The 41,894-nt window shown below is 64.1% G+C and carries 40 protein-coding genes and 1 pseudogene; 4 read left to right on the plus strand and 37 right to left on the minus strand.

Annotated elements, in window-relative coordinates:
- The 14 genes and pseudogenes from C2U70_RS13315 to C2U70_RS13380 all read right to left on the minus strand — a co-directional run.
- Window positions 1-810 (minus strand): polyphosphate kinase 2 family protein (locus C2U70_RS13315; RefSeq protein ID WP_140978478.1); only part of this gene is annotated, 810 nt, incomplete at its 3' end.
- Window positions 773-1,790 (minus strand): annotated as a pseudogene (locus C2U70_RS13320) (branched-chain amino acid ABC transporter permease). The gene C2U70_RS13315 and the pseudogene C2U70_RS13320, both read right to left, overlap by 38 nt.
- The gene (locus C2U70_RS13325) at window positions 1,787-2,668 is read right to left on the minus strand and encodes a branched-chain amino acid ABC transporter permease (protein ID WP_140978480.1); all 882 of its coding nucleotides are present in this window, start codon (window positions 2,666-2,668) and stop codon (window positions 1,787-1,789) included. The pseudogene C2U70_RS13320 and the gene C2U70_RS13325 overlap by 4 nt, the downstream one beginning before the upstream one ends.
- A gap of 6 nt (window positions 2,669-2,674) precedes the next feature.
- Window positions 2,675-3,379 carry an ABC transporter ATP-binding protein gene (locus C2U70_RS13330; protein WP_140978481.1) on the minus strand — a complete coding sequence of 235 codons (705 nt, stop codon included), beginning with the start codon at window positions 3,377-3,379 and terminating at the stop codon, window positions 2,675-2,677.
- Window positions 3,380-3,383: 4 nt separating this feature from the next.
- Window positions 3,384-4,151, minus strand: coding sequence for an ABC transporter ATP-binding protein (locus C2U70_RS13335; protein ID WP_186294231.1), 768 nt, complete (start codon window positions 4,149-4,151; stop codon window positions 3,384-3,386).
- 16 nt (window positions 4,152-4,167) lie between these two features.
- On the minus strand, window positions 4,168-5,478 hold the full coding sequence (locus C2U70_RS13340; protein WP_140978482.1) for an ABC transporter substrate-binding protein: 1,311 nt from the start codon (window positions 5,476-5,478) through the stop codon (window positions 4,168-4,170).
- Between the two features lie 115 nt (window positions 5,479-5,593).
- Window positions 5,594-6,298, minus strand: a complete 705-nt coding sequence (locus tag C2U70_RS13345; RefSeq protein WP_140978483.1) for an NUDIX hydrolase — start codon at window positions 6,296-6,298, stop codon at window positions 5,594-5,596.
- Between the two features lie 42 nt (window positions 6,299-6,340).
- The gene (locus C2U70_RS13350) at window positions 6,341-7,366 is read right to left on the minus strand and encodes an ABC transporter substrate-binding protein (RefSeq protein ID WP_186294232.1); all 1,026 of its coding nucleotides are present in this window, start codon (window positions 7,364-7,366) and stop codon (window positions 6,341-6,343) included.
- Window positions 7,367-7,579: 213 nt separating this feature from the next.
- Window positions 7,580-8,353: an anti-sigma factor family protein gene (locus C2U70_RS13355; RefSeq protein ID WP_140978485.1), complete on the minus strand. Its 774-nt coding sequence runs from the start codon at window positions 8,351-8,353 to the stop codon at window positions 7,580-7,582.
- Window positions 8,350-8,868, minus strand: coding sequence for a sigma-70 family RNA polymerase sigma factor (locus C2U70_RS13360; RefSeq protein ID WP_140978486.1), 519 nt, complete (start codon window positions 8,866-8,868; stop codon window positions 8,350-8,352). Before C2U70_RS13360 ends, C2U70_RS13355 begins: the two co-directional genes overlap by 4 nt.
- 40 nt (window positions 8,869-8,908) lie before the next feature.
- Window positions 8,909-10,381, minus strand: coding sequence for a YncE family protein (locus C2U70_RS13365; protein ID WP_140978487.1), 1,473 nt, complete (start codon window positions 10,379-10,381; stop codon window positions 8,909-8,911).
- A 10-nt stretch (window positions 10,382-10,391) separates the two neighbouring features.
- Entirely contained in the window at window positions 10,392-10,856 is a 465-nt protein-coding gene (locus C2U70_RS13370; RefSeq protein WP_246666746.1) for a DUF305 domain-containing protein, read from the minus strand.
- 182 nt (window positions 10,857-11,038) lie between these two features.
- Window positions 11,039-11,824 (minus strand): ABC transporter permease, encoded by a 786-nt coding sequence (locus C2U70_RS13375; RefSeq protein ID WP_140978489.1) that lies wholly within the window; start codon window positions 11,822-11,824, stop codon window positions 11,039-11,041.
- The gene (locus C2U70_RS13380; protein WP_140978490.1) at window positions 11,824-12,642 is read right to left on the minus strand and encodes an ABC transporter ATP-binding protein; all 819 of its coding nucleotides are present in this window, start codon (window positions 12,640-12,642) and stop codon (window positions 11,824-11,826) included. Before C2U70_RS13380 ends, C2U70_RS13375 begins: the two co-directional genes overlap by 1 nt.
- Window positions 12,643-12,934: 292 nt before the next feature.
- Between C2U70_RS13380 and C2U70_RS13385 the strand changes: the two genes are divergently transcribed.
- Both C2U70_RS13385 and C2U70_RS13390 read left to right on the plus strand, forming a co-directional pair.
- Window positions 12,935-13,717, plus strand: a complete 783-nt coding sequence (locus C2U70_RS13385; RefSeq protein WP_140978491.1) for an ATP-binding cassette domain-containing protein — start codon at window positions 12,935-12,937, stop codon at window positions 13,715-13,717.
- Window positions 13,714-15,285, plus strand: a complete 1,572-nt coding sequence (locus C2U70_RS13390; RefSeq protein WP_140978492.1) for a glycine betaine ABC transporter substrate-binding protein — start codon at window positions 13,714-13,716, stop codon at window positions 15,283-15,285. The genes C2U70_RS13385 and C2U70_RS13390 overlap by 4 nt, the downstream gene beginning before the upstream one ends.
- Window positions 15,286-15,489: 204 nt before the next feature.
- On the opposite strand, the gene C2U70_RS13395 is transcribed toward C2U70_RS13390, so the two are convergent.
- The 12 genes from C2U70_RS13395 to miaA form a co-directional block, all read right to left on the minus strand.
- On the minus strand, window positions 15,490-16,422 hold the full coding sequence (locus C2U70_RS13395) for an aspartyl/asparaginyl beta-hydroxylase domain-containing protein (protein ID WP_140978493.1): 933 nt from the start codon (window positions 16,420-16,422) through the stop codon (window positions 15,490-15,492).
- Window positions 16,423-16,502: 80 nt separating this feature from the next.
- Window positions 16,503-18,215 (minus strand): sulfatase-like hydrolase/transferase, encoded by a 1,713-nt coding sequence (locus C2U70_RS13400; RefSeq protein WP_140978494.1) that lies wholly within the window; start codon window positions 18,213-18,215, stop codon window positions 16,503-16,505.
- 208 nt (window positions 18,216-18,423) lie between these two features.
- Window positions 18,424-19,281 (minus strand): ABC transporter substrate-binding protein, encoded by an 858-nt coding sequence (locus tag C2U70_RS13405; protein ID WP_186294233.1) that lies wholly within the window; start codon window positions 19,279-19,281, stop codon window positions 18,424-18,426.
- A 149-nt stretch (window positions 19,282-19,430) separates the two neighbouring features.
- Window positions 19,431-20,282, minus strand: a complete 852-nt coding sequence (locus C2U70_RS13410; protein ID WP_140978496.1) for an SDR family oxidoreductase — start codon at window positions 20,280-20,282, stop codon at window positions 19,431-19,433.
- Between the two features lie 493 nt (window positions 20,283-20,775).
- Window positions 20,776-21,795 (minus strand): ketol-acid reductoisomerase, encoded by a 1,020-nt coding sequence (ilvC, locus tag C2U70_RS13415; RefSeq protein ID WP_140978497.1) that lies wholly within the window; start codon window positions 21,793-21,795, stop codon window positions 20,776-20,778.
- 133 nt (window positions 21,796-21,928) lie between these two features.
- Entirely contained in the window at window positions 21,929-22,531 is a 603-nt protein-coding gene (locus tag C2U70_RS13420) for a LysE family translocator (RefSeq protein WP_186294234.1), read from the minus strand.
- A 7-nt stretch (window positions 22,532-22,538) separates the two neighbouring features.
- Window positions 22,539-23,414, minus strand: coding sequence for an EamA family transporter (locus C2U70_RS13425; protein WP_140978499.1), 876 nt, complete (start codon window positions 23,412-23,414; stop codon window positions 22,539-22,541).
- Window positions 23,415-23,444: 30 nt separating this feature from the next.
- Window positions 23,445-24,140 carry a class I SAM-dependent methyltransferase gene (locus tag C2U70_RS13430; RefSeq protein WP_140978500.1) on the minus strand — a complete coding sequence of 232 codons (696 nt, stop codon included), beginning with the start codon at window positions 24,138-24,140 and terminating at the stop codon, window positions 23,445-23,447.
- 3 nt (window positions 24,141-24,143) lie between these two features.
- On the minus strand, window positions 24,144-24,686 hold the full coding sequence (gene ilvN / locus C2U70_RS13435) for an acetolactate synthase small subunit (protein ID WP_140978501.1): 543 nt from the start codon (window positions 24,684-24,686) through the stop codon (window positions 24,144-24,146).
- A 23-nt stretch (window positions 24,687-24,709) separates the two neighbouring features.
- On the minus strand, window positions 24,710-25,693 hold the full coding sequence (locus tag C2U70_RS13440) for a threonine dehydratase (RefSeq protein WP_140978502.1): 984 nt from the start codon (window positions 25,691-25,693) through the stop codon (window positions 24,710-24,712).
- A gap of 4 nt (window positions 25,694-25,697) precedes the next feature.
- On the minus strand, window positions 25,698-27,473 hold the full coding sequence (locus tag C2U70_RS13445) for an acetolactate synthase 3 large subunit (protein WP_140978503.1): 1,776 nt from the start codon (window positions 27,471-27,473) through the stop codon (window positions 25,698-25,700).
- A gap of 336 nt (window positions 27,474-27,809) precedes the next feature.
- Window positions 27,810-28,724 (minus strand): tRNA (adenosine(37)-N6)-dimethylallyltransferase MiaA, encoded by a 915-nt coding sequence (miaA, locus tag C2U70_RS13450; protein ID WP_140978519.1) that lies wholly within the window; start codon window positions 28,722-28,724, stop codon window positions 27,810-27,812.
- Window positions 28,725-28,855: 131 nt separating this feature from the next.
- Between miaA and C2U70_RS13455 the strand changes: the two genes are divergently transcribed.
- Complete coding sequence (locus C2U70_RS13455; protein WP_140978504.1) at window positions 28,856-30,577, plus strand: hypothetical protein; 1,722 nt, start codon at window positions 28,856-28,858, stop codon at window positions 30,575-30,577.
- Between the two features lie 186 nt (window positions 30,578-30,763).
- Entirely contained in the window at window positions 30,764-31,669 is a 906-nt protein-coding gene (gene serB, locus C2U70_RS13460) for a phosphoserine phosphatase SerB (protein ID WP_140978505.1), read from the plus strand.
- A 138-nt stretch (window positions 31,670-31,807) separates the two neighbouring features.
- On the opposite strand, the gene C2U70_RS13465 is transcribed toward serB, so the two are convergent.
- From C2U70_RS13465 to C2U70_RS13515, 11 genes are all read right to left on the minus strand, one after another.
- Complete coding sequence (locus C2U70_RS13465) at window positions 31,808-33,316, minus strand: Do family serine endopeptidase (protein WP_140978506.1); 1,509 nt, start codon at window positions 33,314-33,316, stop codon at window positions 31,808-31,810.
- Window positions 33,317-33,466: 150 nt separating this feature from the next.
- Window positions 33,467-33,673, minus strand: a complete 207-nt coding sequence (locus C2U70_RS13470) for a DUF2065 domain-containing protein (RefSeq protein ID WP_140978507.1) — start codon at window positions 33,671-33,673, stop codon at window positions 33,467-33,469.
- Window positions 33,674-33,752: 79 nt separating this feature from the next.
- Entirely contained in the window at window positions 33,753-34,649 is an 897-nt protein-coding gene (gene hflC / locus C2U70_RS13475) for a protease modulator HflC (protein ID WP_140978508.1), read from the minus strand.
- Entirely contained in the window at window positions 34,646-35,782 is a 1,137-nt protein-coding gene (gene hflK, locus C2U70_RS13480) for an FtsH protease activity modulator HflK (protein WP_140978509.1), read from the minus strand. Before hflK ends, hflC begins: the two co-directional genes overlap by 4 nt.
- 152 nt (window positions 35,783-35,934) lie before the next feature.
- Window positions 35,935-36,444 carry a dihydrofolate reductase gene (locus tag C2U70_RS13485; protein WP_140978521.1) on the minus strand — a complete coding sequence of 170 codons (510 nt, stop codon included), beginning with the start codon at window positions 36,442-36,444 and terminating at the stop codon, window positions 35,935-35,937.
- A complete protein-coding gene (locus C2U70_RS13490; RefSeq protein WP_140978510.1) occupies window positions 36,444-36,929 on the minus strand; it encodes a GNAT family N-acetyltransferase in 486 nt (161 codons plus the stop codon). Before C2U70_RS13490 ends, C2U70_RS13485 begins: the two co-directional genes overlap by 1 nt.
- 5 nt (window positions 36,930-36,934) lie before the next feature.
- Complete coding sequence (locus C2U70_RS13495; RefSeq protein WP_140978512.1) at window positions 36,935-37,729, minus strand: thymidylate synthase; 795 nt, start codon at window positions 37,727-37,729, stop codon at window positions 36,935-36,937.
- 176 nt (window positions 37,730-37,905) lie between these two features.
- Window positions 37,906-38,886: a tripartite tricarboxylate transporter substrate binding protein BugD gene (locus tag C2U70_RS13500; protein WP_140978514.1), complete on the minus strand. Its 981-nt coding sequence runs from the start codon at window positions 38,884-38,886 to the stop codon at window positions 37,906-37,908.
- Between the two features lie 122 nt (window positions 38,887-39,008).
- Complete coding sequence (locus tag C2U70_RS13505) at window positions 39,009-40,523, minus strand: tripartite tricarboxylate transporter permease (protein WP_186294235.1); 1,515 nt, start codon at window positions 40,521-40,523, stop codon at window positions 39,009-39,011.
- A 7-nt stretch (window positions 40,524-40,530) separates the two neighbouring features.
- A complete protein-coding gene (locus C2U70_RS13510) occupies window positions 40,531-41,295 on the minus strand; it encodes a tripartite tricarboxylate transporter TctB family protein (protein WP_140978518.1) in 765 nt (254 codons plus the stop codon).
- Between the two features lie 92 nt (window positions 41,296-41,387).
- On the minus strand, window positions 41,388-41,894 hold a 507-nt coding region (locus C2U70_RS13515), incomplete at its 5' end, for a chromate transporter (protein ID WP_246666747.1).

Below are 41,894 nucleotides of genomic sequence, written 5' to 3' on the forward strand. Positions count from 1 at the left end.
CGCCGCGACGATCGCCGAGCCGATCACTACGCGCGCAAACCATTTGTAATCCGCAGGCACGACATACCAGGGCGCGTACCGCGTCGACGTATGCCGGACGATGTCCTGGTACACCGCCTGGTAGCGCGGCCACAGCGCGCGTTCGGTGATGTCGCCCATCGAGAACTTCCAGTTCTTGGAAGGCTCCTCGAGGCGCTCGAGGAACCGCTGGCGCTGCTCCTCCTTGGACACGTTGAGGAAGAATTTCAGGATCACGGTGCCGTTGCGCGAGAGATAGCGTTCGACGGCGGAGATATCCTCGAACCGCTCCTGCCAGATATTCTTGGTGACCAGCCGCGGCGGCAGCTTCTCCTTCTGCAGGATTTCCGGATGCACGCGCGTGACCAGGCATTCCTCGTAATGTGAGCGATTGAAGATTCCGATATGGCCGCGCGGCGGCAGCGCGATCATGTTGCGCCACAGGAAATCATGGTCGAGCTCGGTGCTGGTCGGCTGCTTGAAGGCATGGACGTCACAGCCCTGCGGATTGATGCCCTCGAAGATCGCCTTGATCGCGCTGTCCTTGCCCGCGGCGTCCATGCCCTGGAAGATCAGCAGCAATGACCAGCGGTCCTGCGCGTAGAGCTTTTCCTGGAAATCGACGAGGCGCTTCTTGTTGGCGTCGAGGATGACCTGCGCCTTCTCCTTGTCCAGCCGGCCCTTCTCGTCGGTCTTGTGGTCCTTCAGGTGAAACTTGCCCGAGCCGTCATGGCGGAACGGCGTGATGAATTCGTCAAGTTCGGCGGCGAGCGATTTGGGCTTCTTGTTCATGAGCTCGGGGAGACCTTGCGTTGCGGCTTCAAGCGGTCGAGCACGCTACCAAGGATGCCCTTGGGAAGGAATATGATGAAGAGAACCAGCAGCAGCCCGTAGACGAGATTATCCCAGCCGACCGCCTTGGTTCCAAAGCCGATGCGCAGGGTTTCGGCGAGCAGGATGGTGATGATGGCGCCGATCGTCGGCCCGAGCGACACATAGAGACCGCCGACGATGGCAGCGAACACCATCTGCAGCGACACCGAGATGCCGCTCACCGTGTCGGGGGTGATGAACATCTGGTACTGGCAGTAGATCGCGCCCGCCAGCGCCGTCATCAGCGCGCTGATCAGCGTGATCTTCAGCTTTTCCGCGGTGACGTCGACGCCCGCGGCGGCGGCAGCATCCTCGTCCTCCGAGATCGCCTCCAGCGCGTAGCGGCTCATGCTGCGGTCGACCCAGTGCCAGACCACGATGCCGAAAAGCCAGGTTCCGAGCGCGATCAGATACCAGGTGGTCTTGTCGTCGAATTGCAGCGCCAGCCATCTGTTGGTGGCGGCGCGATTGGGCGTGTAGCCGAGCGAGCCGCCGGTCCAGTCGCGCGTGGCGGTGATGACCTGCAGCACGATGCCGGACAGCGCCAGCGTCACCAGCACGAAATAGTGCCCGGTGATGCGGAAGCGGAAGCAGGGATAGCCGACGATCAGCGCCAGCACGCCGGCCGTCACCATGCTGATGGGAATGCCGATCCATGGCGACAGGCCGACATGGTTCCACAGCAGCGCCGTGACATAGGCGCCGATCCCCATGAAGCCGCCATGGCCGAGCGAAACCAGCCCGAACCGCCCCATCATGGACCAGGACGTATAGGCGAACGACCAGATCAGGATCAGCACCAGGATGTGCAGGTGATAGGGATCGCGATAGACGAAGGGCAGCGCGACGAGCGCCGCCAGCCCGACGATCCAGGCTGCATACCGTCCCTGCCCCGTCATGACCGCCTCGCGAACAGGCCCGCGGGCCGGATGAACATCATCAGGATGAAGAAGCCGAAGGCGAGCACGTAGCCCCATTCGAGATCGGAGAACAGGCCGCCGAGCGAGATGATCTCGGCGAAGACGAAGGCCGCGACGAAGCCGCCGATGAAATTGCCGAGCCCCCCGAGCACGCAGATCAAGAAGGTGATCGGCCCGAACGACAGGCCGACGAAGGGATGCACGTCATATTGCAGCACGAGCAGGCAGGCAGCGAGCCCTGCGAGCGCGCCGCCGAGCGCCGACGTGATGATGTAGAGCTTTTTGGTGTCGACGCCCATCAGCGCCATGATCTGCCGGTCCTGCGAGATGGCGCGGATCGCGATGCCGGTGAAGGTGCGGGTCATGAACAGGTAGACCGCGACCATGCCGACCAGCGCCGCGAGGAACGACAACAGCCGCGCATAGGAAAAGTTCATCTCGCCGAAGGCGAGCACGGGCAGGCGGATGCCGAGATTGCGGAAGTCGATGCCGAAGGCGACGGTGGCAAAGCTCTGCAGCACGAACAGCACGCCGCCGGTCGCGAGCAACTGGTTGATCGGCGGCGCGGTCAGAAGCGGCGCGATCACGAGGAAATGCAGCAATCCGCCGAGGGCCGCGACGAGCAGGATGGTCAGCGGCGCGGCAATGAAATAGCTGATGCCGTAATACTGGACCAGGAAGTACATCGCGTACATGCCGATCATGACAAGCTCAGCGTAGCAGATCCAGGTCACGTCGATCACGCCGAAGATCAGGTTCAGCCCGAGCGCGAGCAGCGCCAGCACGCCGCCGAGCAGGATGCCGTTGATCACGGCCTCCAGCAGATAGATGTCGAAGATGTCGAGAAATCCCTGCATGTCCCCTCACACCCCGAGATAGGCTTCCTTCACCGTGTCGCTCGCCAGCATCTCGGACGAGGTGCCGGAGGCGCGGATACTGCCGGCCTCGATCAGATAGGCGCGGTCCACCACGCGCAGCACCTGCTGCACGTTCTGCTCGACGATCAGCACGGTCAGGCCGCTTGCCCTGATCCGCTTCACGAGCTCGAAGACCTGCTGCACAACGACCGGCGCGAGCCCCGCCGAGGGTTCGTCGAGCAGCAGCAGTTTTGGGTCCGACATCATCGCGCGGCCGATCGCGCACATCTGCTGCTCGCCGCCGGACATGGTGCCGGCCATCTGGTGGCGGCGTTCCTTCAGGCGCGGAAACAGGTCGAACACGATCTCGAGCCGCTCGGCATATTTGGCGCGCGCCTCCGGCATGAAGGCGCCCATCTTGAGATTGTCGTCGACCGACAGGCGCGGAAACAGCCGGCGGTTCTCCGGCACATGCGCGATCCCCATGCCGACGATGCGGTGCGCGGGCGTCGCCACGACATCGACGCCCTCCATGCGGATCGATCCGCGCGTCGGGCGGATCAGGCCGGAGATCACGCGCATCAGGGTGGTCTTGCCGGCACCATTGGGGCCGATGACACCGACCGCCTCGCCCGCCTTCACGTCGAGACTGACGTCGAACAGCGCCTGAAAGCTGCCATAGCCGGCATCGACGGATCGAAGCTCCAGCATGGCGCTAGCCTCCGGCACGGCGGCGCGCTTCGGCGGCCGCGGCTTGCGTGGTCTCGGCGTCGGTCCCGAGATAGACCTCGATCACCCGCGGGTCGGAGGCGACCGCGCTCGGCAGGCCTTCCGAAATCTTCTCGCCGTGATCGAGCACCATCACCCGGTCGACCACGCGCATCAGCACGCCCATGATGTGCTCGACCCAGATGATGGTGATGCCGAGATCGTCGCGGATCTTGCGCAGCATGTCGGCGGCCTGGTCCATCTCGTGCTCGTCGAGCCCGCCGAGGCTTTCGTCGGCCAGCAGCAGCTTTGGCCCCGTCGCCAGCGCTTTCGCCAGTTCCAGCTTCTTCAGTCCGGCCGCGCCGAGGCCGTCGACGCTGGCATGGCGATCGGTCGGAAGGCCGACCATGGCGAGCGCGCGCTCGGCCGACTCCTCGGCCTTGGCGCGGCTGTGCCGGCCCTGGCCGTAGAAACCGGCCAGCGCCACGTTCTCGAAAATGGTCAGCCGGCGGAACGGGCGCGGAATCTGGAAGGTGCGTCCGATGCCGCCATTGATGATGCGGTGAGGCGCGAGCCCGCCGATCTCGGATCCGGCGAACAGGATCGATCCCGCCGTCGGCGGAAGCGTGCCGGAGAGCATGTTGAAGATCGTGCTCTTGCCCGACCCGTTCGGGCCGATCAGGCCGAGGATCTCGCCCTGCTCGACCCTAAACGAGACGTTGTTGACGGCGGTGAAGCCGCCAAAACGCTTCACCAGCCCGCTGACCTCCAGCACCGCTTTTTGCTCCGCGCTACTGGTTCGAGTAGGTGGTGCCCTTCGGCAGGGGCAGCACGGCCTCGCGCTGCGCCTGGCTCTTCGGCCACACCACATAGGATTTGTCGTCGACGTATTGGATGACGACGGGGAACGAGCGCTCGTTCTGGCCCGCCATCGGCTGGCCCTCGCCGTAGAACTTGACGCCGAAGCCGAGCATCGTTCCGCCCTCGGGCAGATCGACCTCGAGCGCGGCCTTGCGCAGCGCATCGGGATCGACGCCGCCATACTTCTTGATCGCACGCGGCAACACTTCCGTCATGAAGACATAGGTGTTCGAGGCCGCCATGCCGACATGCGCCGAGCGGATGGCCACCCCCGGCTTCACCTTGTCGAACTCCTCGCCGACCATCTTGATGACCGGCGGCAGCTTTGCATCCATGGACTTCTGGTTGGCAAGCCAGATCGAGATCGGGTCGGTGTTGAAGACGTAGTTGATGTCGGCGCCCATGCCCTCCTTCAGCTTCTCGTACACGCCGTAGCCGGCGCCGTGGCCGACGAGGGCGCCGAACTTCAAGCCCTGCTCGCGCGCCTGGCGCAGCAACAGCGTGATGTCGGGGTTGTATCCGGTGTGAAAGACGACGTCGGGCTTGGCGCGCTTCAGCTTGGTCACCAGGGCGGAGAGGTCCGGCGCGGTCGCGGAATAGCCTTCCTTCAGGACGACGTTGAAGCCGGCCTTCTTGGCACCGGCCTCGTTGCCCTTGGAGACGTCGACGCCATAGGCACCGTCTTCGTGGATGATCGCCACCCGCAGATCCTTCAGCTCCTTGCCGAACTTCTCCTTGGAGTTCTGCGCGATGAAGTCCATCGTCATCATGCCGAACTGGTCGCCGCTCGCCTGCGGGCGGAAGATGTATTTGTAGTTCTTGTCCGCCAGCACGGCCGACGAAATGCAGGTGGTGATCCACATGAACTTCTTCGCCTGCTCGACGCGGGCCGCCACCGGCACGCATTGCGCCGAGGAGAAGAAGCCGAGCAGCATGTCGACCTTCTCCTGCTCGATCAGCCGCACCGCCTCATTGATGGCGATGTCAGGCTTGCTTTGCGCGTCGGCATAGATCGCCTCGATCTTGTAGCCCTCGACGCCGGTCTTGGCATACTGGTCGAGCATGATCTTGGCGCCGATATATTGCAGCTCCGAGCCGCCGCCGGCGAGCGGCCCGGTCAGATCATAGATGACGCCGATCTTGAGTTTCTTCTCCTGAGCCTCGGCCGACACAGCCAAGCCCGTCGCGGCGACCGCGACCATCAGCCCACACAGCAAGCGGGCAGCCTTGCGCAAGCGCATCCGTACCTCCCTCGACCATTGTGCATTGCATTCTTGTTGCTTTTCTTTTTTGCCCATCACATGGGGTGCGGGAAGCGATGTCAAGCCGAATAGAGTCGCGCCCTCGCGCGCGGCGTCAGATCGAGGCGAATTGCTGCTCGATGAAGGTCGCGATGTAACGCGGCATGGTCGGCGTGAGATCGTTCAATCCGCGCACCAGATGGATGCCCGAGAGCTCAGGCTCGTCCTGCGCCGCCAGATTTGCCTCGATCCGCGCGCGGATGGCATCAGCAGGCATGTCCACGTCGATGATCCGGATCAATGCGATTGCGGCTGAAGTCACGATGCAGTGCCAGTGCGGCTCGGCGCGGTAGTCGGTCGCAACCAGCCCGGTCTCCTCCTCGATCTCCCGCACCACGCTGCCGGGAATGTCGAGACGGCCATCCCTGACGTCATCGGGATCGGGCGTGCCGGCCGGGAAATAGATGCGACCGGCATTCGCGGTGTGCTCACCCATGACGCCCATGACGAAGGCGCCGTCGCTCGCGCGCAAGGCGCCCATGCCAAAGCCGTTGAACACGGCCTTGTCGGGAAAGCCCCAGTCGCGCCAGGCGAGGAAACTCGCGAAATCGGTTTCGAAATAGGTGGCTGAAAGATGATCGCCGGAGAAGGCGGCATCGCGCCCGAGCAGGATCCGACCGTTCCAGAGTTTTGGCCGCTCGCGCTGCTTCTCGGCGAAATACGCCGCGATGTCGGCGCGCCGTTCCTCGGCGAACGGCCACGCCATTGTCTTCACGGCGAGGTCGAGCGTCGTGACACGATGAATCGTCGGCGATGTCATGCGGCCTTGGGTATCACGCCTTCATGCCATTTGCCTGACGCATTATTTGGCACTTCCCGTGGTCTTCTTGGCCTGCTCGACGAACTTGTTGGTAAAAGTCTTGCTGACGTCGATCTTGGCGGCGGCAACTTCGGGCGAACCGACGCTGAACACGGCGAGCACGGCATCCGCACCCTTCGGGTCCATCTTGCCGGTCGTCGAGAACATCGGGATCGTGTTCTTCAGCGCGGCGAGATAGAGGTCCTTGTTCTTGCCGACCATCTCGTCCGGCATCTTGGCCATGATCTCTTCCGGCGTGTGCGAGTGGATCCAGGCCAGCGTGTTGACGATGGCATTGGTGAGCCCCTGCGTTTCCTTCTCGTGACCGTTGATCCAGGCCACGGTCGAATAGAGTGCGCCGCCCGGATATTCGCCGCCGAACGTTTCGAGCGTGTCCTTCTGCGTGCGGGTGTCGCTGAGGATGCGCAAATCCTTGTGGCTGCCCTGCAGCACGGTGACGGACGGGTCGAGCATCACGGCCGCATCGATCTGGCCCTGCTCCATCGCGGCCACCGCGGTCGCGCCGAGGCCGACGCCGATCACGGCAGTGCCGGCGGGATCGAGCCCGTTCTTCTTCAGGAGAAACTTGAGGAAGAAGTCGGTCGACGAGCCCGGCGCGCTGACGCCGACCTTCTTGCCGGCGAGATCCTTGATCGACTTGATCTCGCCCGTGTGCGAGGGCGACACGACCAGCACGAGGCCGGGATAGCGGTCGTAGACCACGAAAGCCTGCAGCTCCTGCTTCTTGGCCGCGAGGTTGACGCAATGGTCGAAATAGCCGGAGACCACGTCGGCGCTGCCGCCGAGCACGGCCTTGAGCGCATCGGAGCCACCCTTGAGGTCGACCAGCTCGGCGCTGATGCCGGCCTTCTCATATTCGCCGAGCTGCTTGGCCAGCACGGTGGGCAGGTAGCACAGGCAGGCGCCGCCGCCGACGGCGATGGTGACCTTGCTTTGCGCTGCGGCGAAACCGCTGGTGAGGGTGAGCGCGAGCAGCGCGCCCGCGAGCCTGGCTATCGTGTTCTTCATTGGTTTCCTCCGTTCGGCTGGCGGCACCATAGAGGAGCCGACCGGGCTTGAGAAGCCGCGCCCGGGACCCTGTTCATCCGCCTTTCGACGCAACCGTCTGGCTCGGCGACAAGGAAATCACCGCGAAACCGGGCGACCTCGTCGTGATCGCCAAGGCACGGCAGCGGCAATCTCCGCGCGCGCCGATGTGCGAGCCCGTTCGTGGCTTTCGCGCTAGATCTGGCGCGCCTGCTTCCTTATCTCATTCGCGATCGGCTTGAGAATGTCAGTCGGAAGCTGGCCGACGAGGGTATAGCCCAGGCTGCCATCTGCCCAAGCGAAGCCGGCGACGCCGCCGGTCGATTGCGGCATCATCGGCGCATCCGGACTACCGCTGCTCATCGGGCGCGTCAGCACGACGAGGCGGTCGCCGCGATCGTCGTCATACATGAACATCGCGGCCGGACCGTGCGACGTGGCGACCAGGCGCCCACCCATCAGCCTATAGCCGGAGACGGCGAGGTCCGGCACCTTGACCGGCTGTTTCAGCCGGTTGGAGACCCATTGCGTGAGCTCGGCGCTGTCGGCTGCGCGAATCTCGACCGGCCGCACGCGGTCCGGTGCGTAGACGCCATAAGTGTAGGCCGCCTCCTGCGCCAACGCGGACAGCCCGTTCGGACTATCCTGCAATGCGCTGCGCATGGTCCATCCGCCAAGACCGCCGATGCCGAGAAGCAGCATCGCAGCGATCGCTCCCCACGCCCGCAGGGGACGCCGCTTCCGGCTCTCGATGATGTGAGACAAGTTCAATTCTGCCGGTATTGGCTCGTCGGCGACCGACGCAAGCGCGCCACGCAACTGTTCGCGCTGGGTGATGAAGGCCGCGACGCGGCCGGCAATATCCGGATGCTCCTCCAGATAGGACGCGACCTCCGCGCGACGCTCGGGCTCGAGCGCCTGGTCCACATAAGCGTGGAGATCGTCTTCCGTGATCGGCCGCTGGTTCATTTCAAGCTCCGCAATGCGACGACATTCCCCGGCCCAACGCCATCCATCTCCTGCTGCAGCCGCTCCCGCGCACGCGACAAGCGCGACATCACGGTGCCAACCGGAATCTTGAGAACCTCCGCAGCATCCGCGTAGGAAAGATCCTCCACCGCAACGAGCAACAACACGGCCCGCTGCTCTTCCGGCAGTCGCGCAAGCTTGCTCAGGACATCCTGATAGATCAGCCTGTGCTCCTGCGCCGCAGCGCTGACGAGCTCCTGCTCGCCCGCATCGTCGATCGGCATATGCCTGCCCCGCGCTGTCGCCTGGCGAAATTGCGTGACCGCCAGATTGTGTAGGATGGTGAACAGCCAGGCGCGCACGCTGCCGTCGCGCCGCTGATGCCAGCGGCTGACGGCACGCTCCAGGCAATCCTGGACCAGGTCGTCCGCGCCTGCCCGATCGCGCACGAGAGCACGCGCATAACGGCGGAGCGCGGGGATCAGCGGCTCGACTTGAACCAGCATGTCCTTCATGGCCCGTTCCGCCGTCTCCCCGTTGCCGTCCGGCCCAACGTCATCGCGCCTCGATCTGGACCGCCTCGCCGGGCATGGCCGGGTCGCCGGACGCTATCACCAGATACCGCTTGGCGGCAGCCGCGGCAGACTGGTCGACGATCTGCCGAATCGGGCCGGCCGCGTTGACGATGGCGGATCCAGCCGGGTTGGTCATGAACGTCGCCAATGGCTGCAACGGGCCGCTTCCGTCACCATGGTCCGCCAGCGCAAGGACATATTTCTGCCTGGGCTGAAGCCCCGTCACCGAAGCCTGCAAGACCTGAATCAGGCCCTGATCGAACAGCGACACACTGGTCGGCGCCTTGCCGTCCTTTGCACCGCCCTTCGACACGAGCGCCAGATGAGCGACCTGTCCGGCAAGGCCGAGGGCCTGCAGGTTCTGTCGGTCATCCGGGTCGGGTGCAGCGTTCGGAACATAGGCGATCGCCTGCGGCGCCTGGCCGACCGGAACGTTCCCGACCACCTTATTGGTGGCCGTATCGATCACCGCGAGCGCGTCGGCGTTCTCCAACCCGACATAGATGCGTGTGCCGTCGCCGGACGGCCAGACGCCGTGCGGCAGATTGCCGACCGGAATCGTCGCGACCTGCGAGAAGTCGTCGGTGCGGAACACCTTCACTTCGTTCGAACCGCCAACGGTGACATAAGCGAATGTTCCCTTTGCGGTGTGCGCGAAGTTGACGTGATTTGTGATCGGACCGGTTTCGATCGTCTTGATCGCATTGAACGGCGGTCGCGCATTGAACACCTGTGTCCGGCCCACATCCTTGAGCGTGAACCACACCTGGTTTCCGTCTGGCGTCGCCGCGATGTTCGGGCAGAACGGGCTCTCCTGCTTCACCGTGGCAATAATCTTGTGCTCGGCAACCGCCACCACGTCGGTTTCAGGATTGAAGGACGAGCAGATGTAACCAAACTTGCCGTCGGGTGAGAAAATTTGCATACCCGGCCCGTTCGGGGTCGTGATGCGGGTTTTCTCCTTGAAGCTCGTCGGGTCGATGACGGAGATGTAGTTTTCGCCGCGGACGGTGACCCACACTTCCTTGCCGTCCGGCGTGAAGAACGCCTCGTGCGGCGACCTCCCGACATAGGTCACGTGCTTGACCGCGTTGGTTGCGGTGTCGATGAAGCTCACGGAGTTCGAACCGATCGATACCACGGCGAGCGTCCTGTGATCGGGTGAGAAGCCCAGGCCGTGCACGAGCACCTGGCCCTTGTAGAGCGGGCTGAAATTTCCAGGCTGGGGGTCGCCCAGCCGGATCACGCCGAGCAGCTTGTTATCCACGGGATCGGTGACCGAAACCGTATTCGAGAACTGTTCTGCGGCGTAGACGCGGTCGTGACGGCTGATCGGGATGTCCGGGGCCGACAGCGCGCCCGGCGCCTGTCCCGCCCACGCGGCCGATCCGGTTGCAAGCATCGTGGCGGCCAGGAGAATGCTTTTCCCGAACCTGCTTTTCGATCTGGTCATGTCTTGGCTCCTAGTTCTTCATTTCGGCGGGCATATCCATTGGAATGGCCGGATGACGATGGTGAACGGTGGCAACTGGAACGGACGTGGGCTGCGTCGGAGCAGGCGCGGTGTCGGTGACCGGCTCGCCGATGGCGAGCTTCATGGCCGCGATCTCCTGCATCTGATCCACGATGATTTCCTGGGCGATACGCCGAAGCTGCTCGTTCTTGCCGTAACGCAATTCGGCCGCCGCCATGTCGATCGCACCTCGATGATGCGGAATCATCATCGCGGCGAAGTCGCGATCGACGTCGCCACTCGGTTTGACCGACATGTCATTCATCATCCTGGTCATGGCGGCATCGTTTTCTTGCAGGAAGGCGTTCTCCTCGGCACTGAGGGCGGCCGGCGCAGCCGCCGGATGGCTTTCATGCGCGAACACGAGAGGAGGCACCGCGAATGCGACGAGGATTCGCACAGCAAGGAATGCCATGCCGAGGCCGGACCTCGGCCATCGACATCTGCCTGCGAACGCGGCGGCGACGCGGCGAAACCGTGACGGATGCATTCTGAACTCCCCATGCAGGTGTTTGCATGGGGGTTTGACGCGTGGGCGCGGGTTCTATTCCGGCGGGACGATCACATAAACGTCAACGGGCCGGCGAGGCAGCTTGGTCACCTCGGCCCCTCCACGGTCGGCCGCCATACCAGCAGCCGGCGCTCGACCAGCGTCACGCCAAAATCGATCAGGATGACGAAGGCCGACAGCACGAACATGCCGGCGAACACACCGGCGACGTCAAAGATGCCCTCGGCCTGCTGGATCAGATACCCGAGGCCGGCGGCGGAGCCGAGATATTCGCCGACGACGGCACCAACCACGGCAAAGCCGACGGAGGTGTGGAGCGACGAGAACATCCAGGACAGCGCCGACGGAAAATAGACGTGGCGCGTCAACTGCCCCTCGCTCATGCCGAGCATGCGGCCGTTGTCGAGCACGGTGCGGCTGACCTCCTTGACGCCCTGGTAGACGTTGAAGAACACGATGAAGAACACCAAGGTCACGCCGAGCGCGACCTTCGACCAGATGCCGAGCCCGAGCCACAGCGCGAAGATCGGCGCGAGCACGACGCGCGGAAGCGCATTGACCATCTTGATGTAAGGGTCGAACACGGCGGCGACACGCGGCTGTCGCGCGAACCAGAAGCCGACCAGTGCGCCGCCGACCGAGCCGATGACGAAGGCGAGCACGGATTCCACGAGCGTGATGCCGAGATGCTTCCAGATCACGCCGGTCGAGAACCATTTGACGATCTGGCTGAACACGTCGGCCGGATTGGAGAAGAAGAACGGCGGCAGCAGGATCTTTCCGAACACCGGAACGGTCGAGAGCACCTGCCACAGCACGATCCCGACCACGGCGACCAGCACCTGCAACGACAACAGCGTGACGCGCGACATCAGACCGCCTCCGCCGCTTGGGTGGACTGGGCATAACCCTTCATCACCTCGTCCTTGAGCACGCCCCAGATCTCGCGATGCAGCGCATGGAACTCCTTGTCCAGCCGTACCTCAAAAATGTCGCGGGGGCGCGGCAACGTCACGCGCCAGTCGCCGATGATGCGCGAGGACGGCCCCGCCGACATGATCACGACGCGGTCGGCGAGCGCGATCGCCTCCTCCAGATCATGGGTCACGAACAGCACCGCCTTGCGATCGGCATTCCAGAGGTCGAGCAGCAGATTGCCCATCACCTGCCGCGTCTGGGCATCGAGCGGGCCGAACGGCTCGTCCATCAGCAATATCTTGGGATCGCGGATCAGCACCTGCGCCAGCGCCACGCGTTTGCGCTGACCACCCGACAACATGTGCGGATAGCGGCCCGCGAAGGCGCCGAGGCCGACCGAGGTCAGCCACGTCTGCGCGCGAGCCAGGGCTTCGGTCCGCGGCGTGCCCTTGATCTCCAGCCCGATCGCGACATTGTCGATCGCCGTCTTCCACGGGAACAGCGCGTCGGCCTGGAACAGATAGCCGGCATCCCTGTTGAGGCCCGTCAGCGGCCGGTCGAACACGGTGACGTTGCCGGCGGCCGGCTTGAGCAGCCCCGCCGCGACATTGAGCAGCGTCGATTTTCCGCAGCCGGTCGGGCCGACAATGGCGACGAACTCGCCCGGTGCGACCGTCAGCCGGGCCTTCTCGACCGCCGTATAGACCCGGTCGTCGCCCAGCCGGAACGCAACCGTCGTATCCTCCAGCGCCACCGCCGTGGGCGTCGTCATGCCTGTCCTCCCCGAAACTCGGGGGATGCCTTAGCCTCTTGCGACGGCAAGTTCAATCGAGCGGGTAAACGTGGTACGCATGCATGACGTCGCGCTCTTACCCTCCCCTGGAGGGGGAGGGTCGGCTCACATTGAGCGCAGCGAAATGTGAGACGGGGTGGGGTGACAGTCTCTCCATTGAGACGGTGCCAGCGTGGAGAGGTCACCCCACCCCGCTTCGCATTCCGCTTCGCTACATGCGAAGCGACCCTCCCCCTCCAGGGGAGGGTAAGAAAGAGCGAGCCCGCACCCGATGCCATCCACGCCCATGATCGGCTATGCGCATGTCGCCAAGACGTTTGGCCGCGTCGCGGCGGTGGACGACGTCTCGCTCGACATTGCCGAGGGCGAGTTTCTGGCTGTTGTCGGCGGCTCCGGATCGGGCAAGACGACGCTGTTGCGGCTCGCCAACCGGCTGATCGAGGTGGACAGCGGCACCATCACGGTCGAAGGCGAGGACGTCAGCCGCATCGACCCGGTCGCGCTGCGGCGCCGCATCGGCTACGTCTTCCAGAGCGGCGGGCTGTTCCCGCATCTGAGCGTCGCCGACAATATCGGCATCACGCCAAAGCTGCTGGGCGCCCCGGTGGGCGACATCGCCGCACGCGTCGACGAGCTGCTGGATCTCGTCCGGCTCGACCGCAGCGAACATCGCGACCGCCTGCCCGCGGCCCTCTCCGGCGGACAGCGCCAGCGCGTCGGCGTGGCGCGGGCGCTCGCCGCACGCCCGCGCATCGTGCTGATGGACGAGCCCTTTGGCGCGCTCGATCCCCTCACCCGCGATGCGCTCGGGGACGACTATCGCGAGCTGCACCGCAAGCTCGGGCTCACGTCCGTCATGATCACCCATGACATGACGGAAGCGATTTTGCTCGCCGACCGCATCGCCGTGATGCGCACCGGCAAATTGCTGGCCCAGGGCACGCCGGCGCAACTCGCCGCGAGCAGCGATGCCTATGTGCTCGAGCTGTTGCGCACGCCTCGGCGGCAGGTCGAACGGCTGAACGAACGCCTGCCGCTGGGTGGCGCGGCATGAGCCTGTTGTCCGATCCGCGCTGGGGCGAGGCGCTGTCCCACCTGCCCGACTATCTCGGCAACCACGTCCGGGTCAGCCTTGCCGCGCTCGCGCTCGGCCTCATCATCAGCCTGCCGCTCGCGATCCTCTGCCGCAACCGTCCCGTGGCGCGCAGCGTGCTGCTGGCATTCGCGAGCATCGTGCAGACGGTGCCGGGACTGGCGCTGCTCGCGCTGTTCTATCCGCTGCTGCTGCTCGCGGCATCCGTGACGCTGTCCTGGTTCGGCGTCTCGTTCTCGGCCTTCGGTTTTCTGCCCGCGATGCTGGCGCTGGCGCTCTATTCCATGCTGCCGGTGCTGCGCAACGGCATCACCGGGTTGAACGGCATCGATCCCGCACTGATCGAGGCCGCCCAGGGCGTCGGCATGACCGAGCGGCAGTCGCTCACCATGGTCGAGCTGCCCTTGGCGCTGCCGGTGATGATGGCGGGCATCCGCACCGCCGCGGTGTGGGTGATCGGCACCGCGACGCTGTCGACGCCGATCGGGCAGACCAGCCTCGGCAATTACATCTTTGCGGGGCTCCAGACCCAGAACTGGGTGTTCGTGCTGTTCGGCTGTCTCGCGTCCGCCGTGCTGGCGCTGCTGGTCGATCAACTGCTCGGCCTGATCGAGACCGGCCTGCGCCAGCGCAGCCGCGCGCGCACCGCGATCGGCGGTCTCGGCATCGCGGCGCTGGTCGCCGCGACGCTGGTGCCGTCACTGGCGCGGACGTCGGCGAGCTATGTCGTCGGCGCAAAGACCTTTGCCGAGCAATATGTGCTGTCGTCGCTCATTCGGGACCGGATGCAGGAGGCCGGACTCTCCGCAACGGCACGGTCCGGCCTCGGCTCGAGCGTGATCTTCGAGGCCTTGAAGGCCGGCGACATCGATCTCTATGTCGACTATTCCGGCACGCTTTGGGCCAACCAGCTGCACCGCACCGACATCAAGCCGCGCGCGGAATTGGTTGCCGAACTCAAGACCACGCTCGCCAAGGAAAAGATCACGCTGCTCGGCGAGCTCGGTTTTGAGAACGCCTATGCGCTGGTGATGCCGCGGAAGCGTGCGGAGGCGCTCGGCATCCGCACCATTGCGGATCTCGCGGCGCATACGTCGACAATGTCGATCGCAGGCGACTACGAGTTCTTCTCGCGGCCGGAATGGGCGGCGCTGCAAAAGGCCTATGGCCTTGCCTTCCGCGCCCAACGCCAGATGCAGCCCGATTTCATGTATGCGGCCGTCGCCTCGAACGAGGTCGACGTCATCGCCGGCTACACCAGCGACGGACTGATCGCGAAATACGACCTCGTCGCACTCGAGGATCCCAGGAACGCGATCCCGCCCTATGACGCGATCCTGCTGCTTGCGCCCAAGCGCGCCGATGACGAACGATTGCAGGCCGCGCTAAAGCCGCTGCTCGGCAAGATCGACATCGCCACCATGCGCGAGGCCAATCTGCGCGCCAGCGGCAACGACGCGAACTCGTCGCCGGACGCGGTGGCGAAATGGCTGCGGGAGCGGATCGGCGCCGGCGGTGCGGGAAAATGACGGAATCTGCTGGAATAGGCTGCCGGCAGCGCGTTTTGAGCGGCATTTGACGTCTGCTGCAACGCTTCGGCCACAGCTTGCGATGATGACAATATACACCTGATTTGCCCGACGGGTCAAGCACTATTTCGAAAAATCCGCAGTCGCGTCCCCGGCGGTTTTCTACTGTGCATGGGGTTGTTTTCAACCGATATTTGCCAACGGTCAGGCGAAAGCCGTCGCCAGGAACGCCGCAAGGACGGCACCGATCAGCGCATATTTCACGACGTAGTACACCCGCCTGTTCCACGCCTTCATGCGCTTGCCGACGAGGCGCACCTGGTAGGCATAGGCGAAGATGCGATTGATCCAGCCGACGCGCTCGCCTTCGACGTTCTGCGTTGCACTTTCCCGAATGATGTGATCGGAGAACCAGCGATTGACCGCGGTCATCGCCTTGCTCTTGAGCGGCCGCTCAATGTCGCAGAACAGGATCAGGCGGTCGTCGCTCGTGGTGTTCTCTGCATAATGCAGATAGGTCTCGTCGAACAGCAGCGCCTCGCCATCGCGCCAGTTATAGGGATCGCCGTCGATGAAGATGCGGCACTCTCCGGGCGATCTCGGCACCTGGAGGCCGAGGTGATAGCGGATCGAACCGGCGAAGGGATCGCGATGCTGCACGAGCCTGCCGCCGGGCGGCAGGTTGGTGAACATCGCGCCCTTGATGTTCGGGATCGAGCTCAGAAGCGCGACCGTCTTTGGACAGTTCGCGAGCGCCGACGGGAGCGGCTCGTCGTACCATTTCAGGTAGAAGCGCTTCCAGCCGGTGCGGAAGAAGGAGTTGAAGCCCCAATCATTGTACTTGTCGGCGGCCTTGATCTGACCCTGCTGGAACAGTTGCAATGCCTCGTCGCGGATCGTCTGCCAATTGTCGCCAAGCACCTTCATCTCGGGGAACGAGGTCTCCTCGAGGATCGGCCGGTTGGGCACCGCCGAGAACATGTACATCAGCACGTTGTAGGGCGCCATCAGCGTCGAATGATCGGAAAGCTGGCGCCAGAAGCCAAGCCGCACCTTTCCGCGAAAGTGCACGGCAAGCGTCGAGCCGATGAGAGCCCACAGAACGAGAAATTGCGGCGACAGCAGGCGCATGACCATCGCAAAAAATCCACAAGACAGCAGAAATGCTGAAAGATTAGCAGGAATGCGCCGGGTCGCTCAACCCTCGATGAATACCGCTAGAGCCCGCGGATCATGCCAGCCTCAATCAGGAGGCGGTTCAGGCGCCGCGCCTCGGCGCCGTCCTTGCAGGCGTAGAACAGGCCCTTGCAGCGCAGCATGATGTCCTTCTGTGCGGCGAAGGACGGATCGAGCGGGACGCCGGCGGCTTCCTGGATCACCAGCGGCAGATACGCGGCGTCGATCGTGTCCATGACAGCTTCGCTCTTGACCGGCTCGAAGTTGATGGCGTCGATCGCGTAATAGGTCGCGTAGAGACGCGGATCGTAGTCGTCCAGCTTCTTGCCGAGCGCACCCTCGTCCAATCCAGGCTCGAGGATTTGCGGCGCGAATTCCGGCTGGTGGTCGCCATAGCGCACGATCAGGAACGGCTCGCCCGGAAATTTCTTCTTCAGGCCGGCGATGAAGGCCTTGTATTGCTCGGCACTCATCGCCTGCCGGCGCAGATATTCGTCGATCGAGGCCACGTTGCCCGGCGCGCGCCAGTTTGGCGTCAACTCGGGGCGGAAGCGCGTCTCCCAGGGGAAATGATTGGCTCCGAGATAGATGAAGCTGAACAGCGGCTTGTTCGGCGTACGCTCACCCATGAGCTGGAGCGCCTTGTCGTAGAAGAAAGAGTCGGGCTCGACGTCCTTGGCGCCGAGATCCTTGGCGTCGTAGAAGTGCTGAATGCCGGTCGAGAGCTGGAAGCTGCGCGCGCTCATGAAGGCGCCGTAAGCGGGATACAGCGACATGGTGTCGTAGCCGCAGCGCCGCAACGCCAGCGGCAATCCGCGCTCGACGCGGCCCGACGCAATGCGAGTCACGAAATAGGCAAAGCGGCCAAACGAGCGCGACGAAAGGCCGGCGAGCACGTTGTATTCGGTGAACCAGCTCGGCCCGCCATTGCTCTCGGCGAGAAACGTGCGCTGCCTGCCGTCATAGGATTTGAAATGGTCGCCATAGCCCGCCGGCACCTTGATGCCATCGGCTGCGCGGATGTCGAAACTGGATTCATCATGGACCATGATGATGTTCGGCCGCCGTCCGGCCGCATGGCAGGAATCGACCAGCGGCATGTTCAGCCGCTCGCTATTCGCCGCAGCCGACTCCATGAACCCGTAGCGCATGAAGTCGGACACCGCGGTCACGCCGGAGCGGAAGAATTTTGAGAGATAGCCGTCGTCGTAATAGCCGCGCCAGGCCTCGTCGGGATGGCCGATGGAATAGCCGACCAGCGCCGCGAGGCAGGCGAGCTTGCAGGCGAGTGCCGGCACGCGGCGGATACGGAACGGGTCGAGCCACCACAGCGCATACATCAACGGCAGGATGACCAGCGCCGCCACGATCACCGACCAGCGCAGGTTCGGGAAGATCGTGAACAGGAAGGCGACAGTGTCGCGGTCGATCATCATCAGATCGATGAAGTTGACCGTCATCTGGACAACGTCGTGCTTGAGCCGCGACAGCAGCACCAGCACCACGACCATGGTCAGCGACAGCGCCCCCGACAGCGCGGGACGGCGCAGCAGCGCGAGCCAGAAGAAATTGAGCATGCCCCAGGACAGGATGAAGCCGAGGCGCGAGCCAAAGTCGTTCTCCGTCTGCACCATCAGCGCGAGTGCTGCGAGCTGCGGCGCCGCAACGGCAAGCAGGCGCCAGATCCCGATCGCGGCGACGCTTGCCAGCGCGGCGGTGGCGGCAGAGGGACCTGGGTTGGGCGCGGACGCCATCGACTGCACGCAAAACTGGCTGGCGCGGTGATGCCAAACCCTCTGGCCAGCCGACCAAGGGAGTCCGGCGCAGCCGGAACCTGCACCGTGTCATAAAAATGTAATGGAAGGGTCAACCGCGTGCAATGCAGCCGGCGGTCCGACCTTCGCTTAATCTTAGCGGGGCGCGAATCCGGGCCGCCGGGCCGGCGCCCAAGGGCAATGCCGCCTACTCGATCACCTCGTCGGCGCGGGCAAGCAGGGTCGGGGGAATGGTCAGGCCGAGGGTTTTGGCGGTCCTGAGATTGACCACCGTTTCAATCTTGGTCGACCGCTGGATGGGAAGATCGGCCGGCCTGGCGCCCTTGACGATGCGCGCCGCGTAGCCTCCGACCAGGCGCGAGGCGTCGTGCGCGCTGGCCCCGTAGCTCATGAGGCCGCCGAGATCGACGAACTCCCGCTGAAAGTACAGGGTCGGCACCCGCTGCCTTGCGGCCGTCTCGATGATCTGGACCCGGTTGACGATGAAGACCGGATCGACGGTGACGAGCAGCGCATCGACGCGCCCCTCGGCGATCGTGGCAAACACCTTCTCGATATCGTCCTTCTGGCTGGCATTGAGCACCAGCAGGGTCTTTCCGATCGCCTTGGCGGCGTCTTTTGCGGCTGCGAGCTGCGCCTGCACGGTCGGGCGATTTGGATTGATCAGGACGCCGATGGTGGAGGCGGCCGGCACCAGCTCGCTCGCCAGCTCCAGGTTTTTCGCCCCCAGCTCGGCGGCAAGCCAGGTCACGCCCGTGACGTTGCCACCCGGCCTGTTCAGGCTTTCGACCAGCCCTGAGGAAACCGGGTCGTCGCCGGTCAGGAAGACGATCGGAATGGCCGACGTGGCGCGTTTGGCGGCGAGCGCGGCCACATTGCCGCCCATGGTGACGAGGAGATCGACCGGCTTCTGGACGAGGTCTGCGGCAAGCGCCGGCAATTGGTTGAATTGCCCCTGGGCCCAGCGATATTCGATGGCGACGTTATTGCCTTCCACGAACCCTGCTGCCTTGAGGCCTTCCTGAAACCCGGAGACCACGGTCACGAAGGTCTCCGGCGAGCCGCTGGCAAGGAAGCCGATCGTCGGTCGGGACGTTTGTGCAATGCCTGGCGAAGTCCAGAGCGGGACGGTGCCTGCCGCCAGAAGAAATGTGCGTCGTCTCATGCCACGGTACATCTCAAATCAACCTGCCTTTACTCCGGCGGCAGCAGTCCGAGCCGCTTGGCGACGATGCGGTCGACCGCGCGCTTGGGCAGCGTCGCCTGCATCATGTGCCGGACCGGGTCCGGGGTGACCTGGTAGCGCACCCGCGGCTTGGCCGTGGTGAGTGCCTCGGCGACGACCTCGCCGATCCGCTCGGCCGGCAGGCCGGTCTCGCCCAGCTTCATCATGAAGGCCATGATCTTGTTGAGCGCGGGAAAATAGGGCGAGTTCTTGTAGACGGAGAGATCCATCTGCTCGGCCTTGCTCCAGATCGGCGTCTTCACCGCACCCGGCGCGACGATGATCACGTCGATACCGAACAGCATCAGTTCGCGGCGCAGGCTCTCGGACAACCCCTCGACCGCATGCTTGGAGGCGGAATAAGGCGCCGAAAAGGGATTGCCGTTCTTGCCCGCAACCGAGCTGATCATCACGATCCGGCCCTTCGGCCCCTTCAACGAGGGATCGGAGCCGAGCAGCGGGCCAAAGGCCTGGGTCGCGATGACGGGGCCGATGACGTTGATGTCCATCTGGCGGCGGAATTCGTCGGCCGCAAGTTCAAGCACGGGGCCCGCGATCGCGACGCCGGCATTGTTGACGAGGCCGGCCAGCGTCTCGCCATTCAGCGCCTCGCGCACCTGGCGGGCCGCGGCGAGTACCGCGGCCTCATCCGTGACGTCGAACATCAGGGGTGTGAAATTGGCGCCGAACTCGGCCTTGAGTCGATCTGCATCCGCCTGCTTGCGGACGCTGCCGAAGACGCGAAAGCCGCGCCCGAGCAAGACCTTTGCAGTGGCCCAGCCGATGCCGGTGGACGCGCCGGTGACGACGACAGAACGCATGGTGCTTTCCCCCTGAGGTTCCCGGCATCATGTAGGGGGACGGGGAACAAGCGCAATGCTGCCCGCTGATTGGGCGGCCGTCGCGGATTTCATTTGCCCTTGCGACCGAGCCCAAGAAGCCACTTCAACCATCACGTCTTAGGGTGAAGCTGTACGCGAGGGTCTCCTTGGCGCGTTGGACACCTGATGAGAGCGGAGATGAAGAGGTGAGTCTTCGACTCTGAAGACGCTCAGCTTTCACGAATGCGCACGTGAGGGGAAAAGCTCAGAAATCGCTCCAGTCGAAGAATGTGCTTTAAGCGTCAGTTCTTCGTCTTGAAGTGCGCTCGCAGCTCGCGAAGAATTTGAATGAAGCAGCAAAGCTTGGCGCAGAAGCAAAGGGCGAGACCGCTGCTCGCGATCTCGCCCCGAATTTAGCCGTGAAGGCTTAAAATTTCGTGTGGCGGTGCACCAGCACGCGACGCATCCGCGTCGTGTGCTGAATGCGTGCCGCTTAGTTCTTGCTCTTGTCGACCAGCGCGCCCTTCTTGATCCAGGGCATCATGTCGCGGAGCTTGGCACCGACTTCCTCGATCGGGTGCTGGGCGAGTTTTGCGCGGGTCGCCTTGAACGAGGTCTGGTTGACCTTGTTCTCGAGCATCCAGTCGCGGGCGAACTTGCCGCCCTGGATGTCGGCGAGCACGCGCTTCATCTCGGCCTTGGTCTCCGCGGTCACGATGCGCGGACCGGTGACGTACTCGCCGTACTCGGCGGTGTTGGAGATCGAGTAGTTCATGTTGGCGATGCCGCCTTCATAGATCAGGTCGACGATCAGCTTCACCTCGTGGAGGCACTCGAAATAGGCCATCTCGGGGGCGTAGCCGGCCTCGACCAGGGTCTCGTAGCCGCCCTTGATCAGCTCGACCAGGCCGCCGCAGAGCACGACCTGCTCACCGAACAGGTCGGTCTCGCACTCTTCCTTGAAGGTGGTCTCGATGATGCCGGCGCGGCCGCCGCCGACAGCGGAGGCGTAGGACAGACCGAGGTCATGGGCGTTGCCCGAGACGTCCTTGGCGATCGCGATCAGGCAGGGCACGCCGCCGCCGCGCTGATACTCCGAACGCACGGTGTGGCCAGGGCCCTTCGGCGCGATCATGAGCACGTCGAGGTCGGCGCGCGGGTCGAGCAGGTTGAAGTGGACGTTGAGGCCGTGGGCGAAAACGAGGGCCGCGCCCTTCTTCATGTTGTCGTGCAGGTGCTCGCGATAGATGTCGCCCTGGAGCTCGTCCGGGGTCAGCATCATGACGAGGTCGGCCCATTTGGCGGCTTCGGCGACGTCCATCACCTTGAAGCCGGCGGCTTCTGCCTTCTTCACCGAGCCCGAGTCCTTGCGCAGCGCGATGGCGACTTCCTTGACGCCGGAATCCTTCAGGTTCAGCGCGTGGGCGTGGCCCTGGCTGCCATAGCCGACGATGGCGACCTTCTTGCCCTTGATCAGGTTCAGGTCGGCGTCGCGATCGTAATAAACACGCATGGTCGTTTCCTCGTTCAGGTGGCCAGAATCGGCCGTTGGTCAGTGTCGGACGGTGGAATTTGCGGATTTCGGGGGCTGTCTAGAGCATTTTCCGCCCCGAAGGAAACCCGTTTCTGCATGGAAAACTGCGGCATCATGCATCCATGAAGACGGGATAGAGGGAGGCCAAAAGCAGCAACGCCATCAGGATATTGAAGGCGCGGACCAGCCGCTCCGAGGTCAGGACCGGCCGCAGCGCGGTCCCGAACAGGGCCCAGACCACGGTCGAGACCACGCCCACAATCAGGCTGACCAGGGTCTGGATCGCGATGTTGAAGGGGAATTGGGCGATCGCCGCATAGGCCGTGATGGTGCCGATCACGATCACCCAGCCCTTGGCGTTGATCCACTGGAACATGGCAGCGCCCCAGAAGGTCATCGGGCCCCTCGACTTGTCCCCCTCGGTCTTGGCCGGGCCGGACATGGCGATGACAGCGGCCAGATAGATCAAATAGGCCGCGCCGGCGTATTTCAGGATGGTCTGCAGGATCGGATAGGCCAGGAAGACGGTGCCGAGGCCCAGGCCAACGGCCGCCACCATGAAGGCAAAGCCGAGGACGATACCGGCGATGTGGGGGATGGTGCGCCGGAAGCCATAGGTCAGGCCCGAGGCCAACAGCATGATGTTGTTCGGCCCGGGGGTGAAATACATCACCACCATGAAGGCGAGGAAGGCATAGAAGAGCGAACTGGCCATGCTCACCTCACGCCGTCTTCGGCACGGCTTGCGGCCGCTTCGCCAGCAGCATCACCGCGATGCCGCCGATGACCGTCAACATGCCCGCGAGCCGCAGCGGCCCGAACTTTTCGCCGAACACGATGCTGGAGGCGGCCGAGCCGACGAACGGGACCAAAAGCGCGAACGGTACGACCTGCGCCGCCGGATAGTCCCGCAGCAGCCGGCCCCACAGCCAGTAGGCGATGCTGGTCGAGATGGCGCCGAGCATCAGCATGCACAGAAGGCCCGCGAGCGTCATATGGGAGAGGGATTGCCAGGTCGGCCCCGGGCCGTTGGCGACCAACGCCAGCACGAACAGCGGCACGGCCGAGGTCAGGCACAGCCAGGCGAACAGGTCGAACATCGGCACGTTACGCGCGCCGCGCAGAAGCAGGTTGCCGATCGCGAAGCTGATCGGCGAGATCATCAGCACTGCAAAGGCGCCGACGCTGAAATCATAACCGACGGTGCCGCAGATCATCAAAAGGCCGATCGCAGCGATGGCGATCCCGACCGTCTGCATCGGCGTCGGCCGTTCGCCGAACGCGATCACCGCAAAGCCGATGGTGAACAGCGCCTGGCTTTGCACGATGACGGAGGTCAGGCCCACCGGAACACCATGTGCAATGCCATAGGCTTGGCTCAGGAACTGACCGAGGAACAGGGTGAAGCTGATCGCGATCAGCAGCGACCAGGCGATTTTCGGCTTGCGGATGAAGAGGCAGGGGACTGCCGCAATCGAGAAACGCAGCGCCGTCATCAACTCCGGCGAAAACTCGTCGAGCGCGATCCGGCTCGCCACGAAGGCAAGTCCCCAGACGATCGCCACCAGAATGGCGATGAGAATGTCCGCCGGCTTCATTGTTCTTGTTCTGTCGTTCGGTTCGACTTCTTAAGATTGTTCGCCGGGCTTTGGCTTGCGCAGCAGATAGGTGCCGTGCATCGGGGCGTGGTAATCGGCCGAGACCAGCGTGAAGCCGACATCGGTCAGCATCCGCTCCATCACCCAGCCGAAGGTGGAATATTCGTCGCGCATGTGCGCGACCACGTTGTCACGCGCGAAATCATGGTTCTTGATCTGGAAGTCGGCCCACTGGTCGACGTCGCGCTCGCAGGCATCCGGCATCGAGACGAACACGATGTCACGCAGATAGAAGCTCGCGCCTGGCTTCAGCGCGCGATAGATCCGCGACATCGCCACCGCCTTCCAGAAGTCCGGCAGATGGTGCAGCGTGAACTCGCTGACGATCAGGTCATAGGATTCGGGCTGATAGGTGAAGCTCAACAGGCCGGCGGACTGGGTGCGGACCGGCGCCTTGCGATCGCGCGCGTAGATCTCGGCGAGCGCCAGCATCGCCGGCGAGATGTCGATGGCATCGACCTCGGCGCCCATCAGCGCGGCTTCCGTCGCGAGCACGCCGTTGCCGCAGCCGATGTCGGCGATCCGCCAGCCCCGCTGCACGCCGAGCATTTTCAGCGCGGCGCGCGCCCGCAGATCGGCGTCCTCGAAATTGTCGTAGATCGAGGCGACCGCGGGCTCCAGCCCGATCCGGTTGCGCTCGTTATAGTACCAGTCGCGCGCCAGCATGGTTCACATCCCCTCAGGCCCGCGGCCGATCGCGGCAACTCCGGTGCGCGACACCTCGACAAGGCCGATGGGGCGCATCAGGTCGATAAACTGGTTGATCTTGTCCGTATTGCCTGTGATCTCGAACACAAAGCTCTCGGTAGTGGCGTCGATGACGCGGGCGCGGAACGCGTCCGCCAGCCGCAGCGCCTCGACACGATGCTCGCCCTGCCCGCGCACCTTGACCATCGCGAGCTCGCGCTCGATCGAACGCTTGGTCAGCGTCATGTCGACGACGCGGTAGACCGGGATCATGCGATCGAGCTGGTGCTTGATCTGCTCGATCACCATTGGCGTGCCCGTGGTGACGATGGTGATGCGCGAGAGATGCTTTTGGCTCTCAGTCTCCGAGACCGTGAGACTCTCGATGTTGTAGCCGCGTCCCGAGAACAGACCGATGACCCGGGCGAGCACGCCCGGCTCGTTCTGCACGAGCACCGAGAGCGTGTGCGTCTCGTTGGGATCGTGACGCTCCTCGATGAAGTAGGCGGATGCGGGCTGGTTCATTGTCGTCCCCTCTATTCTCGTCGTCACGCCATCGCCCGCTGGGCGGCCGGCGCGTCCGTTCCGACCCATTGGCGGAACAGATCGAAATCGATATTGCCGCCGGAGAGCACGAGACCGACGCGCTTGCCCTGCAGCTTGCTCTTCTCCTGAAGCGCCGCGGCGAGCGCGGCAGCGCCGGCGCCTTCGGCAAGATTATGCGTGTCGGTCCAGTAGGCGCGGATCGCGGCCGCGACCTCGTCGTCACTGACCTGCACGATGCGCGATGCGCCCTTCTTGATGATGGCGAACGCATCCGGATCCGGGATGCGGGTGGCCATGCCATCGGCGAGCGTGTTGCTGGTCTCTGTCGTCACGATGCTGCCCGCCGCAAACGACAGCGCATAGGACGGCGCTTCCGTCGACTGCACGCCGACGATTTCGGTCTTTAGTCCCAAGAGGTCGCGCGCCATGATGCAGCCGCAGATGCCAGAACCCTGCCCGATCGGCACGTAGAGAACATCGAGATCCGGCGCAGCCCTGAACAGCTCCAGCGCGTAGGTCGAAACGCCCAGCACGAGGTCGCGGTGGAATGACGGCACCATGTGGAGCCCGGCATATTGCCCGTGCCGTTCGGCCTCCTCGCGTGCGGCCTGAAAGTCCTCGCCATGCTCGACGAGTTCGGCGCCAAAGGCCTTCATGGCGCAGTTCTTCTCGACGGAGTTGCCGCGCGGCACGTAGATCACCGCAGGCACGCCATGCCGGCTCGCGGCGAACGCAAGGCTCTGGCCGTGATTGCCACGCGTCGCCGAGATGATGCCCGGCGTGTTCGGGCTCTCCCGCTTCAGCCGCTCGAGATAGACCAGCCCGCCGCGCACCTTGAAGGCGCCGATCGGCGTGTGGTTCTCATGCTTGACCACGACGCGCGTGCCGAGACGTTCAGCGAGCAGCGGCCAGGCATGTGCCGGCGTCGCCGGCACCGCCTGCCCCACGATCTCATGCGCCCGTTCGAGCTCCTTCAGGTCGAACATGGCGTCACACCAGCGCCTTGCCGCCTGCGAACGCGGTCGCGGTCGCTTCGTCGTTGGCCTGCTCGGGCAACAGCATCTCGTTATGTGCCTTGCCGGAGGGAATCATCGGGAAGCAGTTTTCCAGCGCTGCGACACGGCAGTCGAAGATCACCGGACGCTTGACCGCGATCATCTCCTTGATGGCGCCGTCGAGATCGGCCGGCTTCAGCGCCTGGATGCCGACGCAGCCATAGGCTTCCGCGAGCTTGACGAAATCAGGCAGCGCCTCCGAATAGGAATGCGACAGGCGGTTACCGTGGAGCAGTTGCTGCCACTGCCGCACCATACCCATGTACTGGTTGTTCAGGATGAAGATCTTGATCGGCAGCTCGTATTGAACCGCCGTCGACATCTCCTGGATCGTCATCTGCACTGAGGCATCGCCGGCGATGTCGATGACGAGGCTGTCGGGATGGGCCACCTGCACGCCGACCGCAGCCGGCAGGCCGTAGCCCATGGTGCCGAGCCCGCCCGACGTCATCCAGCGATGCGGCTCCTCGAAGCCGAAGAACTGCGCCGCCCACATCTGGTGCTGGCCGACCTCGGTCGTGATGTAGGTGTCCTTGCCGCGCGTCAGCTCGAACAGGCGCTGGATCGCATGCTGCGGCAAGATGATGTCGTTGTTCTTCCTGTAGAACAGCGAATTGCGCGCGCGCCATTGCGCGATCTGCTGCCACCATTGCTTGATGTCCGGCTTCCTGGCTTCCGCCTTGAAGACCTGGAGGATGTCGCCGAGGATGTTGCCACAATCGCCGATGATCGGCACGTCGACACGGATGTTCTTGTTGATCGAGGACGGGTCGATGTCGATGTGGATCTTCTTCGAGCCCGGCGAGAACGCATCGACGCGGCCGGTGATGCGGTCGTCGAAGCGCGCACCGACGCACAGCATGACGTCGCAATCATGCATGGTCATATTGGCTTCGTAGGTGCCGTGCATGCCGAGCATGCCCAGCCAGTTCTTGCCCGACGCCGGATAGGCGCCCAGGCCCATCAGCGTGGACGTGATCGGAAAACCCGTGACCTCGACCAGCTCGCGCAGCAGCTTCGAGGCCTCGGGACCGGAATTGATCACGCCGCCGCCGGAATAGATCACCGGACGTTTTGCATTGGCGAGCAATGCCACCGCTTTACGGATTTGCGCTGCATCGCCCTTCACGCGCGGCGAATAGGAAATGTGAACGTCCGACTTGCGCGGCGGATGATAGGTGCCGGTCGCGAACTGCACGTCCTTCGGCACGTCGACCAGCACCGGGCCCGGACGGCCTGATGTCGCGACATAAAAGGCTTCGTGCAGCACCTTTGCCAGATCGTTGACGTCGCGCACCAGCCAGTTGTGCTTGGTGCAGGGACGCGTGATGCCGACCGTATCGCATTCCTGGAACGCGTCATTGCCGATCAAATGCGTGGGAACCTGGCCGGTGATGCAGACCAGCGGGATCGAATCCATCAGCGCGTCCGTCAGCGGCGTCACCATATTGGTGGCGCCGGGACCGGAGGTCACCAGCACGACACCCGGCTTGCCGGTCGAGCGCGCATAGCCTTCGGCGGCATGGCCCGCGCCCTGCTCATGGCGAACGAGGATGTGCTGGACGTCGCTCTGCTGGAAAATCTCGTCGTAGATCGGAAGCACCGCGCCGCCGGGATAGCCGAAGATATCGGTCACGCCATGATCGATGAGGGCGCGAACGATCATCGCGGCGCCGGTCATCTGGTTCGGATCGTGGCTCTTCTCGGTCATTGGCTTGCTCCGGATGCGCTGTTGTCAGCGGCTTCTTTCGACTGTGGTTCGGGAAATAAAAAAGGGCCCCAAGAGGCCCCATGCACACCGCTCGGATTTGGATGGCCGCTAGCCATCCCCGGCGGTGCGCCTGGGTACGACGACGATAAGGAGTTTGGTAATAATATTACGCATGGCAGGCGCTCGGCTTCCCAAAGGTTGCGCGAAACATAACGGCCAAAGACTGGATGTCAAGGCAAAGCGGCCGTTTCCGCGCGATTTGGAAGAATGTAGCGGCGTTTCCTTCATTCGGCGAGAGGAAATTTACCGCGCCAGCACAAAACCGCGTCAGGCCAGCTATTCGCCCGCGCTGGCCAGCCGTTCCCGCGCCTCCGCCGGCTTCACCCATTCGAAGTCGGGCAGCTGGTGCCGAAACCAGGTGAACTGTCGTTTTGCATAATGGCGGGTGTCGGCCCGGCCGATCGTAGCCGCCTCATCCAGGCTGATCTCGCCATTGAGGTGGCGGATCAAAGCGGGGACGCCGTGAGCCTTCATCGCCGGGAGCAGCGGATCGAGATGGCGCTCTGCCAATCGCGCGATCTCGGCGAGCGCGCCAGCTCCCAGCATGGCGTCAAAACGCGCGTCGATGCGGGCGTAGAGTTCGTCGCGTTCGGGGGCGAGAAACAACGCGCGAAAGCTGTCCTTCGGCAACAGCGGCGGCTGGCCTTCGGTGTGCCAGTCGAGCAGAGAGCGACCGGTCGCCTCCACGACTTCGAGCGCGCGCGCAATGCGGGTGCGGTCACGTACATTCAGCCGCTCGGCAGCGCGCGGATCGCGGGTCGCGAGTTCCGCATGCAATGCCTCGACACCGTTCTGCTCTAGCCGCGCGCGTACGCTCTCGCGCACCTCTGCGGGGATCTGAGGCACCGTCGAGAGGCCTGCGGTGAGCGCCTTGAAATAGAGCCCGGTGCCGCCGATGAAGATCGGCACACGGCCCTGTGCTTGCGCTTCAGCCAGCGCCGCGGCTGCATCTGCAAGCCAGGCGCCGGCCGAGTAATTCACGCTGGCATCGACATGGCCGTAGAGCCGATGCGGCACAAGCGCCTCGTCAGCCGGCGACGGGCGCGCGGTGATGATGCGCAGATCGCGGTAGACCTGCATCGAGTCGGTGTTGATGACGACGCCGCCGACGGATTGCGCGAGCTCAAGCGCCAGGGCCGACTTGCCGCTGGCGGTCGGGCCTGCAATCAGGATCGCGACGGTTTGGCGCATGGAACCCAGGAGACGTTGCACGCCCCCCGCATTGCACCTTCGTGCCGGTTCATGCAACAATCCTTAGTTGCGTATTAGTCTGTTATCGCATTTAGCTTGTTTATATTTCGAAACATCGATTGGAGAACGTCATGAAGAGCGACCATCCGTCGAAAGCGCAGCGACTTGCCGGGATAACCACGAGCGTGCTGGCAATGACGGCCTCGCTGCTCGCGTCCCAGCCAGCAAACGCGCAAACCGCCCTTCCCCCCGACGTCATGCAGTCTTGCATCGTCCAGGCACCGGAGTTCGCGAGCTGGTTTGGCGGCAACCCGGCGAAGGACGGCCTCGTCTTTCCCGCAAACAGTCTCGCGTTCAACGCCGGTTCCGATTGCAACTTCTACAAATGGTCAGTGCAGATGTTCCTCTGGCTGACCTCCCCACGCGGGCCCGGCAAGCATGTCTTCAGCTCGTCCCAGTTTTACGGCCTCTCGGCGCCAGCAGGCGACAAGCGCCAGCTCATCCCGCAAGACGACAATACCTTGCTGAGCTTCGCACCGTCGATCTCGCTCGTCGGCGACAAGGGCGTGGATGTCGTCGCCGACAGCAAGGGAACGATACGCAACGTCGTGCGCGTGCAGACCGGACGTGCCGGCAGCGCGCTGTTCCGCGACAAGTCGGGCAAGCCGGTCGATGTCGCGCGCGTGGCGGCCGCGGTCAGCGGCAAGCCGCTGCTGCTCGACGATACCAACAAGGTGCTCGACGTCGAAACCGCGACAAGCGGGGCGCCGGCGCTGAGCGACGCGTCCGGCAAGGCAATCAATCTTGCCGACGAGACCGTGACGGTCGACGGTGTCCAGCGTCTGGTAACGACGTCCGGCGACGTGGTCGAACTCGGCCAGGCCGGCGGCGGCGCCGTGCTGGTGACGAGGAACAACGGCCTTGTCTACTACCTGCTTCAGGTCAACGACGTGTTCGCCTATTTCCGCACGGGCGCAACCAACGGCAAGTTTTCACCCGCGCCGACCGAATTTCCATCCGAAGCCTCGCTTCTGAGCAAGATCACGGATGTCGCCAAGAACGCGCCGGCGCCTCACACCAAGCCGGGATTCCTGGACGGCATCGCACTCGCAATGGAGCTCAAATCGTCCTGGGTCGAGGCTTCGACACTGAGCAATCCGCAGGACTATCTGGTCATCAAGGCAACGGTTCCCGGCTTCGATACCTCAAATCCCCAGAAGTGGGTTCATGGGACCGCGAAGACCGTCGATCTCGCGCTGGTCGGATTTCATGTGGTCGGGAGTGCGCTCGGCCATCCCGAGATGATCTGGGCGACGTTCGAACACGTCAATAACGCGCCCAACCAGAAATACGTCTACAAGACCGCCTTGGGAGCCGAGGCGACCGTACCTGCCGACGGCAGCGGACCGTGGCTGTTCTCCAGTTCAGGAGCTTCGAATCCTGTGCCGGCGCGGATGACCGTTGACGAGAACGGCGACATCGTCGCGTCCGGTAACGGCACGATCGGTTCGGTGGACGTGACGCGTGCGAATGCCTGGGGCACGCGCCTCACGGATGCGGCCGCAATCGTCAACAACACCAATGTGATTTCGCTCAATCGCAGCGTTCTCAGCCAGATGCCGGCCGGCGACGTGCGCTCGAAATACATCATGATCGGGTCGACCTGGACCAGCGACGGAAAGGCGCCCGCGGGCGCAAACGTCGTCGGCACCAAGTTGCTGGCCAATTCGACCATGGAAACGTTCAAGCAGACCCTGAATTGCCTCACATGCCACGGCAACAACATGTTGGGGACACCCAGCGGTGGCGGTCTCAGCCATGTCTGGGGGCTGATCACGCCGCTGTTTCCCTAAAGCGTGATCCAGTAAGTGAACAGCGGTTTTCCGAAGGGGTAATGCTCAAACAAGGAACTGAAGCGCGATGACAATCTCATCGCACTTCAGGAGCTGGTTGGCAGGATTGATGGCGGACAACGACTTGCCGCTGAAGCAAGGTCCTGCGATAAGCACGGCCTCGTTCAACCTCGAATACCGGCCTGCATGTCCCTCGTCGCCACGCTGATCTGCAATCCCGATAGTCCCGCGCTCGATTCCACCATCGTGGACGGCGCCCGCGCCGTGCTGCCGCAGGCCGCGCCCGCGCACTGGCTGTTCGACGGCGTCGCGGTCGACATCCCCTTCGGCGCCGACAATAACCTCGAACGCGACCGTCACGCCATCGAGGAGCGGCTGCGCGAGATCCGCGGCGACCTGCCGATCGACATCGTGGTGCAGCCTGCCGGCTTCCGGCGCAAGAGGCTTTTTCTCGCCGACATGGATTCCACCATGATCGGCCAGGAGTGCATCGACGAGCTTGCCGACTTTGCAGGCCTCAAGGCGCACGTCGCCGCCATCACCGAGCGCGCGATGCGCGGCGAGATCGAATTCGAGCCGGCGCTGCGTGAGCGCGTCGCGCTGTTGAAGGACCTGCCGGTGAGCGTGGTCGACGAGGTCTTGGCCAAGCGCATCACGCTGACGCCAGGCGGCCGCGCGCTGGTCGCGACCATGCGTGCCAACGGCGCCTATGCGTGCCTCGTCTCCGGCGGCTTTACGCTGTTCACGAGCGCCGTGGCAGCCAGGATCGGCTTCCAGGAGAACCGCGCCAACGAACTGATCGTGCGCGACGGCAAGTTCACCGGCGAGGTCAAGGAGCCGATCCTCGGCCGCGCGGCAAAGCTCGCGACGCTGGTGGATCTGATGGAGTCGTTCGACCTGGACGACATCGACACGGTGGTGGTCGGCGACGGCGCCAACGATCTCGCGATGATCCAGGCCGCGGGCCTCGGCGTCGCCTATCACGCCAAGCCGGCCGTTGCCGCAGCCGCCTCCGCGCGCATCGACCACGGCGACCTCAGCGCGCTGCTCTATGCGCAGGGCTATACGCGGAAGGAGTTTGTGGAGGGTTAGTCTCTCCCGCCGTCATCCCGCACACTCAGCTCCCGTAGGGTGGGCAAAGGCGCGCTTGCGCCGTGCCCACCACTATTGTTGCGATTGTGAAAAGATGGTGGGCACGCTTCGCTTTGCCCACCCTACGGGAACCGCGTCTTACTGCACGCTCAGCGCCACGAAGCGCAACTCACCCTCGCCGTTGGAGACCAGCAGCAGCACCGACTTCTTGCCGTCCTTCTTCAAGGTGTCGATGCGCTTCTGGACGTCGGCGCCGCTGGAGACCGCCTCCTGCGCGACTTCGACGATGACGTCGCCGGCGGAGAGGCGCTTCTCGGCAGCATCCGAATTGGCATCGACCGACGTGACGACCACGCCCTTGACGCTCTCCTTGATCTTGTAGCGCGTGCGCAGATCCTTGCTGAGCGCGGCGAGATCGAGGCCCAGCGCCTTCTGCGTCACCGGCTTCTCGGGCGCGGGCTCGTCGCTCTTGACCGCGGCCTGCACCTTGTCGGCATCCATGAGGCGGCCGAGCGTGACCTTCTTGGTCTCCTCCTGGCCCTTGCGGATGATCACGACGTCGACTTCCTTGCCGACGGCGGTATCGGCAACGACGCGCGACAGATCCTTCGGGTCCTTGATGTCCTTGCCGTCGAACTTGACCACGACGTCGCCGGGCTCGATGCCGGCGGGCTTTGCCGGGCCCTTGTCGTCGATGCCGGCAACCAGCGCGCCGCGCGCCGGCTTGATGCTGAGGCTCTCGGCGATTTCCTCAGTGACGCTCTGGATGCGCACCCCTAACCAGCCGCGGCGCAGCTCGCCGAACTGGCGGAGCTGATCGACCACACCCGCGACCGTCTTCGACGGCACGGCAAAGCCGATGCCGATCGAGCCGCCGGACGGCGAGATGATCAGCGTATTGACGCCGATGACGTCGCCTTCGAGGTTGAACAGCGGACCACCGGAATTGCCGCGGTTGATGGCGGCGTCGGTCTGGATGTAGCTGTCATACGGGCCCGACGAGATGTCGCGGTTCTTGGCCGAGACGATGCCGGCCGTCACCGTACCGCCGAGGCTGAAGGGGTTGCCGATCGCGACCACCCAGTCGCCGAGGCGCAGCTTGTCGCTGTCGCCGAACTTCACGGACACCAGCGGCTTGGTCGGCTTGAACTTCAACACGGCCAGGTCGGTCTTCTTGTCGACGCCGACCAGCTCGGCCTTGATCTTGGTGCCGTCGTTGAGGATGACGTTGATCTCGTCGGCGTCCGCAATGACGTGATTGTTGGTCACGACGACGCCCGAGGTGTCGATGATGAAGCCGGAGCCGAGCGAGTTGGTCTTGCGCGGCGGGCCGTTGTCGCCGCGCTCGCCGCCCTTGCTGCCGCCGCCGGGACCCCTGCGGTTCTTGAAGAAGTCGTCGAAGAACTCTTCGAACGGCGAGCCGGGCGGCAGTTGCGGCATGGTGTTGCGGCCATCGCCACCGCCCTTGGCTTCCACGGTCTGCGAGGTCGAGATGTTGACGACCGCGTCGATCACCTTCTCGGCGACGTCGGCGATGCCCTCCGGCCCACGCGCGACGGCGGGCGAGGCGACGACGCTGAACGCGCCGAGCGCGATCGCAGCCAGGCCAAGGCGCAAGCGGGTCGAGGCAATGGTGGCAGCGGTCATATCGGATGGTCTCCAGAGAGTCGGGGGTTGGCACCACACTGCGCTCGAACCGGGGGACGGCGCAAGCACGGACCTTAACGGGCCTCAAGACCCGACAATACGGCGAAAAACCGGCCCCGGCGCTTCACTTTGGCGTAGGCGGCGGATTTCTCAGCTATGCCGACGCACGATCCAGATCAGGATCAGGCCGGCGACCGCCGAAGCGATGCCGACACCCCTGAGGATATGATCGGGGGTGGCGAGCGCACTCTTCATCGCCTTGCGCATCCAGTTCGGAGACGCCGCGAACATCAAGCCTTCCAGCACAAACAGGATGCTCAAGCCGATGAGGAAGTCGGCAAACGCAAAGGACCTCATCGTATTGGAACCTCCCCTGATGCTGTTCTGATTGTCTTATAAGGGGCGGCTGTCGCGGCCGCCCCTCTTTTCTGCAGCCTCAGGGCTTGGCAGCCGGAGTCTCGGGCTTGCCGGACGGGTTACTGAAATACCGGAAGAAATTCGAGTCAGGCCGCAGCAGGTAACGGGTGTCGCTGGAGCGCAGCCCGGTCTCATAGGCCGTCATCGAACGGTAGAAGGCGAAGAAGTCAGGATCCTTGCCATAGGCTTCGGCGAACAGGCGGTTGCGCTCGGCATCGCCCGAACCACGGGTCTGGTCGGCCGCGGAGTTCGCCTCCGCGATGATCACAGTCGCCTCGCGATCGGCCTTGGAGCGGATTTCCTGTGACTTCTGTCCGCCCTGCGCGCGGAACTCGGCCGCCTCGCGCTGACGTTCGGTCTTCATGCGGTCGTACACCGCCTGGCTGTTCTGCTCCGGCAGATCGGCGCGGCGGATGCGGACGTCGACGACCTGGATACCGTAGCCGTCGGCCTCGCGGTCGAGCAGGTCGCGGATGCGACCCATCAGCTTCTCGCGATCGTCGCGGACGACCGTGATGAAGGTGACCTCGCCGAGCACACGGCGCAGCGCCGCGTTGAGCAGCGTGGTGAGCTGGAGGTTGGCGGCCTGAATCGAGCCGACGCTCTGATAGAAGCGCAGCGCGTTCTTGATGCGGTAGCGCGCGAAGGCGTCGACCACGAGCCGCTTCTGGTCGGAGGCGATGACTTCCTGCGACGGATTCTCGAGATCGAGAATTCGCTTGTCGATGCTGATGACGCTGTCGATGAACGGCGCCTTGAAGTTCAGCCCGGGCTCGGTGACGACCTTGACCGGTTCGCCGAGGCGAACCACGAGGGCCTGTTCGGTCTGCTGCACCGTGAAGACCGAGCTGTAGGCCACGATCAGGATCAGCAGCAGGACGAGCAGCGAGACGAAACCTGTGACCGGAGACCTCATCGGTTGCCTCCGCTCTGCTGCTGGCCTTGCGGCGCAGGCGGCTTCCGCGGCGTCAATTCGTTGAGCGGCAGATAGGGCACGACACCCTGCCCGGCCGCACCGTCGATGACGAGCTTCTCGGAGCCGCCGAGCACGCGCTCCATCGTCTCCAGATAGATTCGTTCACGCGTCACGTCGGGCGCCTTCTTGTATTCCTCGTACACTTTCAGGAAGCGCGCGCTCTGGCCCTTGGCCTCGGCGATCGCCTGTTCCTTGTAGCCTTCGGCAACCTGCAGGATCTGCGAGGCGCGGCCGCGGGCATCCGGCACGACACGGTTGGCATAGGTCTGCGCCTCGTTCTGCAAGCGCTCGAGGTCGGCGCGCGCCGCCTGCACGTCGCGGAACGCGTCGATGACCTGCGCCGGCGGGTCGACCTTCTGCATCTGCACCTGGGTGATCTGGACGCCGGAGCCGTAGCTATCGAGCGTCTTCTGCATCAGTTCCTGGACGCCCTGCTCGGTGACGTTACGCGCGCCGGTCAGGATCGGCTGGATCTGCGAGCGGCCGATCACTTCGCGCATCGCGCTCTCGGCGACCGCCTTCACGGTGCCTTCAGGGCTCTGGATGTTGAACAGGAAGTCGCCGACGCCGTCGGGCTTGATACGCCACAGCACGGTGAAGTCGACGTCGACGATGTTCTCGTCGCCGGTCAGCATCAGGCTCTCTTCGGGCACGTCGCGCATGGTGCGGCCGCGACGGGCCGGATCGTCGATCAGCGTCATGCCGATGGAGATGGTGGAGACGCGCAGCGCCTTGGGCAGCAGCACGGTCTCGATCGGATAAGGCAGGTGATAGTTCAGGCCCGGCTGAACGGTGCGCACATGCTTGCCGAAGCGCAGTACGACGCCGAGCTCTTCGGACTGCACGCGGAAGAAGCCTGACAACAGCCAGATCGCGATACCGACAAGCAGGATCAGCGTGATGCCGACGCCGGAGAAATAGCCGCCGGGCAGGATCTGCTGAAGTCGATCCTGGCCGCGCCGCAGAAGGTCTTCCAGATCCGGCGGCCTTGGCCCGACCGGTTGCGGGCCTGAGCCCCACGGCCCTTTCGGGCCCGAGCCCCATGGGCCACCGCCCTGATTCTTCCACGGCATTCGACAGTCTCCTCGGCAGGGTGGAACGCCCCCGCCCGCTTTGTCCGGTCCGGCTTTATAGGGGACGCAAAGGACCCTTACAACGCAAGCTTGGTCGCCCTCCGAGCTATGCCGGCCCGGGGAAAAGTCAATGTAAACATTGGCGAAAGCGGTTAATCCGGGCGCCGCCGACGATATGTCACATAGGAGAATTCGGCGCTGTCGTGCGGTCCCGCGGAATGCCGCTCGCGCGCCACCTCGTCCCACTGCGCCTTGTCGATCTCGAAGACCGTGTCACCCTCGGGCCGCGCATGGACTTCCGTGATCTCGAGCCGGTCGGCGTGATCGAGCAATTGCCTGTAGATTTCGGCGCCGCCGAGTACGGCAATTTCAGCGACGGAACGCCGCAGGGCGTCGCCGCGTGCGACGCTGAGCGCGTTCGCCGACGACGTCGTCACCACGGCACCGTTGGCGCGATAGGCAGCATCGCGGGTAATGACGATGTTGGTGCGCCCCGGCAACGGCCGGGGCAGTGACTCGAACGTTTTGCGGCCCATCACCACCGGCTTGCCGATGGTGAGCGCCTTCAAACGTACCATGTCGGATTTCAGCCGCCACGGGATCGCATTGCCGGCGCCGATGACGCCGTTCTCCGCGATCGCGACGACGAACACGATCTCCATCACGGCGCCTTCCCTGCAAGACGCGTCAAGGCATCGCCGCCGACGCGGCAGAGAGTCCATTCATCCATCATGACCGCGCCGAGCGATTTGTAGAATTCGATCGACGGCGTGTTCCAGTCGAGCACCGACCATTGCAGGCGCGACCAGCCATTGGTCACGCACTCCCTGGCGAGATACATGAGCAGCGCTTTACCGATGCCCTTGCCGCGATGCGAGGGACGCACGAACAGGTCTTCGAGATAGATGCCGTGGCGGCCGCTGAAGGTGGAGAAATTCGCAAACCACACCGCGAAGCCGACCGCTTGGCCGTCCCACTCGGCGATGTCGCAGAACAGCCGCGGATTATCGCCGAACAGCGCGTCGGCCAGCATCGCCTCCGTCGCCTCAACCTCGTGCGAGAGCTTTTCGTACTCGGCGAGCTCGCGGACGAAGGCGAGAACGAGCCCAGCCTCTCCAGGGCGTACGCGGCGAATGTTGAGCGACATCGGGCCTAGACCGCAACCTCCGCCTTGATATGCGGATGCGGATCGTAGCCGACGAGCTCAAAGTCCTCGTAGCGGAAGGAGAAGATGTCCTTCACCTCGGGATTGATCCGCATCACCGGCAGCGCGCGCGGTGCGCGGCTCAATTGCAGCCGCGCCTGCTCCAGATGGTTGGAGTAGAGATGCGTGTCGCCGAAGGAGTGCACGAACTCGCCGGGCTTCAACCCCGTCACCTGCGCCACCATCATGGTGAGAAGCGCGTAGGAGGCGATATTGAAGGGCACACCGAGGAACACGTCGGCCGAGCGCTGGTAGAGCTGGCACGACAGCTTGCCGTTGGCGACATAGAACTGGAACAGACAGTGGCAGGGCGGCAGCGCCATCTTCTCGACGTCGGCCGGATTCCAGGCGGTGACGATCAGCCGGCGCGAGTCCGGGTTGCGCTTGATCATGTCGACGACGTTGGCGATCTGGTCGATGCTGCGGCCGTCCGGCGCGGGCCAGGAGCGCCATTGATGTCCATAGACCGGCCCGAGATCGCCATTGGCGTCGGCCCATTCGTCCCAGATGGTGACGCCGTTGTCCTTGAGATACTTGATGTTGGTGTCGCCGTTCAGGAACCACAGCAGCTCATGCACGATGGCCTTCAGCGGCAACCGTTTGGTGGTCAGCATCGGGAAACCGGCCGACAGATTGAAGCGCATCTGATGGCCGAACACCGACAGCGTGCCGGTGCCGGTCCGGTCGGTCTTCTCGGCGCCGTCTGAGAGAATCCGCTCGAGCAGGTCCTGATACTGGTGCATGGGGTCGCGCTATGGCCTTTCCGGGAGGACGGCGAACTTAACGCCCGGCCCCGTCCTTCGACAGCGGCGATTCGCCGGTGTCACAGATTATACCCGGAAAAGTGAGTGCTCCGTCCGCAAACGACAAGGGGCGGAACCACGGTCCCGCCCCTTGTCTATCGGCTTGATTGTGCTCGTTAAGTTGCCGGCTTGAGCACCGCGCTCCACTTCGCGACCTCGGCCTTGACGAGGGCTGCCAAAGCCTCCGGCGTTCGCTCCGCGGGTGCCGGGATGACGCTGCCGAGATCGAGCAGGCGCTTCTTCACGTTCTCGTCGTCCAGCGCCTTGACGGCAGCCGCGTTCAGCGTGGCCAGGATCGCCGGCGAGGTTCCCTTCGGCGCGAAGATCGCGTTCCAGGCCTGGGCCTGGAATGCCGGCAGGCCCGCTTCCGTCGTGGTCGGAACGTTCGGCAGCGACGGGTTGCGCGCGGGCGTCGCGATCGCATAGGCCTTGATGGTGCCGGCGTTGATCTGCGGCACCGCGTTGACGATCTGGTCGCACATGTAGTCGACCTGGCCGCCAACCAGCGCGTTCATCGCGGGGCCTGTGCCGTTGAAGGGCACGCCGACCGGCTTGATGTCGAGGATCGAGTGCAAGAGCTCGCAGGAGACGTGCGAGACCGAACCGACGCCGGCATGCGCGGCATTCACCTTCTCGGCGTTCGCCTTCACGTAAGCCACGAACTCCTTGAGGTCCTTCGGCGGAAAATCCTTGCGCGCCAGGATCAGGATCGGCGTGCCTGCGAGCAGCGCGATCGGCTCAAAGTCCTTCTCGGGATGATAAGCGAGTTTAGGATAAAGCGGCACCGAGGCCGCATGCGTGCCCATGTGACCGGTGATCAGCGTATGGCCGTCATTGGCCGCCCGCGCGGCGCGCGAGGTGGCGGTGGTGCCGCCGGCGCCGACCACGTTCTCGATGATGATGCTCTGGCCCAGCGTCTGCGCCATGTGCCCGGTGACGATGCGGGAGATGACGTCGGTCGGACCGCCGGCCGCGAACGGCACGATCATGGTGATGCTGCGCGTCGGATAGGTCTGCGCCTGAGCCGGTGCGACAAAGGCGCACAGCGAAGCCGCCGCAGCGACGCATGCGCCAGCAAGCATGCGAATGGTGTTCATCTCAATCCCCTCCGGAACGCCAAAACAAAAATACCGGCCACGAGGGCCGGCATTTTCATTTGACCAGACTGCGCGGAAAGTCGATGCCTTCCGCCTGCGGCCCGCCGACGCAGGCGAAAGGACTAGTTCTCGGATTCCGTGAACACCTCTTCGCGCTTGGCACGCAACACCGGGAGCACGGTGAGGATCAGGAGGCCGGCCGCGAGCGCGAGCAGCACCGCCGACAACGGACGGGTGAGGAACACGCTCCAGTCGCCGCGCGAGATCAAGAGCGCACGGCGCAGGTTCTCCTCCATCAGCGGTCCGAGCACCATGCCGAGCAGCAGCGGCGCCGGCTCGAAATCGTGCTTGATCAGCCAGTAGCCGACGAGGCCAAACACGCCGGCGAGGATGACGTCGACGGGTGCGTTGTTCACGGAGTAGATGCCGATCGCACAGAAAATCACGATCGAGGGGAACATCAGCCGGTAGGGCACGCGCAGCAACCGCACCCAGATGCCGACCAGCGGCAGGTTGATGATGATCAGCATCAGATTGCCGATCCACATCGAGGCGATCATGCCCCAGACCAGATCCGGCTGCTTCTGCATCACCTGCGGACCCGGCACGATGCCGTGAATGGTCATCGCGCCCACCATCAGCGCCATCACCGCGTTCGGCGGGATGCCGAGCGTGAGCAACGGGATGAAGGAGGTCTGCGCCGCCGCGTTGTTGGCGCTTTCCGGCGCCGCGACGCCTTCGATCGCACCGCGGCCGAAGCGCCTCGGATCCTTCGCGATCTTCTTCTCGAGCGTATAGGCCGCAAACGACGCGATGACCGCACCGCCGCCCGGCAGGATGCCGAGGATCGAGCCGAGCACGGTGCCGCGCAGGATCGCAGGCGTGGAGTCGATCAGATCCTTCTTGGTCGGCATCAGGCCGGTGATCTTCTGCTGCACGAGATCGCGATTCATCTCGGCGCCGGCGTCGAGATTGCGGATGATCTCGGCGAAGCCGAACACCCCCATCGCGACGGTGGCGAAGCCGAGACCGTCGGCGAGCTCGGGGATGTTGAAGGCCATGCGCGAGGCGCCGGTCTCGATGTCGGATCCGACCATCGACAGCAGCAGCCCGAACACGATCATCGCGATCGCCTTGAGCACCGAGCCCTTTGCCAAAACGACGGCGAAGATCAGGCCGAGCACCATCAGCGAGAAATATTCGGCCGGACCGAACGCCAGCGCGAGCTTGGTCAGCGGCGCACCGAGCACGGCGATGAGGATGGTCGCGACGCAGCCGGCGAAGAACGAACCGATTGCGGCGATCGCCAGCGCCGGGCCGGCGCGGCCCTGCTTGGCCATCTGGTGGCCGTCGATCGCTGTCACGACCGATGTCGCTTCTCCGGGGATGTTGACCAGGATCGAGGTGGTCGAGCCGCCATATTGGGCGCCGTAATAGATGCCGGCGAGCATGATCAGCGCGCCGACCGGTGGCAATCCGAACGTGATCGGAAGCAGCATCGCCACCGTCGCGATGGTGCCGATGCCGGGGAGAACGCCGACCAGCGTGCCGACGAGCGCGCCGATCAGGCACATCAACAGGTTGATCGGCGAGAGCGCGACGGCGAAGCCGTGAGCGAGGTTGGCAAAGAGATCCATCACGCCCTCATTGCATCAGGAAACGTGGAAGCATCGGCATCGGCAGTCCCAATATATAGGGGAACAGAACCGCGCAGCCGGCCGTGAGACACGCGCCAACGATGATCGCCTCGACCCAGCGCGTCTCATGGGAGCCGGTCGCTGCGATCAGGAAGCTTGCGAACGCCGAGACGATGAGGCCCAACGGGCGGATCGCCAGGGCGAAGAACACGATCGAGGCCATCACGAACAGCGGGCCGCGCCAGGAATAATGCTGGAGGCTTGGCCCGTCGTACAAGAGCCCCGTCAGGGCGATGCCGGCCGACAGCGCGACCATCAGCCCGCCGAACATGCGCGGCGCAGTGCCGGCGCCGAAGGAAAATCCGCGCATGCCCTGCAGGTCACTCGACGCCCACAGGGCGAACAGCGCGAGCGCCATCAGAACGATGCCGCCGACATAGTCCTGTGCCGATTTGATCGTCATGAAGAGCGTGAGGATCGCCACCGCAAACAGCGGATAGGAATACATCAGCGCCAGGAGCACGTCGGAGGAGAGTTTCTTGGCCCCTCCGCCGAAAGAGCCGAACACGGCGCCGGGGGCGCCCGCGAACAGCGCGCTGGCATGGCCGATCAGCGCGGCCACGGGCCCGCGCCCCGTGCCCCAGCCGAAGATCGTGCCGAGCGACCAGATGAGTTCGAAGATTTGCGGTGCCAGCGCCAGCACGAAGATGCCGAGCGCCACCGACGTATTGTTACGCGTAGCTGTCGCTGAATGGCCCATTGTGTCGGCCATGCATGTCTCCTCCGTGACCCGTCGTCACGAGCCTTGTTGTTCTCACGGTTGGATTTGGAACCCCCACCCGGATACTTGCCTAGCGAACTTCATCAGACAACGCCAGCAAAACCCAAAATGGCCCCGGCAAGCAACAGCCAGAGCGGGTTCATGCGCGTTGCAAAGGCGGCGACGGCGACGACGGCCGTCAGCAACAATGCGACAAGGTTCTTGTCGGTTGCCTGCGCCAGGATCAGGGCGCTCGCCGCCATCAGCCCGATCGACAGGGGAACCAGCGCGGCCTGGACGATCGCCGGCCAGCGCGATCGGGTCGAGCGGTTCAAAAACCGGCTCACGGAATAGGCCAGCAGTGCCGTTGGCAGGCACATCGCAAGCGTTGCGGCCAACGCGCCGGGAATGCCCGCAACCGTATATCCGATCAGGGTGACGATCAGGACGTTGGGCCCGGGCGACAGTTGTGAGATGGCGTAGGCATCGGCGAACTGCTTCTCGGTCATCCAGTGATGCACATCCACGGCGATGCGGTGCATCTCCGGCACGGCCGCAGCCGCGCCGCCGACCGCGAACAGCGACATCAGGCCGAAGGTCGCGATCAGGGC

This window comes from Bradyrhizobium guangdongense (genome assembly GCF_006483445.1).
Lineage (GTDB): Bacteria > Pseudomonadota > Alphaproteobacteria > Rhizobiales > Xanthobacteraceae > Bradyrhizobium > Bradyrhizobium guangdongense_A.

What these genes read in the sequence shown, in the direction of transcription:
- C2U70_RS13390 (WP_140978492.1), top strand. Translation starts at nt 13,714, where the DNA reads ATGAGCCTGTTGTCCGATCCGCGCTGGGGCGAGGCGCTGTCCCACCTG.
- C2U70_RS13430 (WP_140978500.1), bottom strand. Translation starts at nt 24,140, where the DNA reads ATGCTGGCGCGCGACTGGTACTATAACGAGCGCAACCGGATCGGGCTG.
- C2U70_RS13505 (WP_186294235.1), bottom strand. Translation starts at nt 40,523, where the DNA reads ATGGATCTCTTTGCCAACCTCGCTCACGGCTTCGCCGTCGCGCTCTCG.
- C2U70_RS13490 (WP_140978510.1), bottom strand. Translation starts at nt 36,929, where the DNA reads ATGTCGCTCAACATTCGCCGCGTACGCCCTGGAGAGGCTGGGCTCGTT.
- hflC (WP_140978508.1), bottom strand. Translation starts at nt 34,649, where the DNA reads ATGAGGTCTCCGGTCACAGGTTTCGTCTCGCTGCTCGTCCTGCTGCTG.
- C2U70_RS13370 (WP_246666746.1), bottom strand. Translation starts at nt 10,856, where the DNA reads ATGGCATTCCTTGCTGTGCGAATCCTCGTCGCATTCGCGGTGCCTCCT.
- C2U70_RS13380 (WP_140978490.1), bottom strand. Translation starts at nt 12,642, where the DNA reads ATGACGACGCCCACGGCGGTGGCGCTGGAGGATACGACGGTTGCGTTC.
- serB (WP_140978505.1), top strand. Translation starts at nt 30,764, where the DNA reads ATGTCCCTCGTCGCCACGCTGATCTGCAATCCCGATAGTCCCGCGCTC.
- C2U70_RS13360 (WP_140978486.1), bottom strand. Translation starts at nt 8,868, where the DNA reads ATGAAGGACATGCTGGTTCAAGTCGAGCCGCTGATCCCCGCGCTCCGC.
- ilvN (WP_140978501.1), bottom strand. Translation starts at nt 24,686, where the DNA reads ATGAACCAGCCCGCATCCGCCTACTTCATCGAGGAGCGTCACGATCCC.
- C2U70_RS13385 (WP_140978491.1), top strand. Translation starts at nt 12,935, where the DNA reads ATGCCATCCACGCCCATGATCGGCTATGCGCATGTCGCCAAGACGTTT.
- C2U70_RS13355 (WP_140978485.1), bottom strand. Translation starts at nt 8,353, where the DNA reads ATGAACCAGCGGCCGATCACGGAAGACGATCTCCACGCTTATGTGGAC.
- C2U70_RS13340 (WP_140978482.1), bottom strand. Translation starts at nt 5,478, where the DNA reads ATGCGCTTGCGCAAGGCTGCCCGCTTGCTGTGTGGGCTGATGGTCGCG.
- hflK (WP_140978509.1), bottom strand. Translation starts at nt 35,782, where the DNA reads ATGCCGTGGAAGAATCAGGGCGGTGGCCCATGGGGCTCGGGCCCGAAA.
- ilvC (WP_140978497.1), bottom strand. Translation starts at nt 21,795, where the DNA reads ATGCGTGTTTATTACGATCGCGACGCCGACCTGAACCTGATCAAGGGC.
- C2U70_RS13365 (WP_140978487.1), bottom strand. Translation starts at nt 10,381, where the DNA reads ATGACCAGATCGAAAAGCAGGTTCGGGAAAAGCATTCTCCTGGCCGCC.
- C2U70_RS13400 (WP_140978494.1), bottom strand. Translation starts at nt 18,215, where the DNA reads ATGGCGTCCGCGCCCAACCCAGGTCCCTCTGCCGCCACCGCCGCGCTG.
- C2U70_RS13510 (WP_140978518.1), bottom strand. Translation starts at nt 41,295, where the DNA reads ATGGCCGACACAATGGGCCATTCAGCGACAGCTACGCGTAACAATACG.
- C2U70_RS13330 (WP_140978481.1), bottom strand. Translation starts at nt 3,379, where the DNA reads ATGCTGGAGCTTCGATCCGTCGATGCCGGCTATGGCAGCTTTCAGGCG.
- C2U70_RS13425 (WP_140978499.1), bottom strand. Translation starts at nt 23,414, where the DNA reads ATGAAGCCGGCGGACATTCTCATCGCCATTCTGGTGGCGATCGTCTGG.
- miaA (WP_140978519.1), bottom strand. Translation starts at nt 28,724, where the DNA reads ATGCGCCAAACCGTCGCGATCCTGATTGCAGGCCCGACCGCCAGCGGC.
- C2U70_RS13345 (WP_140978483.1), bottom strand. Translation starts at nt 6,298, where the DNA reads ATGACATCGCCGACGATTCATCGTGTCACGACGCTCGACCTCGCCGTG.
- C2U70_RS13470 (WP_140978507.1), bottom strand. Translation starts at nt 33,673, where the DNA reads ATGAGGTCCTTTGCGTTTGCCGACTTCCTCATCGGCTTGAGCATCCTG.
- C2U70_RS13500 (WP_140978514.1), bottom strand. Translation starts at nt 38,886, where the DNA reads ATGAACACCATTCGCATGCTTGCTGGCGCATGCGTCGCTGCGGCGGCT.
- C2U70_RS13395 (WP_140978493.1), bottom strand. Translation starts at nt 16,422, where the DNA reads ATGGTCATGCGCCTGCTGTCGCCGCAATTTCTCGTTCTGTGGGCTCTC.
- C2U70_RS13420 (WP_186294234.1), bottom strand. Translation starts at nt 22,531, where the DNA reads ATGGCCAGTTCGCTCTTCTATGCCTTCCTCGCCTTCATGGTGGTGATG.
- C2U70_RS13350 (WP_186294232.1), bottom strand. Translation starts at nt 7,366, where the DNA reads ATGAAGAACACGATAGCCAGGCTCGCGGGCGCGCTGCTCGCGCTCACC.
- C2U70_RS13440 (WP_140978502.1), bottom strand. Translation starts at nt 25,693, where the DNA reads ATGTTCGACCTGAAGGAGCTCGAACGGGCGCATGAGATCGTGGGGCAG.
- C2U70_RS13375 (WP_140978489.1), bottom strand. Translation starts at nt 11,824, where the DNA reads ATGTCGCGCGTCACGCTGTTGTCGTTGCAGGTGCTGGTCGCCGTGGTC.
- C2U70_RS13410 (WP_140978496.1), bottom strand. Translation starts at nt 20,282, where the DNA reads ATGCGTTCTGTCGTCGTCACCGGCGCGTCCACCGGCATCGGCTGGGCC.
- C2U70_RS13455 (WP_140978504.1), top strand. Translation starts at nt 28,856, where the DNA reads ATGAAGAGCGACCATCCGTCGAAAGCGCAGCGACTTGCCGGGATAACC.
- C2U70_RS13445 (WP_140978503.1), bottom strand. Translation starts at nt 27,473, where the DNA reads ATGACCGAGAAGAGCCACGATCCGAACCAGATGACCGGCGCCGCGATG.
- C2U70_RS13495 (WP_140978512.1), bottom strand. Translation starts at nt 37,729, where the DNA reads ATGCACCAGTATCAGGACCTGCTCGAGCGGATTCTCTCAGACGGCGCC.
- C2U70_RS13465 (WP_140978506.1), bottom strand. Translation starts at nt 33,316, where the DNA reads ATGACCGCTGCCACCATTGCCTCGACCCGCTTGCGCCTTGGCCTGGCT.
- C2U70_RS13485 (WP_140978521.1), bottom strand. Translation starts at nt 36,444, where the DNA reads ATGGAGATCGTGTTCGTCGTCGCGATCGCGGAGAACGGCGTCATCGGC.
- C2U70_RS13325 (WP_140978480.1), bottom strand. Translation starts at nt 2,668, where the DNA reads ATGCAGGGATTTCTCGACATCTTCGACATCTATCTGCTGGAGGCCGTG.